The sequence below is a fragment of the Haloarcula sp. CGMCC 1.6347 genome (assembly GCF_037078395.1).
GTDB lineage: Archaea > Halobacteriota > Halobacteria > Halobacteriales > Haloarculaceae > Haloarcula > Haloarcula amylolytica.
In genome coordinates this window covers 1-57,671 of the sequence record NZ_JAYMGX010000004.1, presented here as the reverse complement: position 1 = coordinate 57,671, position 57,671 = coordinate 1, and the positions used below count along the sequence as shown (strand labels likewise).

Annotated in this window: 47 protein-coding genes, 1 rRNA gene and 2 pseudogenes (1 of these 50 running past the window's edge); 29 read left to right on the top strand and 21 right to left on the bottom strand. The window is 56.9% G+C overall.

Translation table 11 applies throughout. The features are described from left to right. Both VI340_RS18060 and VI340_RS18055 read left to right on the top strand, forming a co-directional pair. Positions 1 to 32, top strand: the end of a protein-coding gene (locus tag VI340_RS18060) for an IclR family transcriptional regulator (RefSeq protein ID WP_336358890.1). It extends 715 nt beyond the left edge of the window; 32 of the gene's 747 nt are visible here — the last part of the coding sequence; its start codon lies off the left edge, out of view; its stop codon occupies positions 30 to 32. A 452-nt stretch (positions 33 to 484) separates the two neighbouring features. Further along, complete coding sequence (locus VI340_RS18055; protein WP_008308412.1) at positions 485 to 1,543, top strand: glucose 1-dehydrogenase; 1,059 nt, start codon at positions 485 to 487, stop codon at positions 1,541 to 1,543. A 588-nt stretch (positions 1,544 to 2,131) separates the two neighbouring features. On the opposite strand, the gene VI340_RS18050 is transcribed toward VI340_RS18055, so the two are convergent. Next, positions 2,132 to 2,716 (bottom strand): HD domain-containing protein, encoded by a 585-nt coding sequence (locus VI340_RS18050; RefSeq protein ID WP_336358889.1) that lies wholly within the window; start codon positions 2,714 to 2,716, stop codon positions 2,132 to 2,134. 1 nt (position 2,717) lies between these two features. Beyond that, entirely contained in the window at positions 2,718 to 3,437 is a 720-nt protein-coding gene (locus VI340_RS18045; protein ID WP_008308414.1) for an EthD family reductase, read from the bottom strand. 104 nt (positions 3,438 to 3,541) lie between these two features. Here VI340_RS18045 and VI340_RS18040 point away from each other — a divergent pair, with 104 nt between their 5' ends. Together VI340_RS18040 and npdG are read left to right on the top strand one after the other, a co-directional pair. Beyond that, positions 3,542 to 4,903, top strand: coding sequence for an NAD-dependent succinate-semialdehyde dehydrogenase (locus VI340_RS18040; protein ID WP_336358888.1), 1,362 nt, complete (start codon positions 3,542 to 3,544; stop codon positions 4,901 to 4,903). A gap of 132 nt (positions 4,904 to 5,035) precedes the next feature. After that, the gene (gene npdG, locus VI340_RS18035; protein WP_336358887.1) at positions 5,036 to 5,707 is read left to right on the top strand and encodes an NADPH-dependent F420 reductase; all 672 of its coding nucleotides are present in this window, start codon (positions 5,036 to 5,038) and stop codon (positions 5,705 to 5,707) included. A 113-nt stretch (positions 5,708 to 5,820) separates the two neighbouring features. On the opposite strand, the gene VI340_RS18030 is transcribed toward npdG, so the two are convergent. From VI340_RS18030 to VI340_RS18005, 6 genes are all read right to left on the bottom strand, one after another. After that, positions 5,821 to 7,821, bottom strand: coding sequence for an AMP-binding protein (locus tag VI340_RS18030; RefSeq protein ID WP_336358886.1), 2,001 nt, complete (start codon positions 7,819 to 7,821; stop codon positions 5,821 to 5,823). A gap of 70 nt (positions 7,822 to 7,891) precedes the next feature. Further along, positions 7,892 to 8,275: a PaaI family thioesterase gene (locus VI340_RS18025; protein ID WP_008308422.1), complete on the bottom strand. Its 384-nt coding sequence runs from the start codon at positions 8,273 to 8,275 to the stop codon at positions 7,892 to 7,894. A gap of 166 nt (positions 8,276 to 8,441) precedes the next feature. Next, positions 8,442 to 9,446, bottom strand: a complete 1,005-nt coding sequence (locus VI340_RS18020) for an LLM class flavin-dependent oxidoreductase (protein ID WP_336358885.1) — start codon at positions 9,444 to 9,446, stop codon at positions 8,442 to 8,444. A gap of 86 nt (positions 9,447 to 9,532) precedes the next feature. After that, the gene (locus VI340_RS18015; protein WP_008308427.1) at positions 9,533 to 10,801 is read right to left on the bottom strand and encodes a M24 family metallopeptidase; all 1,269 of its coding nucleotides are present in this window, start codon (positions 10,799 to 10,801) and stop codon (positions 9,533 to 9,535) included. 116 nt (positions 10,802 to 10,917) lie between these two features. Further along, positions 10,918 to 11,880 carry an NAD-dependent epimerase/dehydratase family protein gene (locus tag VI340_RS18010; RefSeq protein WP_336358884.1) on the bottom strand — a complete coding sequence of 321 codons (963 nt, stop codon included), beginning with the start codon at positions 11,878 to 11,880 and terminating at the stop codon, positions 10,918 to 10,920. Positions 11,881 to 11,941: 61 nt separating this feature from the next. Beyond that, positions 11,942 to 13,645 (bottom strand): thiamine pyrophosphate-binding protein, encoded by a 1,704-nt coding sequence (locus VI340_RS18005; RefSeq protein WP_008308431.1) that lies wholly within the window; start codon positions 13,643 to 13,645, stop codon positions 11,942 to 11,944. A gap of 1,265 nt (positions 13,646 to 14,910) precedes the next feature. Here VI340_RS18005 and VI340_RS18000 point away from each other — a divergent pair. The 11 genes from VI340_RS18000 (at position 14,911) to VI340_RS19890 (ending at position 29,548) form a co-directional block, all read left to right on the top strand. After that, on the top strand, positions 14,911 to 16,116 hold the full coding sequence (locus VI340_RS18000) for an ABC transporter substrate-binding protein (protein ID WP_008308434.1): 1,206 nt from the start codon (positions 14,911 to 14,913) through the stop codon (positions 16,114 to 16,116). A 186-nt stretch (positions 16,117 to 16,302) separates the two neighbouring features. Further along, positions 16,303 to 17,421 (top strand): pyridoxal phosphate-dependent aminotransferase, encoded by a 1,119-nt coding sequence (locus tag VI340_RS17995; RefSeq protein WP_008308436.1) that lies wholly within the window; start codon positions 16,303 to 16,305, stop codon positions 17,419 to 17,421. Between the two features lie 333 nt (positions 17,422 to 17,754). Further along, positions 17,755 to 18,852, top strand: a complete 1,098-nt coding sequence (locus VI340_RS17990; RefSeq protein WP_008308437.1) for a branched-chain amino acid ABC transporter permease — start codon at positions 17,755 to 17,757, stop codon at positions 18,850 to 18,852. Then, a complete protein-coding gene (locus tag VI340_RS17985) occupies positions 18,849 to 20,156 on the top strand; it encodes a branched-chain amino acid ABC transporter permease (RefSeq protein WP_336330648.1) in 1,308 nt (435 codons plus the stop codon). Before VI340_RS17990 ends, VI340_RS17985 begins: the two co-directional genes overlap by 4 nt. Continuing rightward, on the top strand, positions 20,149 to 20,976 hold the full coding sequence (locus VI340_RS17980) for an ABC transporter ATP-binding protein (protein WP_008308439.1): 828 nt from the start codon (positions 20,149 to 20,151) through the stop codon (positions 20,974 to 20,976). Before VI340_RS17985 ends, VI340_RS17980 begins: the two co-directional genes overlap by 8 nt. Next, entirely contained in the window at positions 20,973 to 21,677 is a 705-nt protein-coding gene (locus tag VI340_RS17975) for an ABC transporter ATP-binding protein (RefSeq protein WP_008308440.1), read from the top strand. Before VI340_RS17980 ends, VI340_RS17975 begins: the two co-directional genes overlap by 4 nt. 682 nt (positions 21,678 to 22,359) lie before the next feature. After that, entirely contained in the window at positions 22,360 to 23,508 is a 1,149-nt protein-coding gene (gene pdhA / locus VI340_RS17970) for a pyruvate dehydrogenase (acetyl-transferring) E1 component subunit alpha (RefSeq protein ID WP_008308441.1), read from the top strand. After that, on the top strand, positions 23,505 to 24,521 hold the full coding sequence (locus VI340_RS17965) for an alpha-ketoacid dehydrogenase subunit beta (RefSeq protein ID WP_336330647.1): 1,017 nt from the start codon (positions 23,505 to 23,507) through the stop codon (positions 24,519 to 24,521). Before pdhA ends, VI340_RS17965 begins: the two co-directional genes overlap by 4 nt. A gap of 1 nt (position 24,522) precedes the next feature. Further along, positions 24,523 to 26,055 carry a dihydrolipoamide acetyltransferase family protein gene (locus VI340_RS17960; protein WP_336358883.1) on the top strand — a complete coding sequence of 511 codons (1,533 nt, stop codon included), beginning with the start codon at positions 24,523 to 24,525 and terminating at the stop codon, positions 26,053 to 26,055. After that, complete coding sequence (gene lpdA, locus VI340_RS17955) at positions 26,055 to 27,488, top strand: dihydrolipoyl dehydrogenase (protein ID WP_336358882.1); 1,434 nt, start codon at positions 26,055 to 26,057, stop codon at positions 27,486 to 27,488. The genes VI340_RS17960 and lpdA overlap by 1 nt, the downstream gene beginning before the upstream one ends. A gap of 1,724 nt (positions 27,489 to 29,212) precedes the next feature. Next, the gene (locus VI340_RS19890; protein WP_023842931.1) at positions 29,213 to 29,548 is read left to right on the top strand and encodes a DUF7576 family protein; all 336 of its coding nucleotides are present in this window, start codon (positions 29,213 to 29,215) and stop codon (positions 29,546 to 29,548) included. Positions 29,549 to 29,629: 81 nt separating this feature from the next. On the opposite strand, the gene rdfA is transcribed toward VI340_RS19890, so the two are convergent. Next, positions 29,630 to 30,244: a rod-determining factor RdfA gene (rdfA, locus tag VI340_RS17950; protein ID WP_008308448.1), complete on the bottom strand. Its 615-nt coding sequence runs from the start codon at positions 30,242 to 30,244 to the stop codon at positions 29,630 to 29,632. A 128-nt stretch (positions 30,245 to 30,372) separates the two neighbouring features. Continuing rightward, positions 30,373 to 31,257, bottom strand: coding sequence for a universal stress protein (locus VI340_RS17945; protein WP_008308450.1), 885 nt, complete (start codon positions 31,255 to 31,257; stop codon positions 30,373 to 30,375). A gap of 354 nt (positions 31,258 to 31,611) precedes the next feature. On the opposite strand from VI340_RS17945, the gene VI340_RS17940 reads away from it, so the two are divergent. The 3 genes from VI340_RS17940 to VI340_RS17930 all read left to right on the top strand — a co-directional run bounded on the left by VI340_RS17940 (position 31,612) and on the right by VI340_RS17930 (position 32,953). Continuing rightward, positions 31,612 to 31,902 carry a DUF211 domain-containing protein gene (locus VI340_RS17940; RefSeq protein ID WP_008308452.1) on the top strand — a complete coding sequence of 97 codons (291 nt, stop codon included), beginning with the start codon at positions 31,612 to 31,614 and terminating at the stop codon, positions 31,900 to 31,902. A 6-nt stretch (positions 31,903 to 31,908) separates the two neighbouring features. Beyond that, positions 31,909 to 32,490 (top strand): VIT1/CCC1 transporter family protein, encoded by a 582-nt coding sequence (locus VI340_RS17935; protein WP_008308454.1) that lies wholly within the window; start codon positions 31,909 to 31,911, stop codon positions 32,488 to 32,490. Between the two features lie 73 nt (positions 32,491 to 32,563). Further along, entirely contained in the window at positions 32,564 to 32,953 is a 390-nt protein-coding gene (locus VI340_RS17930; protein ID WP_008308456.1) for a DoxX family protein, read from the top strand. Between the two features lie 242 nt (positions 32,954 to 33,195). Here VI340_RS17930 and VI340_RS17925 read toward each other — a convergent pair whose 3' ends face one another. Beyond that, positions 33,196 to 33,336, bottom strand: coding sequence for a hypothetical protein (locus tag VI340_RS17925; protein WP_336330644.1), 141 nt, complete (start codon positions 33,334 to 33,336; stop codon positions 33,196 to 33,198). Between the two features lie 674 nt (positions 33,337 to 34,010). Here VI340_RS17925 and VI340_RS17920 point away from each other — a divergent pair. Next, positions 34,011 to 34,919: a DUF7139 domain-containing protein gene (locus tag VI340_RS17920; protein ID WP_336330678.1), complete on the top strand. Its 909-nt coding sequence runs from the start codon at positions 34,011 to 34,013 to the stop codon at positions 34,917 to 34,919. A 163-nt stretch (positions 34,920 to 35,082) separates the two neighbouring features. Further along, positions 35,083 to 36,111, top strand: a complete 1,029-nt coding sequence (locus tag VI340_RS17915) for a hypothetical protein (RefSeq protein WP_014030841.1) — start codon at positions 35,083 to 35,085, stop codon at positions 36,109 to 36,111. 89 nt (positions 36,112 to 36,200) lie between these two features. Here the strand turns inward: VI340_RS17915 and VI340_RS17910 are convergent, their stop codons facing one another. After that, a complete protein-coding gene (locus VI340_RS17910) occupies positions 36,201 to 36,674 on the bottom strand; it encodes a hypothetical protein (RefSeq protein ID WP_336358881.1) in 474 nt (157 codons plus the stop codon). A 93-nt stretch (positions 36,675 to 36,767) separates the two neighbouring features. Between VI340_RS17910 and VI340_RS17905 the strand changes: the two genes are divergently transcribed. Continuing rightward, positions 36,768 to 37,457, top strand: coding sequence for a hypothetical protein (locus VI340_RS17905; protein ID WP_008308467.1), 690 nt, complete (start codon positions 36,768 to 36,770; stop codon positions 37,455 to 37,457). A gap of 69 nt (positions 37,458 to 37,526) precedes the next feature. On the opposite strand, the gene VI340_RS17900 is transcribed toward VI340_RS17905, so the two are convergent. Continuing rightward, on the bottom strand, positions 37,527 to 38,342 hold the full coding sequence (locus VI340_RS17900; protein ID WP_336358880.1) for a DUF7093 family protein: 816 nt from the start codon (positions 38,340 to 38,342) through the stop codon (positions 37,527 to 37,529). 488 nt (positions 38,343 to 38,830) lie between these two features. On the opposite strand from VI340_RS17900, the gene VI340_RS17895 reads away from it, so the two are divergent. The 3 genes from VI340_RS17895 to VI340_RS17880 all read left to right on the top strand — a co-directional run bounded on the left by VI340_RS17895 (position 38,831) and on the right by VI340_RS17880 (position 41,745). Beyond that, positions 38,831 to 39,037, top strand: a complete 207-nt coding sequence (locus tag VI340_RS17895; protein WP_049942843.1) for a hypothetical protein — start codon at positions 38,831 to 38,833, stop codon at positions 39,035 to 39,037. A gap of 157 nt (positions 39,038 to 39,194) precedes the next feature. Then, complete coding sequence (locus tag VI340_RS17890) at positions 39,195 to 39,761, top strand: hypothetical protein (protein ID WP_336358879.1); 567 nt, start codon at positions 39,195 to 39,197, stop codon at positions 39,759 to 39,761. A 1,078-nt stretch (positions 39,762 to 40,839) separates the two neighbouring features. Further along, a complete protein-coding gene (locus VI340_RS17880) occupies positions 40,840 to 41,745 on the top strand; it encodes an NAD(P)/FAD-dependent oxidoreductase (protein WP_336358878.1) in 906 nt (301 codons plus the stop codon). 14 nt (positions 41,746 to 41,759) lie between these two features. Here the strand turns inward: VI340_RS17880 and VI340_RS17875 are convergent, their stop codons facing one another. From VI340_RS17875 to glnA2, 4 genes are all read right to left on the bottom strand, one after another. Further along, positions 41,760 to 42,950: an ABC transporter substrate-binding protein gene (locus VI340_RS17875; protein WP_336358877.1), complete on the bottom strand. Its 1,191-nt coding sequence runs from the start codon at positions 42,948 to 42,950 to the stop codon at positions 41,760 to 41,762. A 38-nt stretch (positions 42,951 to 42,988) separates the two neighbouring features. Further along, positions 42,989 to 44,812, bottom strand: a complete 1,824-nt coding sequence (locus VI340_RS17870) for an IucA/IucC family protein (RefSeq protein WP_336358876.1) — start codon at positions 44,810 to 44,812, stop codon at positions 42,989 to 42,991. A 2-nt stretch (positions 44,813 to 44,814) separates the two neighbouring features. Continuing rightward, the gene (locus tag VI340_RS17865) at positions 44,815 to 46,206 is read right to left on the bottom strand and encodes a diaminobutyrate--2-oxoglutarate transaminase family protein (protein WP_049942993.1); all 1,392 of its coding nucleotides are present in this window, start codon (positions 46,204 to 46,206) and stop codon (positions 44,815 to 44,817) included. A 137-nt stretch (positions 46,207 to 46,343) separates the two neighbouring features. After that, entirely contained in the window at positions 46,344 to 47,693 is a 1,350-nt protein-coding gene (gene glnA2, locus VI340_RS17860; protein WP_336358972.1) for a gamma-glutamylputrescine synthetase, read from the bottom strand. 298 nt (positions 47,694 to 47,991) lie between these two features. On the opposite strand from glnA2, the gene VI340_RS17855 reads away from it, so the two are divergent. Both VI340_RS17855 and VI340_RS17850 read left to right on the top strand, forming a co-directional pair. Next, complete coding sequence (locus VI340_RS17855; RefSeq protein WP_336358875.1) at positions 47,992 to 49,845, top strand: IucA/IucC family protein; 1,854 nt, start codon at positions 47,992 to 47,994, stop codon at positions 49,843 to 49,845. A 58-nt stretch (positions 49,846 to 49,903) separates the two neighbouring features. Continuing rightward, a complete protein-coding gene (locus VI340_RS17850; protein WP_336331116.1) occupies positions 49,904 to 51,838 on the top strand; it encodes an ABC transporter ATP-binding protein in 1,935 nt (644 codons plus the stop codon). Between the two features lie 1,018 nt (positions 51,839 to 52,856). Here the strand turns inward: VI340_RS17850 and VI340_RS17845 are convergent. Continuing rightward, positions 52,857 to 54,263 (bottom strand): annotated as a pseudogene (locus VI340_RS17845) (transposase). A gap of 128 nt (positions 54,264 to 54,391) precedes the next feature. On the opposite strand from VI340_RS17845, the pseudogene VI340_RS17840 reads away from it, so the two are divergent. Continuing rightward, positions 54,392 to 55,025, top strand: a pseudogene (locus VI340_RS17840) (IS6 family transposase). 74 nt (positions 55,026 to 55,099) lie between these two features. Here VI340_RS17840 and VI340_RS17835 read toward each other — a convergent pair. Together VI340_RS17835 and VI340_RS17830 are read right to left on the bottom strand one after the other, a co-directional pair. After that, entirely contained in the window at positions 55,100 to 55,495 is a 396-nt protein-coding gene (locus VI340_RS17835) for a hypothetical protein (protein WP_008311451.1), read from the bottom strand. After that, positions 55,492 to 56,364, bottom strand: a complete 873-nt coding sequence (locus VI340_RS17830; RefSeq protein ID WP_008311452.1) for a ParA family protein — start codon at positions 56,362 to 56,364, stop codon at positions 55,492 to 55,494. The genes VI340_RS17835 and VI340_RS17830 overlap by 4 nt, the downstream gene beginning before the upstream one ends. A 257-nt stretch (positions 56,365 to 56,621) precedes the next feature. Between VI340_RS17830 and VI340_RS17825 the strand changes: the two genes are divergently transcribed. Next, on the top strand, positions 56,622 to 56,744 hold the full coding sequence (locus tag VI340_RS17825; protein WP_336358874.1) for a hypothetical protein: 123 nt from the start codon (positions 56,622 to 56,624) through the stop codon (positions 56,742 to 56,744). Positions 56,745 to 56,811: 67 nt separating this feature from the next. Beyond that, positions 56,812 to 57,066: a hypothetical protein gene (locus tag VI340_RS17820; protein ID WP_336358873.1), complete on the top strand. Its 255-nt coding sequence runs from the start codon at positions 56,812 to 56,814 to the stop codon at positions 57,064 to 57,066. 526 nt (positions 57,067 to 57,592) lie between these two features. On the opposite strand, the gene rrf is transcribed toward VI340_RS17820, so the two are convergent. Continuing rightward, positions 57,593 to 57,671: ribosomal RNA gene (gene rrf, locus VI340_RS17810) — 5S ribosomal RNA — on the bottom strand; the annotation flags it as partial.

The following is a 57,671-nucleotide window of genomic DNA, read 5'->3' as shown; positions in this document are numbered from 1 at the left end:
CCGTCAGGCAACTCAATGCGGAGCAAATCTGAGTCATTCGTCAGCCATTCCTGTTCACGGCCATTATCAGGACAGCCAATCGGCAATGCCCAGTACAGTCGCATCAACCCCGGTCCTATTTGACCGACGGCAGTTTCAGCAATGCCAGACATATCTCAACAAAAATTTTCATCCGAAGTAGAGTATTTCTTTTAGCGAAACTATTTGAGAGCGGGCCGCGAATGATATAACAGACGTACACTTATTATACCCATTCACTTAGTTGAACCCAGCCTCTCCCAAATATGCACATATCATCCTGTAGCCGTGCTCTACCGGTCCGCTTTCATCTGCTTGCCGTTCCACCGCTGTCGTTCAGTATGCTTCCCGCATCCCCACAGCTTTTCATAATACGAAATAATTTCGCCGAACTCCCTCTGTCGATTGGTCGAAACATTCAACTGTTGATGGATGGTGCGTTTCACTCACGGGGATACCTACAACAATGGATGCAATCGCTGTCAAGCGGGGAAAGACTCGGCCAGAACGCATCGACATCGAGCGCCCGGAACCGGACGAGGGAGAGGTGCTCGTGCGGACGCTCCGTGTTGGCATCGACGGAACGGACTTTGAGGTGCTATCGGGATCACATGGCGAGTTTCCCGAGGGCAGCGACTACCAGATACTGGGCCACGAGGCCGTCGGCGTCGTGGAGTCCTCGAACGGGACCGCGCTGAACGAGGGAGAGATTGTCGTCCCGACAGTCCGGCGGCCCGCAAACACGTCGAGCCGGTTCTTCGAGAACAACGAGCCCGATATGGCTCCACCAGGTGAGTATGTCGAACGGGGGATTGCGGGGGCGCACGGCTACATGGCCGAGTACTTCACCACACCCGCATCGTTTCTCGTCCCAATTCCGGAACCACTGGCAGATGTCGGATTTCTGGTCGAACCGATCAGCAATGCCGAAAAGGCACTTGAGCTGGCACAGCGCTCCAGATCGACCTTCGAGTGGCAGGATTCTGCCGGACTCGTCCTCGGAAACGGACCGCTAGGACTGCTCACATTGGCGATGCTTGCAGACCGGTGTGAGCGGACGTACTGTCTCGGCCGTCGTGAACGGCCGGACCCGACCATCGACATTATCGAGGAACTAGGGGCTACCTACGTCAATTCTCGACAGACGGCCGTCGACGAGATACCCGATGTCCACGAGCCGATGGATCTGGTGTTCGAGGCGACGGGGCACGCAAAACACGCGTTTTCGACGGTCGAGGCACTCGGTGCGAACGGAGTCGGCGTCCTCCTCGGCATCCCCGAGGATTGGGAATTCACTGTCAATGGCGGGGCGCTTCACAGGCAGTTGGTCCTCCAGAACAAAGCGTTGCTCGGGAGCGTGAACTCCAACGTCCGGCATTACAAACGCGCTCGTAACACACTTGCAGAATACCCGGACTGGTTCCTTGCGTCTATCATGACGACCCAGTGTTCGGTGTCGGAGTTTGCAGACGCATTCGAGGAGTCACCGGAGACTATCAAATCGTACATCGAATTCAGCACATAAGCTGCAGCATACCATCGATATGTGCATATTCACTTGAGAGAGTGGTATCCCCTCCGCATTTCTACATAAATAATCGCCTTAGTCACTCTTTTGACGAGAAAATTCGAAGCCGGGCTTCTCTGGAGGCATTTATGTCGACAATATTGTTATATGAAGATACCTACGGCATGTTTAGACGTAAGTATCTGTTGAGAGCGTAGAAATACATTGAACCCTCAAAATGAAACCCTCAAAACTGCTTCCGTACACATTATTTAGCTGCTGAATCCCAGAGCACGTTCGAAGCGGTCGACAGTTTTGTTATTGAATGCACAGCTATCCCTTCGGTTGTCCCCCAAAACGCGTTCGGAGACTGACGATGTGGTCTCGACTCATTGCCGCACGGACAGTGGACGCGCTGCGTCGTCCCGCCCCGCCCGCTCGAAATGCGAGTGAGGGTAATCGTGGTTAGTGTCTCCGCGTACCGTCGAACCCGAAGGTGTCAGCGAACTTTGAAGGGGAGATAGCATACCTCCGACCAGTGATCGCAAATGGACTAATTTCGCCGGTCGACGCCTTAGCAGAGCGCGCTATCGTTCGCGCCAGTGGCTACGTCTGGGAGTACTCATCGACCCACTCCTGCAGCGTGATGCCCATCGTTGACTGCGTAATCGCGTTCGAGGACGCGGAGTTCGCACTCTTGACGAGTTCGGCTTCCAGTGTCCGCGTCGGAATCTCGCCGATAAAGTGCGGAATCGCTCGCTGGACCGCCAGCGGACAGCCGACCTCGTGTGCGAGTGCATAGCCCGACAGGGAGTGTGGAATCTCTTCGGTTGCGTATCTCGGGTCCGGGTCGAGGAGCTTCTCGTCCTCGACGAAGTCGACGTACTCGTAGCACTTTCCGACGTCGTGGAGTAGTGTGGCTGCCACGATGACGTCCATATCGGGATCGGCACCGTGGAACTCCTGCTGCTCGATAGCGGATTCCCGTGCGATTCTGGTGACACCGCGGACGTGCCTGACGTTGGTTACCTCGTGGATGTTCCAGGCGTAGGGGATATCCGTAATGTCGCGCCAGCCACCTCGGTCGAGCGCGAGTGTCCACGCCTCGATGACGTTGCTGCGGAGGCTGTCCGACGAGATGTAGTCGAGTTCCGGGAACGCCTCCGTGACTTGCTCCTCGTAGTCGGGCATACTACCCCTCGTCCTTGACGAGCTGTTCCTGGCCGATAAACCGGGGCCGCTCGTCGATAGCCAAGAAGTTATCCACGTCCTCGCGGGCCGCTTTCGCTTTCCCTCTGTCAGGCGCGTAATCCCGCGATCCTTCGCTGCCGAGCGCGTCGTATAGCTTCTCGAGGTCGTCAAAGTAGAGCTCGGCGACGCCGTCGAACTCGGCGTTCTCGGGGTCAGTGGGGATGACCGTATTGTACTTGACGACGCCCTCGATCTCACGGGCGATCGGCGTATGGTTGGTCTGCCAGTAGTCGACGAACTCATCGTGTGTCATGTCGTCCTGCCGGACGAGAAACGCCGAGTGCTTGTAGAGGCCGTCGGTGTCGCCGTCGACCTCGTCTTTCTGGACGATCTCCTCGCCGATAATACGCGGCCGCTCCTCGACAGCAAGGAAGTTGTTCACGTCCTCGCGGGCCTTCGCGGCGACCGCTTTCGTGGGGTCATAGTCACGGGAGCCGGGACTACCCAGCGCCTCGTGCAGGTCCGCAAGCGTCTCGAAGTACAGCTCCGCCAGTCCGTCGAATTCGGCGTGTGCTGGTTCTGTTGGAAGGACTTGCTGGTAGCGAACCACGCCCTCGATGTCCTTCGCGATCGGCGTATGATTGGTCTGCCAGTAGTCGACGAACTCCTCGTGAGACATATCGTCCTGTCTGACTAACAGGGCTACGTGCTTGTACATCATCAGCACATTTCTGACCTATGAATATAAAAGCTAACGCTGTCGTCTATCAGATTAGTTAGGTCAGTAAAGATTAATGTACGCGTGACGCCGAAGACTGAACCGATATGGAGTCAGTAAACCCAGCCACGGGTGAGCGGCTAGACGTGTATGACCCGGATGATGACGACACAGTCGAACGAAAACTGGACCGAGCCGCATCGACGTTCGAGGAATGGCGTGATGTCCCGTTGCGTGAGCGCGAGCAATTACTTGTAAACGCCGGCGAGGTCCTCCGGGAGAACAAACAGCGGTACGCAGAGCTGATGACCCGGGAGATGGGCAAACCCATCACTCAGGCCGTCGCTGAAGTCGAAAAGTGTGCCTGGGCGTGTGACCACTACGCTGAATACGCGCACAAATATCTCTCCGATGAGCACCACCCCAGCCCGCCGGGGACAGAAGTAAAGACGGTCCACGACCCGCTCGGGCCGGTACTCGCGGTGATGCCCTGGAACTACCCGTTCTGGCAGGTCGTTCGCTTTGCCGCGCCCTATCTCACTGCCGGCAACGTCGGCCTCCTCAAACACGCCTCGAACGTTCCCGGGTGTGCGCTCGCGCTCGAAGAGGTGTTTACCGAAGCGGGCTATCCCGAAGGCGCATTCCAAACGTTGTTGGTCGGCTCTAGCGACGTCGACGGCGTTCTCGCAGACGACCGCGTTCGCGCGGCGACGCTTACTGGAAGTGGTCCCGCTGGTCGTGCCGTCGCCGAAACAGCCGGTAAACATCTGAAAAAGACCGTGCTGGAACTCGGTGGGTCCGACCCGTTTATCGTCCTCGACGACGCGGACCTCGATGCTGCCGTTGAGACTGGGGTACAAGCACGGACACTCAACGGCGGACAATCGTGCATTGCCGCCAAGCGCTTCATCGTTCACACAGACGTCTACGATGAGTACGTTGATCGGCTCGTCGCTGCCTTCGAAAACCTCACTGTCGGCGACCCGATGGCCGACGAAACCGACGTCGGCCCGCAGGCTGATCCGGACCTCATGGCCGAACTCCACGAACAAGTACGGGACAGCGTTGCCGACGGTGCAACGGTGCTGACTGGCGGCGAACCGCTTGACCGGCCCGGGGCCTTCTACCCGCCGACAGTACTGACTGACGTTCCTTCAGGGTGCCCTGCTGACACCGAGGAGACGTTCGGCCCAGTGGCGACCGTCTACGAAGTCGCCGATACGGAGGAAGCGATTGCAGTCGCGAACGACACCCGTTTCGGGCTGGGTGCGAGCCTCTGGACTGCGGACAGGGAACGCGGCCAGCGTCTGGCACGAGAGGTCTCCGCGGGCTGTGTCTACATCAACGAGATGACCAAATCAGATCCGCGGGTTCCGTTCGGCGGCATCAAAGACGCCGGCTACGGTCGTGAACTCTCGGAGATGGGAATCAAAGAGTTCGTCAACAAAAAGACGGTCTGGGTCGAATAACCGTTCGCGTTTTCAACTGGGTGGTCTTCACATTGCTGACGCGCTCGGCTCTCGTCTGCCAGCATCAACTACGATCCAGCGGTTCGCGCGATAGAACAAACCTTCTTGTTTCAAGGGGCGTTATGCAAGCGCATGGAGTTAGCAATACTGGGCGGTACTGGTGACATCGGTGAGGGACTCGCGATGCGGTTTGCCTCGGACACGGACCACGCGATTACGATCGGCTCGCGGGACGCTGCAAAAGCCACCGAGCGAGCGAGCGCGTACGAAGAACGACTGTCCGATCACGGCGTCGAGACTGGAATCAACGGGACAGACAACAGTAGCGCCGCGGCCGGTGCAGACGTGGTTATCCTGGCTATTCCGCCACACCACGTCGGCGATACGGTTGAAGCACTGACTGCGGATGACGTGCTCTCGGACCAACTGCTCATCAGCCCTGCCGTCGGGATGAACGGCGACGGGGATGGGCTCCACTACCGACCGCCGTCGACGGGAAGCGTAACTGAGTTTGTCGCGGAGCGGGCCCCTGAATCGGTTCCAGTGGCCGGCGCGTTCCATAACCTCGCCGCGGACCGGCTAGCGGATCTGGAGGCCACGCTCGATGTGGATACGCTAGTGGTCGCGGACGACCCGGCGGTCAGTGAACGAGTCGTGGCGCTAACCGATGACCTGGCGGGCGTCCGACCGATCCCTGCTGGGCCGCTTTCGAACGCCGCGGAAGTCGAGAGTCTGACGCCGCTGCTCATCAACATCGCTCGATACAACGAGGATATGCACGATGTCGGTGTGAGCTTTACGTAGACGCCGGCCGCGCTTCCGTCCGCCGCCGCGGTTCGATAGTATCGTAGCGAGATCGGCGACGTCCTCGCGTTTGCCTGTATCTGTAAACAGTCGCAACCAGGTCGGGAATTATCTCATCGCGCGTTGTCGATTTCGTCGATCGCGTCGGGGTTTTCGATACTCGAGAGGTCCCCCAGTGCTGCCCCCTCGTAGACGTTCTGAACGATTCGCCGGACAATCTTTCCCGACTGGGTCTTCGGGAACGCGTCGACGAAGTGGAGTTCACGCGGTCGGAACGGCTTGCCGAGCGCAGTCCCGACCTGCGTCCGCAACGTCTCGCGAAGCTCGTCTGATTCCTCGTACCCCTCGTTGAGGATGACGTATGTGACAACCGCGGTCCCCTTCGTTTCGTCGTCCGCACCGATGGCAACAGCGGCGTTGACCGCATCGTGTTCGATGAGTGCACTCTCGACCTCGGCCGGGCCGACCTTCCGGCCGGCGACGTTGAGCACGTCGTCCGAACGACCGTGCAGGAACCAGAAACCGTCCTCGTCTTTCTGGGCCCAGTCGCCGTGGTCCCACATATCGCCGAACCGCGACCAGTACTCTTCGAGGTACCGCTCGTCACCGCTCCACAGCGACTTTGTCATCGACGGCGCTGACGACTGACAGACCAGATACCCCTTCTCGTTGGCTTCGGCGACGGATTCCCCCTGTGCATCGACGACGTCGATGTCCATGCCGAGCGCCGGGCCGCCGAGCGTCCCCGGCTTCAGCGAATGCAGCGGCGTCGGCTGGAGGAAACAGCCGAAAATCTCCGTTCCCCCGGAGATGTTCATAATCGGTGTCGTCCCGCCGCCGACGTTCTCAAGGAACCACTCCCAGGAGTCCGGGTCCCACGGCTCACCGGTCGAACCCAGCAGGCGCAGCGTCGAGAGGTCGTGTCCCTCCAGCCACTCGTCGCCGTGTTTCTGTAGCGCACGGATTGCTGTCGGTGAAATTCCGAACACCGACAGATTGTGGGTGTCGATCAGCTCCCAGAACCGGTCCGGGTCTGGATAGTCGGGTGCCCCCTCGTACAGGAAGACGGTTCCACCGTGGGCGTGATTGCCGATTAGCGTCCACGGCCCCATCATCCAGCCGATGTCCGAGACCCAGAAAAAGCGGTCTGCGGGCTTGTGGTCGAACGAAAAGAAGATCTCCTTCGCCGGCTGGACGAGCCCGCCAGCGTGCGTGTGGACGATACCCTTGGGTTTGCCCGTTGTCCCGGACGAGTACAGCAGCATCGACTCGTGATCGGCGGGAAGGGACTGGGTCTCGTAGTCGGCAGACTGGGAACCGACTGCATCCGCCCACCATTCGTCACGAGCGGGGTCCCACGAGAGGGTTGATTCCCGAGAACCTAGCCGATTGTAGACGATTGTGTGCTCGACGTGACCGGCCGCTTCGATAGCCTCGTCTGCGGCCGACTTCAGGTCGATTTCGCTTCCCCGGCGGTAGAAACCATCACCGGTGAACAGGACTGAACACTCGGCGTCTTCGATGCGGGTTGCTGTCGCGTCGACCCCGAAGCCGGAGAAGATAGGGACGGCAATCGCACCCACTTTGAAACAGCCGTACAGCAGTGGGACGATCTCCGGGACCATCGGCATGTACAGCCCGACGGTGTCGCCGGTTCCGACACCGCGCTCTTCGAGTGCATTGGCGACTTGATTGGCCTGCTGGTGGAGTTCGTGATAGGTGACCTCACGGACGGTCCCGTCCTCGCCTTCCCAGATTGTCGCGACGGTATTTCGGTTCTCTGAGTCGGGGGCCGCGTGACGGTCGACGACGTTGTGAGCGATATTGAGTTCTCCACCGACGTACCAGTCCGTGAACTGCGGACCGTCTGTGTCATCGCGGACTTGCTCGTACGCCTCGTAAAATTCCAGGTCGAGATAGTCGACTATCTCGTCCCAGAACCAGTCAAGTCCGGACGCCGGCTCACCGTCGATATCGGTGACCGTCCGTCTGTGGAGTTCTTCGAAGGTCTCGATGCCGTGCGCTTGCATGAACGCGTAGACGTTGCTCTGGGTGACGAACGCCTCGCTCGGTTCGTACCGTACCTCCTCGAGTGCTGTGAGTGAGTCTGACATTGGATTCAAGTGGCTGTGACAGTGTCCGGAAGCTGTGCAGTCGCTGCAGTCGAGCTACCGTCTAGTTGAGCTACCCCGTCTTGTAGACGCCGCGTGCGTCCGCGACCTGTGTGCCGTCTTCAGCGTACACGTCAACACTGACGACACCAACGTCTCCCCCGTGGCGAACCACGTCCGCCTCCGCTCGGAGGTCACCTGTCCCGGCTTCGAGGTAGTCGATACGCATGTCGATGGTCGGCACCGGCTGGTCGACGAGGGACACGAGCGCGGCCCCGCCAACGGTGTCTGCGAGCGTGAATGTAACGCCGCCATGGGCCATTATCTGGTCTTCGTTCCACGACAGTTCTTCGCGCATTTCGATATGGCCTTCGGCGTACCCGTTGTCGACTGTGGTTATTTCGATATCGAGCAGGTCGGCAAACGGCATGTTCTCGAAGAACGCTTCGATGTCCATACTCATCTATTCGGTTCTTCACCTGGGGAAATAAGTATTGGTGTTCACAGGGGGCCGGACCACACGGGCGGCATCAAGGGAGTCCCCTGGCGCTCGTAGTGTCTCAGTCCCTTTGGCCCGGACTTCGTCTGGCGTCTCGCCGGTCACAGACACGATGTCCCAGTTCTCACCTGACCTTCGGCTGCACCTCTTCACCCAGCCGCCGGATACACTCGGCCATCTCCTGCGTTCCGGTTCCCGGGTGGTACGTCCGGAAGATGAAGTGAATGTCGTCGCCCAGCGCCTCGCGGTACGTTTCGAGTTCCGCCGTGACTTGCTCGGGCGTCCCGAAGATAGCCTGTTCTTTGAGTTCCTGTTTGCGGTCTTCGTCCAGTTCCGCAACCGTCTCGCCGGAGAATATCTCCTCGTACCGGCGCTGGATGTAGAGGTAGCCGTCGCGCATCCGCTCCCACGCGTCCTCGCGGGAGTCGCCGACGAACCCATGCTGCAGGACATATACCTGAAAGTCGCCCTCGATATCCTCGTCGTCGCGGACGTTACGGATGTCCTCAACACGCTTGCGGACGCCACCGACTGACAGTGACGACGGGGCACACCATGCGTCGGCGGTTCGGGCGGCCCGCCGGACGGCAGGCCGCGACGCGCCACCGAGCATGAGCGGGACGTCGTGGGCAGGCTTCGGTGTCACAGTGACGTCCGACGAGATGTCGTGGAACTCCGGGTCGTAGTTAAGCGGCCCGTCAGACCAGGCCCCGCGAAGTGTGTTGACCGTATCGACTAGCCGCTCGGCCCGTTCGTCGTCAGGAATCCCGAAAGCGTCAAACTCGGAGACGTTGGAGCCAATCGCCAGCCCGAGCGTCGTGCGGCCACCGGATATCTGGTCCACCGTTGCGATATCCTCGGCGAGCCGGATCGAATCGTACAGCGGCGCGAGTGCGATGCAGGACCCGATTTCGATGTCGTCGGTGACTGCGGCTAACGCCCCAAGCGCCGGCGTGACGCCCGATAGATAGTCGTCGTCGAGGAAGTGATGCTCTGAGACCCAGGCGCTATCGAGGCCCGCGCTGTCGATCACTTCCCCCAGTTCGAGCATTTCGTCGTAAATCTCGCTGGTTTCGCGGTCGTCGTCCGGGCGCTGCTGACAGGTAAACAGGCCTGTTCCCAGTTGCATAAATCCCCGTTACGGCGCGACCGACTTAACGGTAGTGGCGCGCCGGCACCCAAACAGTGCGTGAGACCGGCCGCGATACCTGCCAGTCAGTAGTCGATCCGAGTGATCTCCGACACGGGCCACTCACTGAGGATTTCGACGCCGTTCTCACGGACGACGACCATCTCCTCTACGCGGACGCCCTGCCGCTCCGCGGGCTGCATCGTCTCGACAGCCATCGTCATGCCCTCCTCGATTTCAATCGGGTGGTCCGGCGAGAGCCCGCGCCAGATGAGCGGCGTCTCGTAGAGCTGTAGCCCCAGCCCATGGGCCCAGTGGTTGGTCGTCATCTGCCAGAACTCGTCGGCGTCGTACCAGTCCATGTGCTCCCCCTCTCTGTCGGGGAAGCCCTTGCAGATCTCGTCGGTCGTGGCCCCCGGCTCGATTCGTTCGAGGACGTCGTAGAGGTCGTCACGCGCCTTTTCGTAGGCGTCTTTCTGTGCCTGCGTCGGTTCGCCCATGCTGAACGTTCGGTAGTAACAGGAGCGGTAGCCCAGGTAGCCGATGTTGTAGAAATCCGCGTAGACGAGGTCGTTCGGCCGGATCATTCGGTCGGTCGTGTTCGCCTGGTGTTTCGGCCAGGTGTTCGGACCAGCGGTCACGTAGCCACCCTGGGCCATCGCGCCGTGGCCCCAGAGTTCGCCGACTGCGTCGCCCCAGACTTCCGATTCCCGCTTGCCCGGTTTTGCACTCTCCGTAATCTTCTGGAAACCCGCTTCACAGATGGCAGCGACCTGTCGCAGACACTCGACCTCGTCGCGGGTTTTGGTCTTCCGCGCGTCGAGCATGATGTCGGTCGCTGCACTGGTGTCGACATCGACGCCGCGGTCCTCGAACTTCTGGATGAGCGTCCCGTTCCCCACGTCGATACCCATCGGCTCCCGGTCGACACCGTACTCCTCCATGGCCGTGTACACCGTCTCGGCCATCTTGTCTTTGAGCCAGTCACGCGCGGAGGCGCTGCCTGACGCCCGGGGAACGTTGCCGAGTCCGGGACAGGCATACCGGATGTCGTCGAGCCAGGGACAGTTGAACCGCTGGTTCGATGCGTGGTCCGCAGTGTCCCAGTGGACTACGTCGCCGTCTTCGGTCAGGAGCGTGTAGTGATCTGCCCCGCTCCCACCGGTCATCGCCAGCCCAGTGACGTACCGGACATTCGGGTCATTGATAAGCAGCATCGACCCCAGTTCGGAGTCCTGCAGTCGGTCGAGGGCTCGCTCTTTGCGCTCGCGTCGCATCCGCTGGACGTCGATCCGCTCTTCCCAGTCGACGGCCATGGTGCCACGCGTTCCTTCCATGAAGTCGCGCTCGTACATCACCTGTGCGTACACGGAGGTCCCTAATCAAACACCGGGTTCACCCTGATACAATGAGGCAAACACGCTCGCAGCCACTCCTGTTCGGAAGCACGCACACAGCCGGCGGGCCAGTGTCAGAGCGATTCGAGCCCGTTCTCTTCCCGGAGCGTGTTGATGTAGGACCGGAACCCGGATTCGAGGTCGTACTCGACCTCGTAGCCGAGATCGTTCTGCGCAGCGGTCATATCGAGATTCTGCGTCCAGGGGAGTTCGCCCTCGTCGGAGACATCGAGGTCGGCGTCCGGGACGATTTCCCGGACAGCGTTGGCGGCTTCACGGATAGTCGCGAGGACGCCGCGGACGTTGTAGATACGCTGGCTGAGGTTGTCCTCGTCAACGAACGTCGCTTTCCGGAACGCCTGCGCGATATCGCGGGCGTGTTGCCAGTCGATCACCTGGTCACCGTACTCGACGCTGAACGGTTCGCCGAGTGCCGGTTTTTCGATGATGTTTGCGAGGAACGCCGACCCACCGGTTTCGCGGTAGGGGCCGTACGCGACTGTCGGACGAAGCCCAACGTGGTCAACGCCGTAGTCCTCGTGGTAGACACGGGCCTGATGTTCGTTGTACTCCTTGGTCGCGCCGTAGAGCGTGTCAGGATAGACGAGTTCGCTCTCGTCAACGTACTCGGCGGCGTAGTTGTGTGGCGGCGCGTACACTGCAGCGCTGGAGGCCCAGGTGACACGCTCTATCTGGTCGTCGAGGGTGCGTGCGGCCTCGAAGACGTTGTTCGTCCCTTTGATGTTGACATCGAGGCCAGCCCGCGGGTTGTCCCGTGCTGTGTTCGTCAGCAGTGCCGCAAGGTGAACGATGTGTGTCGTCCCCGTCTCCTTCACCGCCCGGATCACGTCCGTCGCCTCCGAGACGTCACCGCGTCGGATGGTCACGTCGTCGGCGACACCCAACTTCGAGAGGATGTGGTCGTCCGTCGAGAGGTCGTAGGCGACGACGTCGTGGCCGTGTTCGATGAGGTCCTCGACCACATACGAGCCGAGGAAGCCGGTTCCACCAGTGACAAGCACCGTCGTATCTGTCATTGTTATATCAGTGTGTGTTCCGTGGTTGATTTATATTCTTTGCTAACCCGTGTCTGGGACGTCATTCGTGGAGCCCGCCGACTTCCTTGTAGAACGACGACTGGAGGGACTCGACCATCTCTTCGTCCCGGTCGATGCGGACGTCGATGACGAACGGGACATCGGCGCTGGTTCCTTCAGCGAGTGCATCCCCGAGTTCAGCAGGCGTCGCGGCTCGCGTCGCTTCAGCGCCGAACGCCTCGGCTGCCTTCACGAAGTCGGTATCGTGGAACTCGACGCCAGCGATGTCGCCCGCCTCGTGTTGCATCTGACGGACCATCCCCAGGCTGGTGTCGTTGAGGACGACGAACGTGGGCGCGACGCCGTTCTCGACGGCTGTCTCCACACTCGTCATCGTCATGGTGAAGCCACCGTCGCCGGCGACGGCGATGACATCTTTTTCCGTCGTGATGGCGGCGGACACCGCGGCCGGCGTTGCCCATCCCATCGCGCCGACGCCACCGCTGCCGTAGTAGGTCCCGGTGTCCGGTGTCTGGAGGTAGTTCAGCAACCAGAATCGGTTGTTGCCCGAGTCGGCGGTCACGATGGTCTCCGAATCAACCACTGCCTCGATCTCCTTGACTGCCCGCTGTGGCTTGATTGGCGACGCGTCCGACTCGCATCTGGGGGCGTAAAACGACTCCTGCGCCGCGGCCGCACGGTCGCGCGCCCAGTCGTTTCCAGCGCTCTCGGGGAGGTTTGCCGCCAGGTCGTCGAGGCTCTGTGCGGCGTCACCGATGAGTGCGACATCCGCGGGGTAGACCCAGCCAGCGTTGCGTGTGTCGATGTCAGCGTGGATGATTGTCTGCTCGTCGGGTCGGATGAACTCCGGTGACTGCCAGTTCGTGTCCATCGGGTTCATCCGACAGCCCACGACGAGGAGGACGTCTGCCTCGCTGACAACCTGATTTGCGCCCTCGTGCCCGAAGGAGCCGATAACGCCCGCAGCCAGGTCGTGGGTTTCGGGGAACGTCGACTTGCCGAGATAGGAGGTAGTGACGACGGCATCAGTAGCCTCAGCGACAGTTTCGAGCTGGTCGTAGGCGTCGGCCGCGTGAACGCCGTTGCCGGCGATGATGACCGGTCGGTCAGCTTCGCTCAGGGCTGTTATCGCTGTCTGGACGTCCTCGCGGGCCGGTCGCGATTCCCAGTTTTGCACCTGATCGTGGCCGTCCCAGACCGGCGGAATCGGGTCCTTGGGCATCTCCTCGGTGACGGCGTCGCCGTCGAGGATTATCGCAGTCGGTCCGGGCCGGCCGGCAGTCGCGTGTTTGAACGCGAGCTGGAGGCTCCGTACCGTCTCCGTCGGTGAGCGCGGGAACCAGTTTTCCTTGGTGTAGGCATCGAGCGCGGACGGCAGGTCCAGTCCGCCGTAGTCACCGCGAGCCTGCTGGTACGGCGCGAGCGTCGAATAGTCGCCACGCTCGCTCGCCTCGGTAATGACGACCATTGGGGAGGAAGCGAGCTTTCCCTCCATCTGGCCGATCGCGCCGAGGCTCCCGATCCAGGGGCCCTGCCCCGCGAGGACCCCGGGATTGCCGGTGAGGCGCCCGTGCATCTCGGCCATGACGCTGGCTTCGCGCTCGTCGCGCGGTCGAACCATCTCGACGTCGGCATCCGGTACGTGATCGAGAATCTCGATGGCACGACCGCCGGGATATCCGAAGACGTACTCGACGCCTTGTTCGTCCAGTTCTTCGACAAGGCGCTTTCCTGTTTCAGTCATGGGTAGTGAATTTGGGAGTCATTATCGATTGTCGCGTTACGTCCCACTGTGGGTGACTCCCAAGATATAGAGTTTGGGGTCAACGTTGCACCAATCCCGGTTGCACGGACGTACTATTCGGGGCCCTGCGAAACTAGATGTCCTGCCGCGGTGTTCAAGTAATTCGACCAAGCCATAGTACCAATTTCTAGCAGACTCGGTCCTTTGACCGCTCGGATTCCTCGTTATAGCTCCCGAAAACTGTTCTAATAGTTAGAACAGAATAAATTCCAGTGAAGAATATATAGATTCATATATCTACAGAAGTGATAGATTATCCGAATAGTCGGTAAAGCCCCTCTAAGTTCGACTTCACCTACTGAGTAAGACACCTGAACCTTGGAGCATCGGATACTACGGTTGGGGGATTACAGCGTTACTGTTGTAACAGCGTTTGTCACACGATTTCCGCATACTGTTACACTCATATAGCTGTAACAGAACTGCTGTGCAGGCTCGTTTGTCATTGTCCTCATATCTTTGTTATTTCCCTCGACGAATAACTCTTGCTTGGAGCGGAACTATCGGTTCTTCGATGCTGTAGAGGCAGTAGCTGTTCTGAGGAGTCCGTAGCAGCTGGGGACTTATTCACCGAACTACAGACGGGGATTCAGTGGGCGTGGCTGTCTGTTTGTTCGAATAATTCGAACCACTACGCTCTACGATTGATTTATATACCAGAAACCTCCGGATAGCTGTCTGTCCGAGCGGAGAGTGACGACGGATCGACGAATCTGAGACTGCATTCCGGTACCGGACTGCGCGTTCGGTATAGCTATAGTAGCCATTGAAAACCAATGTACACCTGATCGAACGACGGCAGTGTGATCAGTGTGTACATCGGTTCAATTGTTACTATAGTCCAGTGCTGGTGCTCGATTGGACGCTCGAACCAGAACTCTCGCATCGGATACCCGTACCTATGTGGGCCAGAAGTGCGCTGTAACGGTTATAGGGCACGTCGAGCGCGCTGTCGCCGACACCGTTCGTATGTTTCGAACGAGTATCGGCACTGGCGCGGCACGCACAAGACAACGTGGACAATACAGGCACGTCAGGTGAGAGCCTTTTGCGTATCGGTGTGTTCGAGATCGGATCGGACTCGTCCCTCTCAGGGCCCGTTTCGTCTCTGAGCAGAACCGCTACGGTTCATAATAACGTTTATCACGAAAGATGGTGTCATGGGTAGTGTTGCGATGCACGATACAGTCAGCCGTCGAACTGTCATGAAGAGCATTGGTGCCGCAGGCGCTGTCGGACTTGCAGGCTGTTCGGCAGATGGTGGTGATGGTGGCAGCGAGAACACCATCAGCATGGGTATCCTAATGGGAGTCACAGGTGGTCTGTCCGAAGTGGGTCCCGCGATTCGGGACGCAGCAGAACTAGCCGTAAAACAGGTCCGAGACGCGGACAACGGGTTCGCAGTCGATACGCAGTTTGAGAATACGGAGACCAAGCCCAGTCGGGGTGTGAGTGGCGCGGAAGCCCTCGTGAACGGTGGCTACCCGATGATTTGCGGGGGGTTGGCGTCATCGGTGACACTGCAGGTCGCGGAGAACGTCGCAATCCCGAATCAGACGGTGATGTGCTCACCATCGGCGACGTCGCCGGACGTCACATCACTGGAGGATAACGACTTCGTGTACCGGACGCCGCCGACCGATAAGTTGCAAGGATCACTGCTGGCACAGATAGCGGCCGAACGGCTTGAGAAGGAGAGCGCAGCTATCCTCTTTCTCAACAACGCGTACGGGAACGGCCTGTCGAACGGATTCACGAAGACGTTCGAGGGGGAGTACGGCGGTGAGGTCCTGAATCAGGTCTCGTACTCGGCGGGTCGGTCCTCGTACACCTCCCAGTTGCAGAACGTGCTTGACGGTGACCCGGAGACGCTCGTGATTATCGGCTATCCGGAGAGTGGGAACAAGATCTTCCGGAACTTCTACGAGAACTTCGACAGAGCGGACATGGATATCCTGGTGCCGGACGGGCTCAGGGCCGATGACTTGCCCGGGAATGTGGGCCACGACATGACAAACGTCCGCGGGACCAATCCGTCCTCGGCCGGACCGGGAATCGAGTACTTCAGGTCTGCATACGAAGACGAGTACGACTCTGCACCGGGACCGTTCAATCAGCAGTCGTTCGATGCTGCGGCGGTTCTGCTGCTGGCACGCGCGGCAGCCGGTGAAGATGCTGGGACCGCAATCCGCGATCAAATGCGGGCAGTCACAGAACCAGGCGGCGAAACAGTCGGACCCGAAAACCTTGGAGAGGGTGTTTCGCTGGCGGCCGACGGGAACGAAATCAATTATCAGGGCGTCTCGGGCCCGGTTGAGTTCGACGAGAACGGGGACCTGGCCAGCGCCGTGTACAACTACTTCAGGTACACGGAGGACGGCACAGAGAATATCGAACAGGTGGAGGTGTAACCGAAATACTGCTGGGCTTTCTCCTCTAACTGCAATTGCCCCTCAGTATGACAGTCGAAGTGGATTTTGTACCATTGCCGTGGCTCAGATAGAACCTAGTCATCATACTGTCTGGCAAAGTTGAAGGGACGGCACCTGTCGTACAACCGAAAGACTATAATCAAATACCGTTATACTCATGAACTGATGTCTCAGTACGCAGCACGCGTCGAAGAGATGGATATCAGCGGCATCCGAGAAGTCTTCGAGGCGGCAGGCGAAGACGCAATAAACCTGGGTCTCGGTCAGCCTGATTTCCCAACTCCAGAACACGCCCGGGAGGCAGCGACGAGTGCGATTCAGGATGGGATGGGCGACTCATACACGTCCAACAAGGGCATTCCAGAACTCAGAGACGCCATCAGTGAACGCTACGCCACCGACAACGGACAGGACATACCGCCCGAAAACATCATCGCCACTGCCGGCGCAAGCGAGGCGATTCACGTCGCCATCGAAGCCCACGTCCAGCCAGGTGACGAAGTGCTCTGCCCCGACCCCGGGTTTCTGGCCTACGAACAACTGGTGCTACTCGCCGGCGGCGAACCGAAGCGGGTCGAACTCAGAGATGACCTGACCCTCGACCCCGCTGCTGTGGAGGACGCCATTACGGACAACACGTCACTGTTTATCGTTAACAGTCCTGCGAACCCGACCGGTGCGGTGCAATCGAAGCGGGATATGGCGGAGTTCGCGCGGCTAGCGGATGAGCACGAAGTCATTTGCCTCTCCGACGAGGTCTACGAGAAGATCGTCTTCGACGGTGAACACCACTCACCGGCGGAGTTCGCTAGCTCCGATAGGGTCATTCAGGCCAGCGCGTGCTCGAAAACGTACTCGATGACGGGGTGGCGGCTCGGGTGGGTGGCGGCCAGTTCGGAGCGGATCGAACGGATGCTCCGGGTGCACCAGTACGTGCAGGCGTGTGCCAGCGCTCCATCGCAGTACGCTGCTGAAGCGGCGCTTACCGGCCCACAGGAACCGGTGCGAGAGATGGTGTCGGCCTTCGAAGAGCGTCGAAACGTACTTCTCGATGGGTTGGAGGATATCGGCCTCGACACACCAGTGCCGAAGGGAGCGTTCTACGCGATGCCCCACGTCCCGGACGGATGGACCCAGAAGATGCTGGACAACGACGTCATCGTGGTTCCTGGCGAGGCATTCGGGCCGAGCGGTGAGGGACAGGCGCGGATCTCGTATGCTACGAGCACAGCTGAACTGAAAGAGGCGCTGGAAGTGATGGGAACGGTCACGGATTCTCTGTAGCGCGCCAGCAGGGACTCGCGACTGACTTCGCCTTCCGGCAATCGGTTTCATATTTCTCGTCGTGGACATAGATACATATGCGATTCAAGGAAGCACTGCCGAAGTCGGGAGCGTATGCGCCCGCGGTTGTGTACTGACCCCTGGTATCAACGCTGAACCCTGATATCAACGCCTGCGGTTGCAAAGCTCGCCTGACTTAGTTACAATGTCTGATATGTGTTGGTAATTACCGTGTGTAGTACTAGCATGAAACGGGCGTATATCTTCGGTTCCCTGTGATTCTATGACGATTTTACATCAAGATTTTTAACACTGGGTACAGAGCACGATAATATGGCGGCACGAGACTACTACAGCCGTGGACAGAATCTACTATACAACCGCCCAGTACTCGTTATATTCGCCGTTATCGGCGTGTTTCTCGTATTCGACATCCTTCGACAGTTAGGCACTGGCACAATCGTCGTCACAGACCTCATGAGTTATCTCTGGAACGGACTGGTGCTTGGGATGTCGCTTGGACTGGCCGGTGTCGGCCTCTCGATGACGTACAGTATCCTCAATTTCGCGAACTTTGCCCACGGTGACTTGATTACGAGCGGTGCGTTCGCCGGATGGGCGACAGCGTTTCTGATTGCGGGCCTGGGGGAATTCTCCGTCGAAGCGCTCGTCCTCATCGGCGGCCCAATCGCAGTCGGTTCGAATGAGCTCGGAATAAACGTCGTCAACACCCCACTGGCGCTTCTGGCTGGATTACTCGTCGCCGCGGCCCTCACAGCCGTCCTCTCGCTTTTGCTGGATCGAATCGTGTTCAAACCGATGCGCAGTGCCGACGGCGTGACGCTGATGATTGCCAGCGTCGGCGTCGCACTGTTCCTTCGTAATTTTCTCACCTTTTCGTTCCTGACTGACAGCCGCGGATTGACAGGCGGCAACGTCCCCCAATTTACCATCGCGGATGTCACGTTCGGAGGGCACCAGATTACGCTGGTCGTCGTCGCCGCACTCCTGATGCTCGGCACGCACATTCTGCTCCAGTACACCAAAATCGGCATGGCGATGCGCGCAATGGCTGCGAACAAAGACCTCGCAAAAGTCACGGGCATCCCAACGGAGCGCGTCGTCAAGCTCACATGGATTATCGGCGGCGGGCTTACCGGGTGTGCGGGCTTTCTTATCGCGTTACAGCAGGGAACGCTCACAGTTACAATGGGGTGGGACCTGCTGTTACTGGTGTTCGCAGCGGTCATCCTCGGCGGTGTCGGCTCGATCTACGGCGCAATGGTCGGCGGGGTCATCCTCGGCATCGCGAGTCGACTCGCGCTCGTCTGGATCCCGGCTAGCTTCCTCCTGGTTGCGGCATTCGTCATTATGATCGTCATGCTGCTCGTGCGCCCGTCGGGTCTGTTCAGTGGGAGGACGACGGCATGAGTACGGGTTCCATTCAGGCGCGGGCTGAGGGCTGGCTTGGCAACAATGACGTGCGCCTGCTTGTCGCGCTTGCTCTCGCGATCGGGGGACTGTACGCGCTTTTCAGTGTCGTTCTCGGGTTCCAGCTGAACGGCACAGTCAACACGCTCCGTCGTGTTGCGTTCCTCTCGGCGATCTACGCCATGTTAGCGCTCGCACTGAACCTCCAGTGGGGGTACGCGGGCCTGTTCAATCTCGGAGCGGCCGGGTTCATGGCGATCGGTGTGTACACGATGGGGATACTGGCCGCCCCAGTGACGGCCAGTCCACCCGGCTTCGGGCTGCCGCTTCCGGTCGCCATCGTGGCTGCTATCCTCGTGACCGGGGTCGTCGGCGGCCTCGCAGCGTTGCCGGCGATCCGACTCCGTGCCGACTATCTCGCAATCGTAACTGTCGCGTTCTCGGAAATCGTTCGCCTCACACTCCGTGCCCCGGAATTCGCGAACACTCGCATTGCCGGCGTCGCATTCGGGACTGGCGGTGCGACGGGCCTGTCCCTCCCATCGAACCCGATCCGGATTCTCTTTTACACAGACCCGGCCGCAACAGCCCCGGCGCCCAATGCGCTGGGTGCGGCGATGTTCAGCGCCGTGGAACCACTGGGAATCGAGCAGACGCTGGTCATCGGCTGGGCGTACGTGGTCGTGCTGTGTCTCTGTCTCGGCCTCCTGTACTGGCTGATGATCCGTATCGGGAAGTCACCCTTCGGCAGGGTCCTCAAGAGCATCCGCGAGGACCAGCAGGTCACGCAGGCGCTGGGGAAAGACACGCGCCTGTTCAAGATCAAGACGTTCGCGCTCGGCTGTGCGCTCATGGGCTTGATCGCCATCCTCTGGCGGCTCTCCGGGGGCTATGCATCGCCACGGATGTTCAAGCCGATACAGACGTTCTACATCTTCATTGCGCTATTTATCGGCGGGACTGGGTCGCCAACGGGAAGTATCGTCGGCGGTGCTCTGTTCGCGAGTCTGCTCTTCGAGGGACCCTCGTTCGTCCGCCGGGTCGTGGCAGAGTATCTCCAGCTCAGCAACGCCCCCGACACGCTTGTCGGTGCCCTTGCCGAGCTGGGGACCCTTGATGTCACGCCGCTGCTGGCCTATTCCGTGCAGGACGTGAGCATCTCCGCGCTCCGTCTCATGCTGTTAGGTATCGTTCTGGTGTATCTCATGCAACGGCATCCGGACGGGCTGCTTGGCCATCGAAAAGCAATCGCATCGAGCGTTGACCTCTCACAACAGGCGACTCGCGAGGACGACAATGAGTAAGAACGCGCACTCAGCACGGAGCGACCAGACCCAGAAGGGACAGCAAGAGCAGATACTCAAAGTGGAGAACCTACGAAAGACGTTTGGCGGTATTACCGCTGTCGCCGACGTCTCTTTCCACGTCGAAAAGGGGTCGATCACCGGTCTGATTGGCCCGAACGGGGCTGGCAAGTCGACGACGTTCGACCTGATTACCGGTGTGCAACGCCCGGACGGGGGCGAAGTCGAGTTCAACGACACGGAGATAACGGGGTACCGGTCGGATCAGGTCGCAAACCAGGGCCTCGTCCGGACCTTCCAGATCGCACGGGAGCTATCGGAGATGACCGTGCTGGAAAACCTGCTGCTGGCACCACAGAACCAGGCCGGCGAAGCAGTCTGGCGAGCGGTCCTCCCGCGAGCCAGAACGAAGGTCGTCGAACAGGAAAAGGAGCTCCGGGAACAGGCCTGGGAGATGCTCGAACTGTTCGAGATCGAACACGTCGCGCACGAATCCGCCGGCAATCTCTCAGGGGGGCAACGGAAGCTTCTGGAGATGGCGCGCGTGCTCATGACCGACCCCGAGATGGTGCTGCTGGACGAACCGCTTGCGGGAGTCAATCCGACACTCGAGGAGAAACTCATCGACCGGTTGCACACGCTCAAAGAGCGTGGCTACACCTTCCTCTTCGTCGAACACGATATGGACGTTATCATGAACAACTGCGATACGGTCATCGTTATGCATCAGGGAAGTGTTCTCACAGAGGGGCAACCGGAGGCAGTGAAAAACAACGACAGAGTGCTCGACGCATATCTCGGGGAAGAGGTGAAAATATGAGTTTGCTGTCGGTGCAGCAGCTGGACGCCGGGTACGGCGACCTGCAGATCCTCACAGATGTCGACATGGAAGTCGGAAAGAGTGAGTACATCACCATCGTCGGCCCGAACGGCGCGGGCAAGTCCACTGTGATGAAGTCGGTGTTCGGACTGACGACGTACATGGGGGGCGAGATCGTATTCGATGACAGGGACATCGCTGGCGAACAACCGGAAGATATCATCTCGTATGGGCTGAGCTTTGTCCCCCAGAGCAACAACGTGTTCGAGCCGCTGACGGTCACGGAGAACCTCAAGATGGGTGCATACACGCTGGACCAGTTCCCGGAAGAGCGGCTACAGGCAGTTTACGACCGCTTCCCGATACTGGAAACGCGGTCAGAGCAGAAGGCGGGCACACTTTCAGGCGGGCAACAGCAGATGCTGGCGATGGGCCGTGCGCTCATGCTCGATCCCGATCTGTTACTGCTTGATGAGCCAAGTGCAGGCCTCGCACCGGACCTCGTCGACGAGATGTTTGACCGCATCGACGAGATCAATGACGCCGGAACCGCTGTCCTCCTCGTCGAGCAAAACGCCAAAGAGGCATTGCGGCGGTGCGACCGCGGCTACGTCCTTGTGCAGGGACAGAACCGACACGAAGACAGTGGTGAAGCACTTCTCAACGACCAGCAGGTTCGCGAGGACTTCCTCGGCGGGTAGCTCCCGTCCCCAAGCACTGGCTTGGAGACTGCTTTTTGCCACAGGAAGGCGTCGACACGAGATACTGTACGGGCCGTCGAGCCGGCACGGGCCGTTGAGTCCTTGACGGCCCATAATCAGCGAACGGATTTCCACACTGCAGCCCCGGATTCAGTGTAGTTGTAGATATTTAAACGTATTTAGTTCTTCACAGCACCTCGTTATATCGACCTATCCGTATTAGCGTCTGAATATATGTTGTGTTACCATCATCACAAGATAGGGAGGGTGGATATAATAGTCAAATATGTTGTACTTGTCGTTGTCTCTACGTCCTTTTGGACCAGTAACTGTCACCGCTCACACCGGGATAGCTACTATGGCGTGTGAACGAATGTCGCACAAACAATAAGTATCTACCATGTCAGACTCCACATATGCATCCGGGCTCGAACCCTATCGCCTGCCACGCAGGTCAGCTGTCCCGGCAGTTAATGGATTGGGCACTGCCCTCTTCCACAGCTCCATTTTTTACATTTTCGACATTTAAACTGGCGTAGACTGCCAGCGCACAGGTGGTCCCTGTGCCCGGTGGAAAACGCCAGCCTTGAACACGCTCGGGGAGCCGTACTCAGCGGCTGTTCGGGTTATCAGGGTCTGTTGAGGGAGCGTCTGTCAAATACAAAAAACATCATCGAAAACAATGAATATGAAAAACGAAGCAGGAAGCAAGGACGTGCCAGCGGCCGTCAGAGAAGACTCGGATCTAGTCCAGGTACTGGATGCTGAAGGCAACGTCTTACCACAGGCGTCTGTTCCGGACATTTCAGACAGGCAGTTACTTGAGTTGTATGAGACTATCAAGCTCGCTCGTCACTTCGACCAGCGGGCGATCAGCTTCCAGCGACAGGGGCGGCTAGCGACGTACGCACCAATGACGGGCCAAGAAGGGTCACAAGTCGCCACGAGCCTGGCACTTGCCGAGCAGGACTGGCTGTTCCCGACCTACAGGGAGCACGCGGCGAAGTACGCCCACGGGATGGACCTTGTGTCCCTTTTCGAGCCACTGAGAGGCTATCGGGACGGGTACGCGATCCCCGATGACGTCAACGTGATGCCGGAGTACATTCCGATTGCGACCCAGGTTCCACAGGCCATGGGAATGGCGTGGGGACACAAGCTACAGGGAAAGACCGATACGGCCGTCCTGTGTCACCTCGGCGACGGTGCGACCTCCGAAGGAGACTTCCACGAAGGACTGAACTTCGCCGGGGTGTTCGACGTCCCAGCTGTATTCGTCTGTAACAACAACCAATGGGCGATTTCGGTCCCCCGCGAGCGACAGACGGCGAGCGAAACCATCGCTGAAAAAGCACAGGCCTACGGTATCGACGGCGTTCGAGTCGACGGGCTGGACCCGCTGGCGGTCTACAAAGTCGCCAGTGCGGCACTGGAGAAAGCCCGGAATCCGGGTCCCGGAGAGCTACGTCCAACGCTTATCGAGTCCGTCCAGTATCGCTTCGGTGCACACACCACTGCGGATGACCCGTCTGTGTACAGAGACGAATCGGAAGAAGAGGCCTGGCGCGACCGCGACCCTGTGGACCGCATTGAAACGTACCTGTACAACGAGGGCATCCTCGATTCCGACCTTGAGAGTGAGATCCAGGACAGTATCGAACAAGAAGTCAGCGAGGCGATAGAAACGGCGGAACAGACAGAGACGAGTCCGGACAACATCGTCGAGCACGTGTACGAGGACGTTCCAGCGCGGCTCGAAGAACAGCGGGACGAACTGAACCGGCTGCGCGAGAAGTATGACGACGGCGCGTTCTCGGAGGTGCTGGAATGAGTTCGACAGCCAGTACGCAGACGGGGCAAAACGCACAGCGTCTCACCCTCGTCGAGGCGATACAGGACGGGCTGTACACGGAAATGTCACGGGACGACAGTGTCGTCGTTCTGGGCGAAGACGTCGGGAAGAACGGCGGTGTTTTCAGAGCAACCGACCAGCTCTACGAGGAGTTCGGCGAAGACCGCGTCATCGACACGCCGTTGGCAGAGGCCGGCATCGTGGGTGCATCGATCGGTCTCGCCCAGACCGGGATGAAGCCTGTGCCCGAGATGCAGTTCATGGGCTTCATGTACCCTGCATTCGACCAGATCGTCAGTCACGCTGCGCGCCTCCGGAGCCGTAGCCAGGGACAGTACTCGGTGCCGATGGTGATACGGGCTCCATACGGCGGTGGAATCCGGGCCCCGGAACACCACTCCGAGTCAAAGGAAGCGTTCTTCGTGCACGAGCCCGGCCTCAAGGTCGTCTCGCCGAGCACCCCCTACGATGCGAAGGGACTTCTGGCGGCGTCCATCCACGACCCGGATCCGGTCATCTTCCTCGAGCCGAAGTTGATCTATCGGGCCTTCCGTGAAGACGTCCCGGCAAAACCGTATGAAGTGTCGCTGAGTGAGGCTGCTGTCCGGCGGGAGGGAAGCGATATTTCAGTCTATACGTGGGGAGCAATGACCCGGCCCGCCCTGATCGCCGCGGAGAACCTCAGCCAGTCACATGGCATCGATGTCGAGGTCATCGACCTGCGGACCCTGTCACCCCTCGATGTAGAGACGATTACGAACTCGTTCAAAAAGACCGGCAGAGCCGCGATTGTACACGAAGCACCGAAGACCGGCGGACTAGGGGCGGAAATCGCAACGACGATCCAGGAGGAAGCGCTCGTTCATCAGGAAGCGCCAATCAAACGAATCGCCGGCTTCGATGCCCCCATGCCGCTCCATTCGCTGGAGGATTACTATCTGCCACAGGCGGTCCGTATCCAAGACGGCATCCGCGAAACAGTCGATTTCTAACATGGTACGCGAATTCGAACTCCCCGATGTCGGTGAAGGCGTCGCCGAGGGCGAACTGCTTCGCTGGCGGGTTGCGCCGGGCGATTCAGTTTCGGAAGACCAGCCAGTAGCGGAAGTCGAGACCGACAAAGCCGTCGTCGACGTCCCGTCCCCCGTCGACGGTGTTGTCGAAGAACTCCGTGCCGCGGAAGGTGAGACAGTCCCAGTCGGTGACGTGATTATCGTCTTCCGGGTCGAAGGGGAAGCCGAACCGGACGGAACTGAAACGCCTGCAGACGACGCCACTGCGGACAGCGGGTACCAAACCGACGACGAAGCACCAACACAGCCAGTCGAAGATACGCAGTCAGAACCAGCGGTGACACAGCGCGTCCAGGTCGCCGCTCCGCCGTCTGTGCGGCGTCTCGCCCGTGAACTGGGCGTCGATATCTCCAGCATTGCGGACTCGTCTCCGGGACGTATAACGGAGTCGGATGTCCGCGCGTACGCGAACACGGACTCTCACTCCTCGACGCAGGCGCAGTCAAACCAGCGGACCGCTGCTGCAGAGCGACAAAAACAGCAGGCAACTTCGACGCAGTCTGTCAGCCCAGTTCAGGCGAGAAAAACGGCAGACCGGGAGACGACGGTGGCCGTCCCGAAGACCAGACACGTCGCAGCCGAGGAAGGGGTCGATCTCGACAATGTCCCCACTGATGAACGAAAGGACGGAGAACCCTTTGTCACGCTCGAAGCGGTCCGAGAGTACGCAAAGGCCCAACAGCAGGCACAGAAAAAGGATCAAGAAGCGGTAGCCGAGAGGGCAGCGGCTGACGAGCCGGCGCGCCCGGAGTCTCGGACGCCGTACAACGGGATCAGACAGACGATCGGAGCCGCGATGACGGAGTCGAAATATACGGCCCCGCACGTCACCCATCAGGACGAGGTCGACGTGACTGCGCTGGTCGACGCTCGTTCGAGCCTCAGACAGGCGGCCGAGGAGCACGATATACGACTGACGTATATGCCGTTCGTGATGAAAGCGTGTGCCGCGGCCCTACAAGAGAACCCACAGGTAAACGCCTCCCTCGACGAAGCAAACGAAGAAATCGTCGAAAAGGAGTATTACAACATCGGTGTCGCAACGGCGACTGATGCCGGGCTGCTGGTTCCCGTTGTCGAGCACGTTGATGCGAAAGGCCTGCTCGAAGTCGCATCGGAAACCAACGAAAAAACCCAGAGAGCGAGAGAACGGAGTCTTTCGCCGGAGGAGATGCGTGGCGGGACGTTCACTATCTCGAACATCGGCGGCATCGGCGGGGAGTACGGAACACCGATCATCAATCAGCCGGAAAGCGCAATCCTGGCACTGGGAGAGATCAAAAAGAAGCCACGGGTTGTCGAAGCCGATGGTGAAGAGACGATAGAACCCCGTCATGTGATGACACTATCGCTGTCGTTCGACCACCGAGTGCTCGACGGCGCAGACGCCGCACGGTTCACGAACTCCATACAGAAGTACCTGCGAAATCCAAACCTGCTATTACTAGAATAATGGTCGTCGGAGATGTCACTACCTCGACTGACGTACTGGTTATTGGCGCGGGCCCCGGCGGATACGTCGCCGCAATCCGCGCTGCACAGCTTGACCTCGATATCACTCTCGTTGAAAAAGGAGCGTACGGGGGAGCCTGTCTCAACCGTGGCTGTATCCCCTCTAAAGCGCTGCTAAACGGTTCAGAACTGGCATCGGAGGCGGGCCAGGCGGAGGAACTGGGGATTTACGCGGACCCAACAGTGGCGCTCGACGAGATGATGAGCTGGAAAGACGGCATCGTCGACCAACTAACGAGCGGTATCGAGCAACTGTGTACGGCAGCTGGCGTGAATCTGTTAAAAGGGACTGCCGAATTTGCTGCTGAGAACAAGATCAGAATCGTCCATCAGGGAGAGGGGCAGGGCTCTGAATCGTTGAAATTCGACCACTGCGTCATCGCAACGGGGTCCCGGCCGATCGAAATTCCGGGGTTCGACTTCGATGACGAGCGCATCGTCTCCTCCGACGGCGCTCTGAACTTCGAAACGGTACCCGACGAACTCGTCATCGTCGGAGCCGGATACATCGGCATGGAGCTAGCGACAGTCTACAGCCGACTCGGGAGCGACGTCTCGGTAATTGAGACCCTAGAGCAGGTGCTTCCCGGCTATCAGGAGGACATTGCCTCGATAGTCCGACAGCGAGCAGCGCGTCTCGGCGTCGACTTTCACTTCGGGTACACGGCGGACAGCTGGGCAGAGTCGGACGGTAAAGCCGTCCTGACTGCTGTCCCTGCCGACGAGGCGGCGCACGATAGCGATATCGAACTCACTGCTGACAGAATACTCGTTGCCGTGGGTAGACGCCCGGTGACTGACACGCTCGGTATCGAAGCTGCCGGCATCGAAACCGATGCTCAGGGGTTCATTCCAACGGATAGCAGATGTCGGACGAACAAGGAGCACATTTTCGCGGTCGGCGATGTGGCGGGTGAGCCGATGCTGGCACACAAGGGCTCGAAAGAGGGAGAAGTCGCAGCAGAAGTAATCGCTGGCGAGCCCGCTGCGGTCGATTATCGGGCACTCCCGGCTGCGGTGTTCACCGATCCGGAAATCGGAACCGTCGGGCTGACGGAGGACGAAGCTGCGAACGAGGGTATTACCCCAGTTACAGGTGAGTTCCAGTTCCAGGCGTCTGGACGGGCACTAACAGCGAACCGGACAGAGGGCTTTGTCCGAATTGTCGCCGCAAAAGAAACCGAACGTGTGATGGGTGCACAGATCGTCGGTCCGGAGGCATCCGAGTTGATCGCAGAAATCGCAGCCATGATCGAAATGGGTGCAAAGCTTCAGGACATCGGCTCCACCGTCCATACGCATCCAACATTAAGTGAAGCGGTAATGGAAGCCGCACAGAATGCGAGAGGGAAAGCAATACACAGACAAAACTGACTGGTCGATATTGACCCCTCAGAAACCAGATCTACGACCCAAATCGTTGAATCGACACCCAGCTATGGCCTATCTGATACTGTTTACTGAAACGAAACGACAACTCGGGAATAGAACCCTCGCTGAGCGACCGCTACGTTCTTTTCTGGGTATAGATTGAAGCTATAGTCGCCATTGAAAATCAATGTCCACCTCATCGCACGACGGCAGTGCGGTCAGTGTGTACCTCGTTTCAATTGTTACTGTAGTCTCCAGCGTCGGACAACAGATACGTTCCAGATTCAGTCGTTCGCGACTGTTTGGCTTGCGGCACCGTCACTGGCACTCAGTTTGCTCTCCTCTTCTTCGGGTCTCGGTACGTCTGTTGGAAGGTTTTCGTACAGAATTCCTTTGCTCGCGTTGTAGCATGTCATGCGATGTCATGGCTGATGAACTCATATAAAACCGTCCCTTATTCTGTACCGCCGAATATTAATATTCCGAGGTTATTTATATATTGACCAATTTTCCAGAACGAAGTTATAGAGTATTTGTTTGGATTCGGTGTCGATGTGGATATATACGACCTGTTTTTTGCGCTGAAAGTTCAGCTACTGTCTCGTATGCTATCACTTCCTGTCATCTGTCTTTTCTATGCTGTCGGATACAATCCAAAAATATTAGATTATATACTATCTCGTTGTAGACCTAATATTTGTTCTGATCGCAATCCAAACAGGTGTGTTAGATATCTGGGTATTGTGATGTCATGCATTCCTCTTCACAGAAGAAATGCTCCGTTATCTCTCCGTCCGGATCACGTATCGTAACCCCGCTGAACTTCATCTGTTCGCTGATCACTTGTCCACAGTAATCACAGCGGTAGTTCGGTGACCCACCGACCAAGACTCGAGTTGACTTGTTTTGGATATTCAGTTCGGCAGCGGCCGTGTTGCCGCTGGCTTCCATAGCGTACCGAGCAGTTGCTAGTGACCGCTCCGCCTCAGTTTGTCCATTCATCGTTTGTATCGATTCGTTGTTGACAGGGGTCGGACTCGTTCCGTCGACTGTTACACATTACTCTGGATCGCTCTTGTCGCTTTACCGCCGTTTTCCGCCTATGCCGGGTTACTGCCCGGACTGGGGTGGGCTACGTGGGTTACCGGGGAGAAAGTGTAAAAAACGTATAACCGGACGTTACAGCCGCTAATTGGCTCGCTTTCCGGGGCGGTTCTACCGTTTTGGTACCCGGTTCCATACCTCCCAGTACGGGACTTCCGTATTTAATCATTTGGTTAGTCCCTATTATAGTAGCCATTGAAAATCAATGCACACCTGGTCGCCCGACAGCAGTGCGATCAGGTCTCCATCGTTTCAATTGGTACTATAGATGTCTTAGAGTGATGACCGCTGCAGGCCCCGGCTACGTTGTGCAGCCTCGCTGGACTCACAGGTTTGGGCCAGTTATTTTCGTTGGATGTGAACGCCACTCACGGAACTATTAAGTGAACATCCATTAAAGATAGAGACATGAATCCGGGCGCTGACTGTACGGCTTGGCAGGCAAGCCCGCTGTCCCGGCACTTGATCGGTGCAGACCCCCTCACATCCGGTTTTGCGTTTTTTACATTTTTCAAATTTTAAACTGACGTAGACCACCACAGTGCGGGCAAACGCCGGCACACAGGTGGAAAACGTCGGTCCTGGCTGGTTCCCAAACACCAGCCGACGGTTTTCGGGTCGCGATGACCCATCTCACGAAGCGCTGCGACACCAACTACAAACCCATAATCAGCGACATCATGAACGCACAAAACACGCAGGAGTACCGTAGCCAACAATCAGCAGACATCGCAAACGCGGACCGAGCGCGGAGTGCAGCCCCCGAAAGCGTTGAGAGCCAATCTATCAGGGTCGTAATTAGCTCGATTGAAACGCGACACTGCGATCACTGCGGCGCATCAATTGACGACAACGTCCGGTATCGTAATGTCACGACCAGAGATAGTGCTGGCAACGTCTCGGAATACGCGTTCTGCGGTGTCGACTGTAAGACCGCTCGGTTCCCGAGGCTCGGCTGACCGCCGGCTGGCGTGGCGCATTGTCGGTTTACAGGACCATACTGGGGTTTTGGCGTCGGTTCGATAATACGGTCCGAGTCCTCACGCGGATTGACAGTCGCAGCCACCCTGTTCCAGAAACGCTACAATATCGTAGCTATGGCCGCAGTCCTCACACAGCACCTGCACCTCGTTGATGACGTTGAAATCGCCTGCCGAGATGGCGTCGTTCTTTTCGAGGCTCTCGATAGTCTGCCTCGTTACAGCGGTGGTTCGGCCCCGAAGCCGCTGTATTGAGTCGATGGCGTTTTCCTTCCGTTCTGCGGGCGTCCGCTCGGGTCGGGCCGCCCCACGGTCGTTCTTGAGATAGCGATACACCGTCTGGTGGGAGATAAAGTCGTCCATCACCGATTCGATATCGACCCCGCTCTGTTCGAGACGGGAGCGTATGAGCGGGGCGTCCGCGTCATCTTCGCGAAGTGATTGATAGACCTGCTGGATGTCGCCACTCAATGTCGGTGCGTCGCTCCCTTCGATGGCGGACTCGAGCACCGACTGATTGAAGTAGTCCGCGAGGTCTCGGGTACTTTCTTCCTCCCCGTCGGCGCCGACCCACCGATCTTCGAGTTCTACACCCATCCCGACAAGATCGTATTTTCGAATTACGGCATCCACCTTGTTCGTTCCCCCACCGGACTGTGAGTCGTCTGCGGTCATGATCCGATTTACATGAACGCCATAGTTACTAAACACTCCCGCATATCGGGAGGTTTGGCGAGGTCCCTCACGCGGAGAGCTTTATCAGGCCCGTGCTCTGGTGTGTGTCGGCCGATTCACGGACTGAACTACTCATTTGATGCGGATTCAGGCTCGCGAACCCACGCCACCGGAACTGTGGACTGCCGGACGATTTTGGCGCTGACACCACCCATGACGTACCTGCTGAAGTCAGTCTGTCCGTGGGTCCCCATGATCGCGAGATCGATTTCGTTCTCGTCGATGTAGTCGCAAATCACCTTCGAGGTGGTCCCGTGTTCGATGACGCTGGTGACCGAGTTGAGCGACGTCTCCTCGACTTTCTCGGTCGCTTCGGCCAGAATCTCATTTGCCCGCTCGGTCAACTCCCCCTCTTTCAGGACGGAGCGTGCATCCGGGCCGAGACCGCCGGTCTCGACAACGTGAAGCAGGTGGAGCGTTGCTCCCGTCGCCCTCGCGACATCGATCCCCTCTGCCACTGCGAGTGCTGCGCCACGGCTTCCATCCGTCGGGACGAGGACGTGCTTGGGGGGATACACGAGTGGTCGATCTTCGGCAGGGTTGACCGCAACGACGGGAACCGCTGCCGTATTGATGACGCGTTCGGTGACGCTTCCGAGCAGGATTCGCTTGAGCCCGCGCCGTCCGTGCGTCGGCATAACGATGCAGTCGATGTCGGACTGTTTGCTGTAGTCGACTATCGTCTTGTGCGGGTCACCCTGGAGGACCGCAGAGACGACAGGAACGCCTTCATCTTTCGCAGACTGTGCGGCTTCCGCCACGATGCGCTCCCCTTCTGTTTCGAGAACGTCGATGACCTCTCCACGAATCGTGGTGACACTGTCTCGGCCAGTGTCGGCGACGTTGATGATGTGAATCGTCGCCTCGTGTTCGGCTGCGATCTGTAATGCGTACTCAAGAACCGATTCTGCGGCGTCACTTCCGTCGGTTGGGAACAGGATAGTGTCGTACATAGTGGCGTGCTGGACTGTGGATCAGCTATCTGGGTTGCGGAGGGCGTTCCGGGTTGTCCGTAGGCGGGTCCCTATTTCCGCACTTCCTGATTGTGGCTTCTGGTCCTCGGGCGCTCTGTGCCGTTGCCTACGCATCAAAGCACTCGGCCCGGTATGGTTTCAGAGACATTGTATTCGGAGGCTGTGTGACGGACTACGCAGTGACGTCTAATAATATCTCGCCTACCGAAGCGCTCTCCAGCCATCTGTGGCTGGGACACACAGCGGATTGCTCTACGCCCCCACCAAGGCTGGCGCGTCGGCAGGACGGCGCTGACACACATTTTTAAGCCAATCCCCCCACCGTATTGAGATATGGCAGCAGTCCGACGCCTCGTTATCGATGTACTGAAACCCCACGATCCGCCCCTGCTGATGTTCACCGATCAGCTGGCCGAAATTGAGTGCGTCGAGGGCGTCACTTCGTCTCTGATCGAACTAGATCAGGAAGTACAAAACGTCAAGCTCACGTTCGAAGGCGAAGAGCTGGACTTCGAGGCAATCGAAGAGACGATCGAAAACCTCGGCGGGTCAGTACACTCTGTGGACCAGGTTGCCTGCGGTGACAGCGTCGTGACGGACCGACGGACGTTACAGGATGCCTGACGCGCCGTGACGTCCATTCGACAACTCCTCAGGCGTCTTCTCGGGAAGGACGACGTCCTCGCAATCTCGCGCCGGTACTTCATCTCGAACGGCTTCGACGGGACGCTGACGTGCATCGGCATTATCGTCGGCGCTGTCCTTTCGGGAGTTTCAGACGGCTCCACTGTCATCAAAATCGGACTGGGCGCGGCAGTCGGTCTCGGGACGTCTGCGGTCTGGAGCGTCTGGGAAATCGAACGTGCCGAAACCCGGGCCGAAATCAGACGTATCGAGCGAGCGATGCTCAAAGACCTCGACGATACCCGCGTTCAACGCGACCAGAGCGGTGCCCGCTTCGTACACGCCATGATGAGCGGCCTGGGGCCACTCATCGGGGTTCTGATTCCACTGACCCCGTTCGTTGTCGCGGGGACCGTTGTCACAATGGTAGAAGCAGCACTCATCTCGGTCGGCCTGGGTATCGGTGTGTTGGGTGCGTTCGGCGCTTACATGGGCTCGATTTCGGGTCAGCGGTGGTACGTTGCCGCAGCGCGGATGGGACTCGCCGGCTTGGTCGTCGCAATTCTTAATCTCTTCCTTCCGGGGTGAGAGACCGAGACTCCGTTCTCACTGGAGGACAAATCCCAACTTGCTTTCCACTGGTCCCCATACACGGTAGTAGATGCGTGTTGGCTTGCGACAGTTCAAACGGCCGTTGTGCTACGTGATGGCGCTCCTGTATGTCGTCGCGGGAGGATTGCATTTCGTCGTGCCGGAACTATACGTCCAGATCGTGCCACCGGTCTTGCCGGCGGCACTTGCGCTGGTGTATCTGTCCGGCGTCGCGGAAATCGCTGTCGGGCTCGGCCTGTTGGTGCCCCGGACGCGTTCGTACGCCGCGTGGGCGACGATCGCATTGCTCGTCGCGATCTTTCCCGCGAACGTCTATATGGCTGTCTCCATGGTCACTATCGAGGGGACGGGTGGTGGCGATCCCTCTGTGTTGGTCCGCTGGGCACGGTTGCCGCTGCAAGGCGTGTTGATCCTCTGGGCGTACTGGTACACCGACTGAGCGTGGCGAAAACCCCGAGTGACCGGGCTGGCTCGGTCGTATTTCATCGTCTGCGACGGATTGATCGACGCCGTCGTCGCCGGTTGTGGGACGAAGCTGTCGGCGTGGACGTGACCGGTAGCCAGCGCCGCTGGGTCGCAGCGATCGAATCGGACGATGCCACTGTTGTCCCTACGAATATCGCCATATAGTGTGAGACGCCGAGGACTGCCCAACAAGGACCAGAGGGCCGCTCACCGCCATCACCAGAACCGTGCCGAGAGCCAGAACAACCGCGAGCGACCGCCATTTTTCAGCGGATATCCGCTTCGAAGACGCAACGCGATGCCCGCGTCCACGACGGCGAAGTCGTCCGTGAAGAGGACACACGGTACAGATGGCATCTGGCTTCTTGTGCCTCCAAGACTCCGGGGAGCTGCTTTGCCAGATTAGACATGAATAGGTACCGATTGGGAACTAGTATATATCTACACTACATGTGAGTTCACCGTAATGACATAGAGAGATACTGTCTATCCATAAGACATATTCGTAACTGCAGTATAGATACAATGTCGACATGCCCTCCAGTAGTCGTAAACTTCTGTCGACGAACAGTGAACAGTGGCGTCTGGCGCACGAAGACCTCCACATCAGAAACACCACCGATACCAAACATGATGTCCGCATAGAAATATACGACAGCGAGATATGTTGCCATAGAGCCCACTATCAGCTCTTGTCAGGCCAGTCCGGCTGTTCGGTCAACTTGCTACAGGCTGGCTGCTACAGGGTTAAAGCTGTTCTCGATAGACAACATGAATCAGTCGCTGCCGTGACAGTCTCCGACGAGCCCGAACGAACGATCTTCGTCCACATTCAGAACGACGGGATCACCATCAAGGAGGGAGTGACGCCCTCGCGCCCCTGAGCCAGCGTGTCGCCGCTCCCCCTCGCTCCCCGGAGGCAGGATCGAACGAAATAGGGTAAGCCCATCTTTAACACCCATCGGAACCAAATAACAAACGGAATGAGCTCTGCATCTACATCGGACAGGTCCCCAGAGTCTGCCGACTCAGTGTCGGGCTATCGCGACACGCTTGCGTCGGTTTATCACGAATATGTCGGCGAACCGGCTAAAGAGCGAGATATCTACGTTGGGTTCGGACTCTTTTTTGCTGGAGTTACGCTTGCCATCGTCGGATTCTGCCTCTTTCTGTACAGTAACGTTCTGGAGTCCGGGAGCGCACCGTACTGGCAGATTCGTGAGGTTGCGCTCGTCGTCGGGTTCGTCGGACTGCCCTCCGTGCTGTTGAGCGTCGTCGTACTCCTCCCAGTCGGTTTCAAGACCCGGGTCGTCAGTGCCGCCGGCACGTTGTTCTGTCTCGCCGCAACGATAATTCTGGTTAATGTCTTTCCGTATGGGTGGACGAACAGTGGCGGAGTCAACGGCAGCGTCTGGACGATCAGCGTTTACGCCACTGGCTTAGTCATGCTTGCGGCCTCAACAGGAGCGGCGCTGGTTGCACACTACCTCGAGAAAGCGGCAACCCCAAGCGACTCAACTGAACCAGTCGAGCCGGCCGAGAGCGAGTCGGAGTCTGTCAGCAAAGCAGATGTGGACGACGATATCGAACAGGCACTAGACGGAGCGGAACTATCGTGGGGTGGTGTCGAACAGCAGCCCAAAACTAAGCGGCTAAATCTGGATATGCCAGAAACGGACTCTGACCTCGATCGGACGGCTATCGAGAATTCCGAGGCGACCACGACACGAGCCGACAGCAATGACGTTGATGACGCAGTAGATGGGCTCAGACAGCTACAGGGTGGCCAATCAAAGACAGAACGAAGCACCGGTACCGAAGAACAGGTCGACGCTCTCACGCAGTTTCGAAATGAGCAGGCCGAAGATGACGATGTGGAAACCGGTGTCAAAGAGCAACGAAGCATTGTTACCCGTCTTCGGTCGTTGTTGTTTGAATAGACGGTCTGCTCACCACGACACTCCGCTGTTGTTCTCTCGTTGCGTGGGGTAACTCAGAGTAATATGTTCCTACGAACCATTCCGTCTGTTTTCATAAATAACATGTAACCTATTGCAACAAAACAGGATAGTTTTTTCAACTTGGTGGGAGGAATACAACTGTATGCCCCAAGGTCTCGATGTCGGTACGATGAACCTCCTGTCTGCACGCCAAGATGGTAACGAAACGGTATTCGTGCAGCAGCGGAACTCCTTCGTCGAAATTGACTACAGCGACATGGCCGAACAGATGCTGTCGAGAAGTGATGTTCTCCACATCCGCAAGGATGATCGCGTCTACATCGTTGGCGATGACGCCCTGAATTTCGCGAATATCTTCAGTGAGGAGACACGCCGCCCGATGCAAGCCGGGATTCTCTCGAGCGACGAGCAATCAGCTATTCCGATGATTAAGCTCATCACGGAACAGGTGGTTGGACAACCGGAGTTCCCGAATGAGCGCCTGTTTTTCTCGGTTCCCGCGGACCCAATCGATGCCGATGTCTCGACGCTATATCATCAAAAGACGATTGAATCCCTACTCACTGATATGGGCTACAGCCCGGAACCGATCAATGAAGGGATGGCCGTCATCTACTCCGAGCTTGCCAACCGTGAGTTCACTGGCCTCGGTATCAGCTTCGGCGCCGGGATGACCAACGTCTGTCTGTCGTACTATGCAGTCCCCGTAATGAAGTTCTCCATCGCACGCGGTGGCGACTGGATCGACGAGCAGGCTGCACAGGCGACTGGCACGCCCGTCGATAAGGTCACCTCGGTTAAAGAAGAGGACTTCGCACTCAACTTCGAGACGGACGTCGGCGGTATTGAAGGTGCACTGAGTATCTATTACGACAATCTCCTCGACTATGTCATCGAGAACATCATCAGTGAAGTCGATGAGGAAGATGTCGAGGAGGGACTGGATGTCCCGGTCGTCGTGACTGGTGGGACATCCAGTCCTGACGGCTTCGAAGAGTTGTTCGCCGAACGGATCAACGAATCCGAGATACCGTTCTCAATCAGCGACGTCCGCCAAGCCGAGAATCCGCTGTATAGTGTCGCACAGGGCGCACTCGTCGCAGCGCGGTCGGAAGAAGAGCGCGAGGGGCAAAACGAGCAGGCCGAAGAATCTGACACCACCGCCGAGTAACGGTTGGTCTCGAATAGAAGCACTGTTCGCCGGCATCAGCCGGAACATTCTACTGGTCCTCGTCCAGGCAATACAACTGACGTCGGACGCTACTCAGTTACGTCCCCGTTTTCCTCGGCTTCAGTTTCCGTGTCTTGGCTATTCTCATCGTTCTCATTAGATTTGGCTGTAACCTCCCCGCTCTGTTCAATTTCGTTCTCGTCGAAAACACGGTTCAATTCGTCAGCAGCGTCCTGTCGGAACCTGTTAGCGTCGGACCCCAGAGATATTCCCACCGCGACACCAGCCTGTTCAAGCGAGAACTCTGGTCGGTCTGTGGGCTCGTCCCGTTCCGGAATCGGGACGCTGGGTGTACGGCCGGTGTTTTCGGGTTTACCGGGGTTAGAATCAGGATGCTCGTTGAACCGAGCGAGAGCGAACTCCCAGGACTCTGGGGGGGAAGCCTCGTTGTGATGCGACGCAGAGATGTCTGCGAAGCCGCACGATTCACAGACGATAGCTGTCTGGTCAGCGGTCGCAAGCGTATACGTGCTGAGATCGGATTCGCAGCGGGGACACCGCATACTAGACCATGCGTGCCTCTGCTATACAATGGTTCCGTCAGTTATCGCCGTCCAGGGAACGAGTTATGAGATGGGCGACCGATATTGGAGGTGATGCCGGAGATCGAGATTACGGACACACAACAGGATGACTTGACGACGATTCGGGAGGATCTCGAAGACGCGTTCATCGAGACGTACGGGCACATTCGTACGCAAGATGTCGTTGACTACCTCCTCGATACATACACACCGCCGGACCAGCTGGAAGACGAGCAAGGCCTGAGCCGTACCGACTACGAGCGACTCGCCTCGGCTGAGTATCCGGAACTCCAACACATCGCCTCCGAGGTGCCAGACGTTCCCGGTAGCGGTATTGAGGCCGACGAGATGCGAGGGAAACTGCTCGCAGCACTTGGAACGAGTGAGCTTGCGGATCGCCTCGCGGATATCGAACCTGAAAAAAGAGCGAACGAGGGGGGCGAGGAGGCGGCCGCCGGCCCAACTAGGCCGGGGAACACGCCAAACGACGGACGTGACGTCGCACAGAACGGTACGCCGACACAGACCACACCGTCATCCGATACCATCGAAAGCGCCGACGCGGCCGAGTCGAACGCGGCAGTTGACGACACTCCGAGTGATACTCTTTCCGCTGCCAACCGTTTGCTAACCGAACATGACGAGAAGTGGACCCGGTCAGACGAGACCGACGAACCATACGAAGTCACACTTCCCGACGGTTCAACGGTGAGCGCCCGGACGAAAGACGACGTCCGAAAACTGCTGTTTCAAAACTACTGAGTACGCTCTCCTCGCGAAAACACTGTTTGACGTCGACCATCCCTCACGAGGGTACGTCCCATCGAGCACCTACGACTCACCATCCGATACGTCCTCGAGGTAGCCGACCCGACACTGTGGGCAAACGTCACCGGGAAAGAACGACGATTCACTCGCGGGGAGTTCGAACTCACACCTCGGACACTGATACGTCGGAACCGAGTCGCTTGTGGTATTCTTTGAGCGGTCCGCCGTATACGACTGCCCGTCTCGACCGTTTCCAATACCCGGTTCTTCGGCGGTTTCAGACGACGGTTCTGCCGTGTCTGTAGCAGCATCATCAATGAGGACTGCATCGTCGTTACTTGACGGCGTGTCGCTGTCGTCATCTGGTTCCTGTGTCTCCGACAGTATCACGGCGTCATCAGTCGTTTCCAGAAGCGCCGATTCGGTCACCGCCGGTGACTCGTCACTCGCCTCCGCATCTGGAGATGTTTCTGCCACATTGTCTGACACGGCCATCGTTGATGCGGGTGGTTCGGTCGGTTCCGTTTCGTCTGCTGCCTGCACCGGGTCTCTCGCTTCGGTCTCGACCTCCGCGGTCTCTCTCACCCCTGCTGGTCCCTTGTTTTCGGTTCTGTGTTCGACTTCATCCGACCGCTCGCCATTCGCTTTCGATTCCTCTGTGGTGGATATCAGGCCTTGATTCTCAGAGATATCTCGGATATGCTCACAGCGCTCGCAAGACTTGTATTCCCGAACAGTTAGAACAGTGCCCCGCTTACCTTCGTCGTACGACTCCTCTATCGTCGACTCCCCGAAGTCGTGTCCAAATAGCTCACAACGCAGTCCCATGCATGGCCATTTACGTCGTACGATTAAGAATGTATTCACCAGCAGTGACATCTTTGTCGCGTTAGCCGCGGGCGGGAACGTGTCTGTGACCAGCCTCGCCCCGTCGCTAAAGTAGTTGTCAAACCCGTTTACTTGCGCTCAACCCCATATTGATTCTGGAACCACTATGAGGAGAGCAAGGAAGACAACGAGGATACCGAGACCAAGTATTCGCAGTACCCCTGCCGAACGTTGTCGGCTCGGAGGAAGAGATTCGGCTAATCCAGAGAACGCAAACGCGATACCCAAAAAGAGCATGTTGTGAGGGCCGTTGAGTACAATACCGAAATACGCCCACCCAAGGATGCAAATGAACGAGAAGAGTGAGAATAAGAGGCCCTTCCGTCGTCCGTCTGGTTCACGAAACAGCATCCGTTGAACTGCCTCCATACGTCCTACCAGAAGTTTGACCCGCTAAAGAGTTCCCCTGTGTTGACTGTAACTGAATTAGCATAGATCACTGCCGAGGATTTTAATAACCCCGGGAGTACGCGACAACAATGGGGTTTACAGAGACGTTCGATGCTGCAGAACCGACACATAGACTCGTCTCTCGGAATCTATCCGGTGTTAAGGACTGGGACGAACTCGGCGGTGTGACAGTCGAGAACCGGGCGATTCGCGTTCTGATGGGCTACGGAACCGTTGTCCACCTAGAGCTTGAGCCAAAACACGGTCAATTTGAGACGGTACAACGGGAGCTATAGGAGCCATTGAAAATCAATGCACACCTGATCGCACGACGGTAGTGCGATCAGTGTGTACATCGTTTCAATTGTTACTATAGTGCGGGTTCCCGACTCGAAATGTATGTTTGTCCGTTCGGATCACGAATTTCGAGCGTCGCTTCCTGAGGACCGGGTGGTGATTGAGTCAGTACTCGAAATCCCGGACGGTGATACTGACGTGTGGACGGACCGTCTGTTCTACTTCGACGAATTTGCAGTCTTGACCGACCAGTCGTGGCTGTATCGCTCAGTACCGCATGAGACCCATATCCGAGAAATCAACGCGGGTGGACACGAGGGAGTAATTGAGGAATTGAACGAGACACTCGATCCGGTACGAGGGTCGGCTGTTGTCCCGTTTGGCGGGCTTGTCTCTTGGACAACTGACGATACCACGTATGATTTGAAATGGGACTCGCTGTATTGCTCCAATAAAGAGAAGAGCGCATCATATGATTTGGAACGACTGAAGCAGGTGACTGTGCTGTTTTCTGAGGATAGCCTACGTCTCGATTGGAAGCCGGTATCCCAGGAGTCGTTACTTCGTCGAACGGTTTGGCGAGTCCTGAATCCGGAGAGTGCCACTCCACCAGCACACGTCGAGATTCCTGCCGGTGAAGACGGAGAGAAGATACTGGAGGCGTTCCGTCAGCTACGTGAGAAACTTGGATATGAATATAGCGTTGAGACTGCTTCGGATTAGCACTCCTGATCAGTTAGCATCAATAATTGGTTCGTCTGTACTGACCAGTTCATGCCACGAGTAGTTGTCCCAGAGTGGTGCCCTCCGACGGTCGGATTTTGTGGCCCTCTGCTGGCCGAGCGAGTATGATTCCGCCACAGATTGGTGTCGGCGTGATTGTTGCAACGCTTGAGCAAATCCGTCAACGCGGACACAGCGCTCACACGAACTCCCGAGACTGAGCCAACCTTTCCCGTACGACAAAAATATGACGACTTTGATTCTTTCTGAATGCTTGAAAGTGACATTATGAAAGTATATATGAGAAGGTAATAGTTTCTCCTGTAACCAGCGGAACCACCGATCAGCAGTTCTACCTGTAGGCCGTCCTCAGAGCGGCTATCCCATTCTGATGGGGTGGACAAAAGCGGGCTCTCATAAACGCTACGAGTCCGAAAAGATGCAATATTCTCCATAGCGGCTTTCTTGGGCCATGACAACGGATAACACAGAAATCCTTCTCAAAGGACTACAGCAAAACACGATGCTGAGCCTCTGTGTTTCTCGTAGGGAATACGAAACATCCCTGAGTTGTACTTCAACGAGTTGGGACCGATCTCTGATAGAACACTATGGAAATCGGACTGCTGTCGAATATATAAGCCAAAGTATAAGACAAAGAAACTCTCCGTTTTCATATGTTTGTGACACGATGAACCGAGCACCGCTGGAAATTGGCTTTAGAATTTCGCTTGCTGACACAACCCTCTAAACTAAACACTACCGGTTGACTGTCCACAGCAAGCTTACACTGCTTGCCGTTGAACTCAGTACTTCGGATATAGTAACAATTGAAACGATTTACACACTGATCGCACTGCCGTCGGGCGATCAGGTATGCATTGATTTTCAATGGCTACTATACGAACGTATCGGGTGACGCTACCGCGGCACCCTTCTACAGCGACAGCTCGACGTGGCCCACAACTCTCATTACCAAGTTGAACCCCTCACAGAGGTACTGGCTCCGGGAACCCCTCTTGACATATAATAAATAGTAAATCGAAGAAGTTTACTTTTAGGCCAGCCTAATATATTCATGCCGAAGGAGTCTCGAAAGGTAGTGACTGGAGAATACGACGTTGTTATTGTTGGCGGAGGAGTCGGGGGAATTACAGTTGGTGTTTTTACGAGTCGATACGGACTCTCCACACTAATCCTAGATCGTGGTCGGTCATCACTGGGCCGGATCGCACATCTGGAGAACTTTCCTGGCTTCCCTGCCGGAATCGATACGCCAACATTCCAGAAACTTTTGCACGCACAAGCCGAGCGAGTCGGCTGTGAAATCACGCGTGAGAAGGCTGTAGAAGCAACCCAGACAGAAGACGGCTTTCGTATTGAGACTGAAACGGGAGACGAGTATGCAACTGAATCGCTCGTCGCAGCGGCGAAGTACGGGCGACAGTGGCTCGAAACACTTGACGAGGGAGAATTTCTGGGGGACGACGGGGAAGTCGATATCAATTGGGAAGAGCACAAACGCTACGGTCGAACATCGGTAGATGGACTCTATTTTGCTGGTCGACTTGGGACGGCTGAGGACCAAGCTGTGGTCGCCGCAGGACAAGCGGGCGAGACTGCGCTCGGACTGATCCATGACGTGCGGCGTGATGAGGGCTTGCCCGAGGATCTCGCAACTCACTACACTGACTGGGTGTTCATTGAAGGGTCTGTCATCGACGGTGATTGGGAAGCACACGTCCGGAAGGAGTTCCCAGAACGGGTTGGAGACGCCGACCTCTCCGAGGCACGCTTCGATGAGCTACAGTCACAGTACGTCGAGCGGAAGGTGGAGCAAGCGATCTCACCATCCGAACAGCGCAAGCGACGTCGGGATGGTCACCAGCATCTCGTAGAGCACATCGACGACGATGCGGTACTCGAACGGGCCGAGGAGATCAAAGCGGAACGATCGTCTGGACTGGACGACGAGCAACAGTAGTTTGAGACCGGACTCTAGAAATCCCCGTTGACGATGTCCGCGACGCGCTGCCGGTCAAACAGTTTCGTGTCGTCCGTCACGTCCCCGAATACGCCGGGGTAAATCTGTTTCGCGGCCTGTTCGGTCAAAAACAAGTTGTGGATCGGTCCCTGATGGAGGTATCCGCCACGATAGACGCGACCGTTCTTGACGGCCGTCAGTTGGCTGCCGACTGGATGATCTTCCATATATGCGAGGATGGTATCTCGGAACTCCTCGACCGACATCTCGGCGAAATTCCGGAACAGAATCACGTCCGGGTCCAAATCGAGTAGCCCTTCGTAGTCGAGGTCCATGTTCCCCGTAGTGCTCTGATTCTCGATGTCCGTCCCGCCGAGTGCGTCGCTCACGCCGAGGTCACGCCACTGCTTCTTACTCGTCCCCTGGTCGTTGAGCCGATACGGTGTGAACTCATCTGGTTCCTGCGTGACACCGTACGTAAGGAAGACATTCGGTCGCTCATCGGCTGTCGGGAGTTGGCTCTGTATGTCCGCGATGAACTCGTCGTGGAGTTCTTTGAACGCCGCATAGCGCTCTTGTTCTTGGAACACCTGTGCGACCTTCTCGAAGGCCTCGTACAACGTGTAGTATCGGTAGTCGTGCCAGTCGTCCGATCTACGGAAGATCAAGTTCCCCACGAACGGGGCAACGTTCGTGGTGATTTCCTCGATGTCCGACTCGTCCCAGTCGAACCAATTAATGAGCATTTGCGGATCGTATAGGTGGACATCGTTGTCAAGTTCGTAGAATTCTTCCTTTGTCCGGACCTCTGGATAACTCTCGATAGGTTCGGTATCGATCTCCACGCCTGGTATTTCGTTGTACAGATGTGTGTAGTATCGGTCAGCGCCTCCGATACCGGTCATGCCGTCGGCTTGGCCCAGTGCGACCCCCATATCAGCGTAGCTACCGTCGTAGGCAATCCACTGATCAGGAGTTGAGTCGAACTCTACCTCACCCATCGGTTCCATCGTTACCGAATAGTTAGTAGATTCAGTAGCGGTCTCAGTTGATTCCTCCGTTGTATTATTGGCCGGAGTGGATTGAGAGTCAGATCCAAATACACCGGCACAGCCCGCCAGCAATCCGCTACCTGTAGCAACTCCGCCGTACTTGAGGATATCCCGCCGCGTTGGTGTTTTCTGGGAACCGTTATTGTCGTCCATACTTTTAGGCCAGCCTAATCTCACTTAACGTTGGCGTTTTAGGACGGCCTAAAAGGCGTTGTGAGTGGATTCGCTATTTCGACGTAGACCGACTCGTCATCTAAAGTCGAATCCAGTTCGTCATATCCCTCGAACCTCGTAAACAGGTTCCCCTTGCATGGTATTTGATCGCTGTCGAGTAGTACTGAGAGAAGGTCAGAAGTTGCGGGCTCGATCTCCACAAGAGACGCTATCTCTTCGCGGAGAACCTTTAACAGCGTAGTTTCATCAGCAGCCCGGCCGACGCCCAGTGCGTTAATCACACCGAATGCATTGTTGATGAATAGATAGTATCTCAGGCAACGGTCAATAATTTCGTCGGAGCAAACGGTTTCTACCCGATTTTCCAAGCCGGGAATCCAGCTATCGACCAGATCGTACCGTGATCTGGGGAAGCAGTATCCACCGTTGTCTCGATAGAACCCTTCCTTTGGCCAGCCGTCCTCATCCAGTCGAACTACAGTGTTTTGCTGATGAGCTTCCAGTCCGACACCAAGCTTGAAGTACGACCACACAACAGGGTGAATTACGGTTCTCAGATACTGACGGAACCACTCCCGGGCTACTTTTGACGCCGGACGACCCTCCCGCTGTGCTATTCGCTGGATGATCTGTGAGACCCACGGTGGCTCAGACGGTCGATCCTGACAGAGCGCAACGACGGTAGCAGTATTCTCTGTAGAACTCCCTCTAAATGGGTTTTCTCGAAGAATCATCTCGAACCCCGATTTGCTTCCGGAGCCGACATCGATTGTTGCAGCAGCAGCGTCTGCCAATATCGAGAACTGCGGATGAGCATCGCTGAGCCGATCGGCGTACTCTGTAGTGAGAAGCTCGGCAGCGGCGACTGCTAACCGAAGTTTCGACCGCGGTATTGTTCTCTCGGCGTTCGTTATCTCTATGGCTACCGAGGATTTGACCATATAGGGAGTTTCGGGGCTCCATAGCGTCCGAACAGAAGAGGTAGGATAGAATGTGGGACCGAATTCGCCAAGATCGATCAGGTGTCCCGTGTCGATTGCATCCGCCACGTATTGTCGTGAGCGTAGGGCGTCAGCCTGCCACGGATGGACGGGAATAAGTAACCTTCCATCGTTCAGAGCAGACGCCGCTCGCTGCGGAATCATACTGTTCGCTTCGCGGAGTCCCGACGAGATCCACTGGGTTGCACTCTCGTCGTGTGCCGACCATTGTGAAACGATCTCGGCATCAGCGGCAAAATAGTCGAGCTGAAACGAACCACGGAGTTCCGGTGCATACTCGGCAACCTCGTGCTCCGCGATTCCCTCACGGCTCTTTGGAGTCGGATGGAGGAGGTGACCGTAACAGAGCGACTGTTCTGCTCGAATGAAAGTGGGGAGTTTCTCCAAGTGAGCAGCGTTGTCACTGCGTTCACGAATGAATCGCTCTATTTCGCGCTGTGAGACAAGGATACGTCGCAGTAAATCGGTCGCCTCGGTCGTATCTGCTCCCGTTGACAACATAATCTCGCGGCGGATAAACGCAGCCAGCGTTCCAGCGTCTACTGTAGAAGTCTGGCCCTTTTGACGGACGTGTATCGGAAGGTCAAATATGTGTCGACCGGTTTCAGAGTCGTATCGAAGCGCTGCAAACACCGCAACCTCCTGTTGTGTGAATGGTACGTAAAGGATGGATTCAGTACTGTGAACCGACATGGGCGCCTCCACACCGGAAATAATCCGTCCATTACCAGTCTCCCGGTGATAACAGTTCAGTAGTGCATGCAGGGTAGCTGATTCAGCGTGCTCTGCTGGCGTTTTGCAGTTTGCTCCGAGCCCCTGTGACCTCTTCTTGTCGCTCATAATTATACTCCGGCTGTTTCGTCTATCGCCGCTTCGACGGCTTCGGTGAAACGAACGGCAATCTTGTTCACTTGGTTCTGGTCGATAGTGAGTGGTGGCAGGAACCGTGCGACAGCTGAGTCACGGCCACCGGTTTCGATGACGAGTCCGCGATCAAAACACTCCGCCTTCACCGTCGACGCAAGTTCGCTGTTTGGCGGGGGAACCTCTCCATCGTCAGTGTCCGCCGTCTGGTCGACAAACTCTACACCGAGCATCAACCCACAGCCACGTACGTCACCGATCGCATCGAAGCGAGCGTTTAGCGAGTCGAGTCCCTCTCGAAGCTGCTCGCCCATCTTCGCTGCGTGCTCGTCAAGGTCGTTCTCTAATACGTGCCGTATTGTTACTCGGCCGGCGGCCATTGCGAGCTGGTGCCCGCGGAACGTTCCGGCATGAGCGCCAGGTTCCCACACGTCGAAATTCTCATCGTAGACAACAAGCGCCAGTGGGAGACCGCCGCCGACCGCTTTCGAGCAGGTAACGATGTCCGGAGTGATTCCTGCGTGTTCGAACGCCCATGTCTCACCAGTGCGGCCCAGACCGGTCTGTATCTCGTCAACGATCAGCGGAACGTCGTTTTCACGCGTCATTCGGCGGAGCTTCCGCATCCACTCGTCGGGTGCCGGATTGACGCCGCCCTCTCCCTGAACGGGTTCGACGATCGCCGCCGCCGGGTCGGTGACGCCGCTCTCGGAGTCAGCGATCACTCGCTCTACAAATCGGCTGACAGATTCGTGTTCACCTGCCTTCAGCCCGAACGGATGACGGTATGGGTCCGGGTATGGTAGGTGGTGGACGCCTGGCATAAGCCCCGGAACTGCCTCTTTCGCATCGGTGTCTCCCATAAGGCTGAGAGAACCATTAGTCATCCCATGATACCCGCCCTGAAAGCCGAGGACGCTTCGGTTGCCGGTCGCAGTTTTCGCCAATTTCAGTGCGGCCTCGACGGCGTCAGTTCCTGCCGGGGAGCAGAACTGTACTTTTGCCGTGTCCGAGAACTCGTCCGGGAAGCTCTCGAATAGCGCGTCCACGAACGCTTCCTTCTCCGGGGTCGTGATATCTAATGTGTGGAGGGGCCGGTCCTCGGCTAGCACTCGCTCCACCTCCGAAACCACGTCTGGATGGTTGTGTCCGAGGGCTAGCGTCCCGGCTCCAGCCAAGCAATCGATGTACTCGTTTCCGTCGGCGTCGACAAGTATCGCTCCTTTGGCTCGTGCGACTGCGAAGGGAAGTGTTCGCGGATACGTCCGCGCGCTGGACTCTCTATTCTCTTGGCTCTGCCGTAGTTGGGTATTAGATTGCTCGTATCTTCGGTGCGGGATTCTCCCTGAACGGCTGGATTCTCGATGCATGCGTGTTTTAGGCTAGCCTAAAAACACAAAAGCCTGTCGGGGGATTGAACAATGGCGGTGAAATCTGACAGTGGTAATTCTATTCTACATCGTTACAGTGAATCAGGTGGCAAGGGTCTGTCTTAAGCGGTAAGAGCCTAATACACGCTTCGTAGGTGCTCCATCTCCCACGATTGTGCGCTGTCGTACGCGAACTCACGCCAGTGACTGCGTTTTACCTGTATATATGTTTCGAACAACGCGTCACCGAGCACGTCCCGCAACACGTCGTCGGACTCAAGTTCGTCAAGCGCCTGGCCAAGCGTCCGGGGCAATCGCTCGACACACTTTTTAGACCGCTCCTCCGCAGTGAGATTCCCTGGATCAACGGAGAGTGGTTCGGGAACCTCCAGACCCCGATCAACACCGTCGTATCCAGCCCCGAGAAGTCCCAGCAAGCAGAGATAGGGGTTCACCGCATTGTCCGCACCACGGAATTCCAGTCGTAACGAGTTCCCACTCTGATCGCCCGCGGTAAGCGCCGGGACGCGAACCAAAGCCTCTCGGTTCTCCTGTCCCCAGCAGACGTACCCTGCTGCACCGTTCTGCGGTCGTAGTCGGGCGTACGAGTTGGCAGTGGGGGCTGCAAGGGCTGTAAGTGCTGGTGCGTGCTCTAGCACACCGGCAATGAACTGCTTGCCTATCCGGCTCAGGCTCCCCTCCCCAGAGTCGTAGAACTGGTTCGTCTCCCCATCCCAGAGTGAAACATGAAGGTGGCAGCCATTCGTCGCGTTATCAAACGGCCTAGGTAAGAACGTGGCCCGGTATCCATCAGATCGGGCGACGCTGTCGACCGTCTCACGGACGAGGACGTGCTCATCGGCCGCACGGAGTCCAAACTGGTGACCTGTCACGATCTCGTGCTTTCCGGGGGCGTACTCTGGATGGTACTTTTCCACAACGACGTCTTGTTCCTCGAGAGCATCGATAGCTCGGAGGATCGTCCCGTGTGTTTCGCGCGTGCTTTCTGTGAGATACGCGCCGGGCGAACCGATAGTCTGGTCGCCGCCTTCTGGGTTCCGCTCGAACAGATGGAACTCGCTCTCGAAGGAGACTCGTGGCGACAAGCCTTTACTCTCGAGGGTGCGCGAGAACGAACGGAGGGACGAACGAGCGTCAATAGTCCAGGGATTCCCGCCGAGCGTTTGTATGTTGCAAAACATTACTCCTGTTCGCTCCGCGTAGGGAAGGGCTCGAAACGTGTCTGGGTCCGGACGGAGCCGAACTTCCCCGACAGTCGTGAGATGTCCGTCCTTGTTTCTCCGCCCGACCGCGTTGTACATCTGAATCAACTGTGATACGGTCGTTCCGTTCTCGATTGCTTCGTCCAGTTTAGCCGTGTCAACAGTTTGCGCGCGAACTGCGCCGCTCTGTGTGACGAAGAGCAACCGAACAAGGTCGATATCTTCCTCTGCACATCGGGACTGGATAGCTGGTTCTTTTGTCATCAGCACTCCTCGATAGGAGATGTTATTAGGCTAGCCTAAAAAAGTAGGCGCTGTAGTGTGAAATGCACGATGCTATAGTAACAATTGAAACGATTCAAACACGATCGCACTGCCCTCGTGGATCAGGTGTGCATTGATTTTCAATGGCTACTAGCCGTCCATACAACACACCGTTCTTGCAGGACAAGGTTTATATATAATTTAGGCTAGCCTAAAACTAGGCGATTACGATGTTCGTACTCAGTCACTGCAAGAGCGACAGACGGATTGCAAACACAAAGAGCGGGGAGTACAGATAATGGAGTACTCAGACACGGTACGCTCCACATTCGGAAGCGACCACTGGAAGCGGGCGAACGAGGCTATGTTACGGAAGATATTTGCGGAGTTCACCCGCGAGGGCCTTTTAGCTCCGACGGAGACACGGACCGTCCCCGCAGAATCCGACGAGCCCACCGGGGAGTGGACTCGATACGTGATACGTTTGACAGGTGGTATCAAGTACCAGTTCGACGCGCATCAGCGCGCACTCGGAACCTATCGAATCCGTCGTGACTCGATCATTCGACGTGACGGTCTTGCAGGGACTGAGCCGGAGCCGGCAGACGACCCGATTCAGTTCCTGGTCGACGCCCAGGCGTATTTGGGAACCAGCCAGACGACTCTCGCACGCCTCCTCAGAGAGTACTACAACACACTCGTCGCCGACACACACGTTCGCGCGTCGAAAGATAACCGTGAGCATGAATCGATTCTTGACCTCCCCTACGCAATGGTCGAAGGAGAACTGGAAGGACATCCCAAGTACACGTATAACAAAGGCAGGGTCGGGTTCGATTACGACGACTATCATAAGTACGCCCCCGAGGCGAAACGTAAGCGGACACTCTCCTGGGTCGCGGCACATGAGAATCGGGCCACGTTCACGTCGGTTGCTGGGATATCACAGAGAGAACTCCTTGAGAACGAACTGGGGGACCAGTATCAGGCGTTCAGGTCACGGCTTTCGAGTGACGGGCTCGATCCGGACGACTACGTTCTCTTTCCTGTTCACGACTGGCAGTGGACGGACAGCGTTATCCAACTGTTCGCTGGCGACATCGCGGACGACTTGCTCGTCCCTCTCGGTGAAGGTCCCGATACGTACCTCCCGCAGCAGTCCATTCGTACGTTCTCAAATGTCTCGAATCCCGAGAAGAAGCATGTGAAGCTCCCCATACGCGTGCTGAACACCAACGTGTACCGTGGGATACTCGGTGAGCAAGCTGAAGCCGCCCCTCGAGTGACCGAGTTCGTACAGTCAATTCTAGACGACGATCCGTATCTTCGAACCAATTGTAACCTCGTCCTTCCCGGAGAAATCGCAGGTGCGAACTACGAACACCCCAAGTTCACCCAACTCGAGGACGCTCCGTACCAGCTTCACGAGCTGCTCGGGTGTGTCTGGCGAGAGAGCGTCACGTCCTCAGTAGACGCCAGCGAGTCCCCGCTAGCTCTGGCTGCAGTGTACGAGGATGACTTCGATGGGACGCCGGTCGTGGCAAAACTCGTCGATCGGTCGGGGATGACACCGGAGACGTGGCTCACCGAGTTTCTGGAGACTCTGCTGAATCCAATTCTACACTGTCTCTATCGCTATGGTCTTGTATTTATGCCGCACGGTACGAATGTCGTCCTGATACTGGAGGACGACGTTCCCACCCGGATTGCGATCACGGACTTCGTTGACGAGGTTGCGGTCATAGACCGGGACTTCCCTGAACTGATCGAGAAGCTCCCCGAAGAACTCCGCGACGATGACCGATACACGCACAGTATCGTGAAGCGGAAACCACCGATTCTCCTCTGTCATCGAATCGTGGGAACGCTGTTCGACGGTGTGTTCCGGTTTGTCTCTGACGCGCTGGAGCGAACCCACGGACTCACCGAAACAGCCTTCTGGCAGCACGTTCGGGACACCATCGAGAACTACCACAAAAAGTTCCCGAGATACGAGGATCGGTACGAAGCAATCGACCTTTTTAGACCTCGGTTCCGGAACTACTGTCTCAACCGGAATCGGTTGCTGGATCACGGCTACACGAACACCAATACGCGCCCGAAAGTACGCCATCACGGTACCGTTCCCAACCCACTCGCTGAGTTCACATGATACGCATTGACCAGACTTGCGAGAACCAAGAGTTCAATAGCAGCAGCGTTTTGAATACATGACAGAGGAGAACACAGGTGGGGACGGGTCCACTATCGACGAACTCGGACGGGACATCGAACAGCCTCTCCGTAGTCTGTTCGTTCGATATGGACGGACGAAGCAGCGACGGTTAGCACTCGGATTGTTCGCCAGTGTCGTCTCACGCGGAGCAGGGCTCGTCACGCCGATAGTTCTGGGAACAACCATCGACGCCGTCTTTAACAATGAGGGAGCGTATACACTTCCTCTCGTCCCCAGTGCCTGGTTGCCATCGGACGCAACGAGTCAGTTTTGGCTCTCAGCCTTGCTTGTTGGCGGGTCGCTCGTACTGGTCGCTTTAACGGCATGGCTCCGAGACTATATGATGAATGATTTCGCCCACGGTGTTATGTACGATATTCGAGCGGACAGCTACAGGAAGTTCCAAGAGTTAGACACGGTGTTTCAGGAGGAGGTAGACACTGGGGAGGTCATGTCCATCCTGAACAACGACACGACCAATTTGGAACGGTTCTTCGACAACGGACTTCAAGACATGGTACGGATCGGTGTCATGGTCGTCGGAGTTACGGGAATTCTTCTTCATCTCAACTACCAGCTCGCAGTGATTACACTGCTCGCACTCCCGCTTTTCATAGGTTTCACATGGTGGTTCACCCAGGCGGTCGAGCCACGATACGCCGGCTGGCGGTCGTCAGTCGGGCATCTAAATACTCGTTTGCAGAACGCGATCAGCGGCAGCCTGCTCGTCAAAACAGCGCCAGCAAAGGGATACGAGGCTAACCGCATCGATAACGCGGCGAAAGATCTGTACGACGATGCGATCAGTGCAATCAGATTGAGTGTTGTTTACCGGCCTGGCATGCGGTTTTTAACCGGATTGATACTCTTCGCAACGTTCGTCGTCGGAGGAACTTGGGTGTTCACCGGGCCACCAGGTCCGTTAACGGGTGATCTCACTGTCGGTACATTCGTCGTATTTATGTTACTCACCCAACGGCTCACCGCCCCACTCGCGAAGCTTTCCGATGTCGTCGACCGGTACGAGAACGCGAAAGCCTCTGGGAAGCGGATCTGTGGACTACTACGAGCACCCACGTACGTAACCGAAAATCCCGACGCAGCGGTGCTCGACAGCATCGATGGTCACGTCGAGTTCGATACAGTGTCATTCGCTTACGGGACTAATAATCCTCAGTCGAGCGCTGACGAACCTGTACTTGCTGACATCTCGTTCACGCTGAATCCGGGGGAAACCGTTGCACTCGTCGGCCCGACTGGTGCAGGAAAGTCGACGATAGCGAAGCTCCTCTTACGATTATACGATGTGACGAGCGGAGAGATACGAGCGGACGGGCACGATATTCGGGAAGTGACGCTAGGGAGCTTGCGCGAGTCCATCGGATACGTCAACCAAGAGCCATTCCTATTCGATGGCACGGTAGCGGAAAACATTCGATACGGGCAGTCACAGGCGAGTGACGAAGCCGTCCGACAGGCAGCACGAGCGGCACAGGCACACGAGTTCGTCGAGAATCTCCGAGACGGGTACGGGACAGAAGTCGGGGAACGCGGTGTGAAGCTCTCTGGGGGACAACGCCAGCGAATCGCGCTTGCCAGAGTATTCCTTCAGGATCCGGATGTCGTCGTTCTTGACGAGGCGACGGCGAGTGTTGACACGGAAACGGAACTGCTGATCAATCGGAGTCTGACTGAACTTGCGGAGGAACGCTCCACGATAGCAATCGCGCATCGTCTCTCAACGGTCTGTGATGCAGATCGGATACTGGTCATCGAAGACGGAGAGATAGTCGAGCGCGGCACCCACAAGTATTTGTTGGAGGAAGACGGGTTGTACGCGATGCTGTGGAGAATTCAGACTGGAGAGATGGACGAACTCCCCGAGCGTTTAGAGCGTCATGTTGCGACCGACTCTGTCGTAACTAGGTAACCGACCCTACCCAAAACGTCGCGTTTAGTCAAGGGTCAGGTAATTACTCTGGTGATCCGGGTCCGAGATCCTGCTTGGCGATGGGGAGAAATCGAACATCCCGCGGTCGTTGCAATAAGATTCCGTGGAACTACCGGCTCACAGGGGCGTTTTTAGCGACAGTGTCTGTTGGAGAAACCGCTAGAAAGAACCCTAGAACCGATTAAATCACCGTATCTTACAGGTGTACGCTTGTTATATCATGATGGTGGTGTTTATACTTGTAAATCCAGGCTATAGTATGCGGAAATATTGTATGTCATTACATAGCACCGGTGCAGCGTTTGGGTCTATTACACTATCGGCCACTGCTTCTCATCCATTACTAGTGCCCGAGAACGCCCCGTTTGCGTGCTTTAGCTGTCCCAACCCGGAAGACAAATAGTCCAGCCGCTAGGTAGGCAACCGCCTGCCCGACCAATACCCCACGGTCGCATACCGGAAGTTCCCACACGCGGAGTTCGCGCTTCCGTTCATCGGTCAAATAGTCATTACACACGACTTTGGCACTCGCGCTACCCTGCTCGTCAGCGATATCTTGAACATGTTCCAGTAGATCCTGCGTGGTTCGCGAATACGCGTCGTACCAGAATCGCCGGCCCATGTGCGGCTTCCGTGCGACGCCGTCGATCTCTTCTGGAACTCCGGCCGTATCGGTGAGGTCATGGATCCAGCCCCCGATTGTGGTTCCGTTGACGTGTCCGGTTTTTGAGCGCTCCGAAGGGGACAGATAGCCGTCGATGCGGGAGACGTGTACTGGACTTATGTCTCTACGGTGGTTGGTAAATTGTAAGTTGAGACTACAGGGGGTTTAGCGGGGCTATGATGCGTAGTTTCGAGCGAGCCGACGAGCGGTATCTGTTTCAGATCCCTCACCAAACGAGGATTCTCGTTGAACTAGAAACTAATCTGAGGCATTTCCGAGACTTTGGATAGTGTAGCCACTCAGACGCGGCGCTAACACGGAGAGAGCCCCTCACTATCCGATTCCCGTTTTCTTCTTCAACAGCGTCAGCGTATTGTCGGCTGTTACGATCGGCGAATGCTCGTATTCACCAGTCAATTCGACCTGTACCAGTAAATCGACTGCTCGCCAAATCGAGTACAACAGACACGCGAATGCGAAGTAGAAGAATCGGAGGCCAAAATCTTTCGATGTCGTAGCGGCCATGAATCACTTGATCGATTTGTAACCGCTTTCAATCTCCCACCGATACCCATACTCGGTGAGATAGGCGCTGCTGGTATTTGTCATGAATACCGAGTACTGCCGGTGATCATCATGTTCAGAGTCCTCCTTTCGTCGGTAGATCAGCGTTGTCTCGTGCCACTCGTTCTTCCCGAGATGGAGCTTGCGGTCGGTCTCGTATCGGTCCTGACCCCGCTGGAGCAGTCGCTTTGCTTGGGCTCTCTCGCTGGTCTGCATCCGCTTGGGCACGACATACGACAGTCCACGCTGGCTGAGCATCTCCAGAATGTGTTGGCTGTCGAACTCCCGATCCATCAGTACGTTATCGACGTGAACGAGGTCCTCGGCAGAGTTGAGCAAGTCTTCGACGATTTCCTTACGAGCCTCACCCTTCCGAACTGGTCTCGCATCCAGTACGATTGGGGCAGCGTTCCCGACCAGCTGGACTGTCGCCCACTGATAGGCATACTCGTCGGTCTTCTCCTTCGTGCCGATAATCTCGTCTTCGTGCCCAGTCCGATCCCCAGTAAATGGTTCGGCTTCCGTAATATCGATAGCAACGATCCCTGCTCGGAAGAACTCCTCCGTCTCTGCCACTTCACCCAGTAATCGATTTATGGCTCGTCGGTACATCTCCCGAATCTGTTCAATCGACAGGTCGCGGATGTGCTCGCGATGGGCGTGGCCCAACGGCGTTCGACCCCGGGTTGATTCGTAGACAAAACTCCGGGCTCCTTCGTTAGCAGCCAGCCCCTCACGAAGCTCTGAAGTGAATCGTTTGTGCCAACTGCGCCACAGCGTCGACTGGTCTGGGACCGTCTCGATCCCTAATAGCTCACGGAGTTCAGGATGGTGGGTGAGGTACGTGAGGAGTGCCGTTTCGTGGGTCCAGCCGTGAAGTTCTTTGAGCAGAAACAGTCGGAACAGTTGGGCCATTTCGTACTGAGTAGCTCCATAATACTGGTCATGTGGCCCAAACTCGACATACGCTACTGGGTAGTGAGATACGAACTCGTCGACGGAGTAGTGAGCCTCGTGGTCGAACCATGTGGAGGCAACGGTCCAGATGTCTTCTTCCAGACCGGCGAGAGAATTCCGGTCATAGAGTGGCGTCGAATCATATGCTGGCCATTCCGCGTATGACTGCTGTGCGATTCGTCGAAAAACACTGCGTTGAGAGTCAAAACTGGGAACCACTACGAGAGACTGGCCACGACAGACTCAAGAATCGCATTAACGGATCAGTTCATAAATATATAATATCGGCCCTATCGGTCGGGTTCAGTTAAGCGTGAAAACTGAGGCGAGAGTGATTTCAGCTGTCCATGGCAGAAATCACACGCCTCAGCGGATGTAGAGACTGGATTGATTTGGATTTTGTGGAGCGCGAGCGGACACCCAAGCCAGCGATGGTTGGGTATTCAAGCGCACGTTGCGGGGCTGTCGCTGTCGAATACCGTCGATTTACTCGACTCGCTGGGCGTCCAACGCAGTCGAAAGGCCGTCCATAATTGGGTTCACAAGGCAGATTTACAGCCCAAAGATGGTCGATCACCGGATCACATTGCGGTTGATGAGACCGTGATCCAACTCAATGATGAGAAATATTGGCTGTACGCCGCTGTCGTTCCATAAACGGATAAATTGCTTCATACGAACCTTAGACCAACTACAACGACGGTTCTAGCCCATTCGTTTCTCACCGAACTCAGTGAGAAACACGACGTCGACGACGCCGTGTTTCTCGTCGATGGCTCCAAATCGTTACAAGCTGCGTGTCAACGGCATAGCTTCGATTTCAGATACGAAAAACATGGAAATCGGAATGCTGTTGAACGTGTCTTCAGAGAGATAAAACGCCGAACTGTCTGTTTCTCAAACTGTTTCAGCAACGCCGAAGCAGAAACAGCCGACGATTGGGTCAAATCATTCAGCTTCGCATGGAATCAGCTTATCTGAACACGATGATTATTAGGCGGTTTGAGATTTTTGTTTGTGCCTGAAGCTTGTTTTTCCGCGGCGGTAATTCTTGTTTATTTCATCCCGTAACCCATCTTCCGCAGCTCGTCTGCGACTGTTCGAGAGGGATCGTTGCCAGCCAGGACGATGGCTTCGAGCACATCGATCTTGTAGACCGTTTCAGATTCGAAGGTTTCCTCCATCGCATCCACGACATCCTCAACATGCGCTTCGGCTTCCTCTCGCAGGAACAGATTTGCGTGACTCCGGCCGTCTTGGACGCCATCACGGCGGTACTTGTACGGGAGTGAGTTGCTGGAATGGCTTGCCTCCGAGGTCGTGTCGGATTCCGTCTCCGTATCCGTGGTGATGGGTTCGGTTTCGGGTTCGACCTCAGCTTTGTCGAGTTCCTCAGTGTCCTCTTCCTCGTCGAAGTCGTCCTCAAACGGTGAGCCAGCGCCGGATTTCATGCGTCGAACGCCTCCTCAATCTCCACTGCGAGGTCGTCGTACTTTTCGAGCGTCTCGTGCTCCCGATCGGGGACACGACGAACGCCCTTCTCGCCGTCCTTGTACGCCTCTTCGACCACCTGATAGGCAGTCGCCCGCGCGTCCCACATCTCCTGCATCAGTGACTCACGCTTCCGGAATACCGCCGGAACGTCGTACTTGACCTCCTCCTGCAGCGTTTCGAGATGTTGCTGCTGGCCCGTGGTGTCCCCGAACGCGACGGGGACGACTCCGAGTACGCCAACTTCGATGTCGAGGCTACCCTCAAGTCCGTCGACGAGTTGCTCCAGACCGTCGATACTGAGCGATCCTTTGCCCGAGAGTTCGACCGGAATGAGGACCGTTTGCGTAACCATGACCGCGTTATACAGTCCCTGGCCCTCGGATGCCTGCGGGTCGCAGATTATCGCGTCGTACTCTTCGTGGATACCGTTGCGACCGAGTAGTTGGTAGAGTTGCTCTTCTTCGACCCACTCGGCATCGGGATTCATCTGTTCCTCAGTCTCTTTGGCGCGACGCATCGCCGTGTCCAGGCCTGAGAGCATGTTGTGGGCAGGGATGACATCCAGATTGTCGACGCCTGTGTCCTTTCGAATGAGATCCTCGAACGGGCCTTTCGCCCGTCCAACCATATGCCGGACGAGGTTGTCAGCTTCGCCGTCATCGCGATCGTCGTCGACGCCGAAGACGTAGGAAAGCGAGGCCTCCTGCGGGTCGAGGTCGATAACCAGTGTTTTGAGTCCGTTTGACGCGTGGGCGTGGGCGAGATTTGCTGCGGTCGTCGTTTTGCCGACGCCGCCAGCCTCGCTATACACCGTATATGCCAGCATGTGTTACATCTGCGTGTTGCTACTACTAATAATTATTGTATGTTACTAATCCTCGTTACTAGTATTCGCTAATAACGGTAGTAACTATTTTTAGTGACTACTGTTAGTAGCTAATGTGAGTAATTAACATTTATAAATAAGATTAGTAACATTTGGTAGTACTGCATTGGAAGTGGTAGGGTATGAGAACAAATCAATGGCGGCGTGTCTGGCTAACCAACACAGACCCTATTTGGTCCGCTGTTGTTGGTTAGCGTATGAGCGACGAAGACTACGCCCACCAAGCCCTGTCGGTGCTGGAGCAAATCGACGTCGAGGTAATCGATCAGGACGCTCGGGATGCACACGACGACGCGGTCACCGCCGTCAACGAACTATAGTAGCCATTGAAAATCAATGCACACCTGATCGTACGACGGCAGTGCGATCAGTGTGTAAATCGTTTCAATGGCTACTATAGCCGAGGCGCTCGGGGAGAGCAAGACAGAGGACGCGGTTGCCGTCGACGCGCCCGAGGAGTGGGCCGAGGATGCGGACGAGTGGAACGAGAAGATCAACGAGGCGTACGAGGCAGCGGAGATCGCACGCCCGAAGGGCACGCTGACTGTGAAAACTATCGACGATCGGGAATACTACTACCTGCAGTGGCGCGAAGGCGAGCAGGTAAAGAGTCAGTACGTGGCGCCGGTTGGTCCGTCATAACGCGGTTTTGCTCCGGAAACAGTGATGTTTGAAATCGGTCAAACAATCGTTGCGGGTCTAGCTTGTTGTTAGGTGCGGGAGTTATCCCCGAAAGAGGTTCAACAGGGCAATAAATTCGATATCGGCACGTACATTCTACACTACTGGGTACACCTGCGAGAGGCTCAAATAGGAACGAAGGCAGAACCTGCCTCACTGACAACCTAGTTACGTAAGGACGAACGTGTAGAGTCGGGCCAAGCGTGGCTCTTCCAGCAGTTGTGCAATCGACAGCAGACCATTGATAGCCCGTTCTGGGTCTCCCGGCGGCTTTCGACATACAATTCATAATTCATGTATTGAGTAATAACGGGTAGGGCGATACCAACCAGCGAGCCAGTCACTGATAGTTGGATAATTACCAGCGTGCCACAGACGACTCACAGAGTGCGAAAGCTATCTGTTCATTGAGTGGGTCAGTTGCTTAGAAATACGGAAGGCCCACTCGAGAGAGATGCCTCTCTTCGATGAGTGAATAAGGTATGAATGGTGGCGGCGAACCGGATTTCCCAGAGGCTCGCGCACTCCAGTACTCCCCGGAACGCTGGCGGGCTTATCTTCCGTGT

What these genes read in the sequence shown, in the direction of transcription:
- VI340_RS18055 (WP_008308412.1), top strand. Translation starts at nt 485, where the DNA reads ATGGATGCAATCGCTGTCAAGCGGGGAAAGACTCGGCCAGAACGCATC.
- VI340_RS18050 (WP_336358889.1), bottom strand. Translation starts at nt 2,716, where the DNA reads ATGCCCGACTACGAGGAGCAAGTCACGGAGGCGTTCCCGGAACTCGAC.
- VI340_RS18045 (WP_008308414.1), bottom strand. Translation starts at nt 3,437, where the DNA reads ATGATGTACAAGCACGTAGCCCTGTTAGTCAGACAGGACGATATGTCT.
- VI340_RS18040 (WP_336358888.1), top strand. Translation starts at nt 3,542, where the DNA reads ATGGAGTCAGTAAACCCAGCCACGGGTGAGCGGCTAGACGTGTATGAC.
- npdG (WP_336358887.1), top strand. Translation starts at nt 5,036, where the DNA reads ATGGAGTTAGCAATACTGGGCGGTACTGGTGACATCGGTGAGGGACTC.
- VI340_RS18030 (WP_336358886.1), bottom strand. Translation starts at nt 7,821, where the DNA reads ATGTCAGACTCACTCACAGCACTCGAGGAGGTACGGTACGAACCGAGC.
- VI340_RS18025 (WP_008308422.1), bottom strand. Translation starts at nt 8,275, where the DNA reads ATGGACATCGAAGCGTTCTTCGAGAACATGCCGTTTGCCGACCTGCTC.
- VI340_RS18020 (WP_336358885.1), bottom strand. Translation starts at nt 9,446, where the DNA reads ATGCAACTGGGAACAGGCCTGTTTACCTGTCAGCAGCGCCCGGACGAC.
- VI340_RS18015 (WP_008308427.1), bottom strand. Translation starts at nt 10,801, where the DNA reads ATGTACGAGCGCGACTTCATGGAAGGAACGCGTGGCACCATGGCCGTC.
- VI340_RS18010 (WP_336358884.1), bottom strand. Translation starts at nt 11,880, where the DNA reads ATGACAGATACGACGGTGCTTGTCACTGGTGGAACCGGCTTCCTCGGC.
- VI340_RS18005 (WP_008308431.1), bottom strand. Translation starts at nt 13,645, where the DNA reads ATGACTGAAACAGGAAAGCGCCTTGTCGAAGAACTGGACGAACAAGGC.
- VI340_RS18000 (WP_008308434.1), top strand. Translation starts at nt 14,911, where the DNA reads ATGAAGAGCATTGGTGCCGCAGGCGCTGTCGGACTTGCAGGCTGTTCG.
- VI340_RS17995 (WP_008308436.1), top strand. Translation starts at nt 16,303, where the DNA reads ATGTCTCAGTACGCAGCACGCGTCGAAGAGATGGATATCAGCGGCATC.
- VI340_RS17990 (WP_008308437.1), top strand. Translation starts at nt 17,755, where the DNA reads ATGGCGGCACGAGACTACTACAGCCGTGGACAGAATCTACTATACAAC.
- VI340_RS17985 (WP_336330648.1), top strand. Translation starts at nt 18,849, where the DNA reads ATGAGTACGGGTTCCATTCAGGCGCGGGCTGAGGGCTGGCTTGGCAAC.
- VI340_RS17980 (WP_008308439.1), top strand. Translation starts at nt 20,149, where the DNA reads ATGAGTAAGAACGCGCACTCAGCACGGAGCGACCAGACCCAGAAGGGA.
- VI340_RS17975 (WP_008308440.1), top strand. Translation starts at nt 20,973, where the DNA reads ATGAGTTTGCTGTCGGTGCAGCAGCTGGACGCCGGGTACGGCGACCTG.
- pdhA (WP_008308441.1), top strand. Translation starts at nt 22,360, where the DNA reads ATGAATATGAAAAACGAAGCAGGAAGCAAGGACGTGCCAGCGGCCGTC.
- VI340_RS17965 (WP_336330647.1), top strand. Translation starts at nt 23,505, where the DNA reads ATGAGTTCGACAGCCAGTACGCAGACGGGGCAAAACGCACAGCGTCTC.
- VI340_RS17960 (WP_336358883.1), top strand. Translation starts at nt 24,523, where the DNA reads ATGGTACGCGAATTCGAACTCCCCGATGTCGGTGAAGGCGTCGCCGAG.
- lpdA (WP_336358882.1), top strand. Translation starts at nt 26,055, where the DNA reads ATGGTCGTCGGAGATGTCACTACCTCGACTGACGTACTGGTTATTGGC.
- VI340_RS19890 (WP_023842931.1), top strand. Translation starts at nt 29,213, where the DNA reads ATGACCCATCTCACGAAGCGCTGCGACACCAACTACAAACCCATAATC.
- rdfA (WP_008308448.1), bottom strand. Translation starts at nt 30,244, where the DNA reads ATGACCGCAGACGACTCACAGTCCGGTGGGGGAACGAACAAGGTGGAT.
- VI340_RS17945 (WP_008308450.1), bottom strand. Translation starts at nt 31,257, where the DNA reads ATGTACGACACTATCCTGTTCCCAACCGACGGAAGTGACGCCGCAGAA.
- VI340_RS17940 (WP_008308452.1), top strand. Translation starts at nt 31,612, where the DNA reads ATGGCAGCAGTCCGACGCCTCGTTATCGATGTACTGAAACCCCACGAT.
- VI340_RS17930 (WP_008308456.1), top strand. Translation starts at nt 32,564, where the DNA reads ATGCGTGTTGGCTTGCGACAGTTCAAACGGCCGTTGTGCTACGTGATG.
- VI340_RS17925 (WP_336330644.1), bottom strand. Translation starts at nt 33,336, where the DNA reads ATGCCATCTGTACCGTGTGTCCTCTTCACGGACGACTTCGCCGTCGTG.
- VI340_RS17915 (WP_014030841.1), top strand. Translation starts at nt 35,083, where the DNA reads ATGCCCCAAGGTCTCGATGTCGGTACGATGAACCTCCTGTCTGCACGC.
- VI340_RS17910 (WP_336358881.1), bottom strand. Translation starts at nt 36,674, where the DNA reads ATGCGGTGTCCCCGCTGCGAATCCGATCTCAGCACGTATACGCTTGCG.
- VI340_RS17905 (WP_008308467.1), top strand. Translation starts at nt 36,768, where the DNA reads ATGCCGGAGATCGAGATTACGGACACACAACAGGATGACTTGACGACG.
- VI340_RS17900 (WP_336358880.1), bottom strand. Translation starts at nt 38,342, where the DNA reads ATGTCACTGCTGGTGAATACATTCTTAATCGTACGACGTAAATGGCCA.
- VI340_RS17895 (WP_049942843.1), top strand. Translation starts at nt 38,831, where the DNA reads ATGGGGTTTACAGAGACGTTCGATGCTGCAGAACCGACACATAGACTC.
- VI340_RS17880 (WP_336358878.1), top strand. Translation starts at nt 40,840, where the DNA reads ATGCCGAAGGAGTCTCGAAAGGTAGTGACTGGAGAATACGACGTTGTT.
- VI340_RS17875 (WP_336358877.1), bottom strand. Translation starts at nt 42,950, where the DNA reads ATGGACGACAATAACGGTTCCCAGAAAACACCAACGCGGCGGGATATC.
- VI340_RS17870 (WP_336358876.1), bottom strand. Translation starts at nt 44,812, where the DNA reads ATGAGCGACAAGAAGAGGTCACAGGGGCTCGGAGCAAACTGCAAAACG.
- VI340_RS17865 (WP_049942993.1), bottom strand. Translation starts at nt 46,206, where the DNA reads ATGCATCGAGAATCCAGCCGTTCAGGGAGAATCCCGCACCGAAGATAC.
- glnA2 (WP_336358972.1), bottom strand. Translation starts at nt 47,693, where the DNA reads ATGACAAAAGAACCAGCTATCCAGTCCCGATGTGCAGAGGAAGATATC.
- VI340_RS17855 (WP_336358875.1), top strand. Translation starts at nt 47,992, where the DNA reads ATGGAGTACTCAGACACGGTACGCTCCACATTCGGAAGCGACCACTGG.
- VI340_RS17850 (WP_336331116.1), top strand. Translation starts at nt 49,904, where the DNA reads ATGACAGAGGAGAACACAGGTGGGGACGGGTCCACTATCGACGAACTC.
- VI340_RS17835 (WP_008311451.1), bottom strand. Translation starts at nt 55,495, where the DNA reads ATGAAATCCGGCGCTGGCTCACCGTTTGAGGACGACTTCGACGAGGAA.
- VI340_RS17830 (WP_008311452.1), bottom strand. Translation starts at nt 56,364, where the DNA reads ATGCTGGCATATACGGTGTATAGCGAGGCTGGCGGCGTCGGCAAAACG.
- VI340_RS17825 (WP_336358874.1), top strand. Translation starts at nt 56,622, where the DNA reads ATGAGCGACGAAGACTACGCCCACCAAGCCCTGTCGGTGCTGGAGCAA.
- VI340_RS17820 (WP_336358873.1), top strand. Translation starts at nt 56,812, where the DNA reads ATGGCTACTATAGCCGAGGCGCTCGGGGAGAGCAAGACAGAGGACGCG.